This is a genomic window from Cupriavidus sp. KB_39 (assembly GCF_052114485.1).
Lineage (GTDB): Bacteria > Pseudomonadota > Gammaproteobacteria > Burkholderiales > Burkholderiaceae > Cupriavidus.
Map to the genome: position 1 here is coordinate 1 of NZ_JBFREV010000042.1, position 50,016 is coordinate 50,016.

Consider the following 50,016-nt stretch of genomic DNA (forward strand, 5'->3'; position numbering starts at 1 on the left):
CTGCGACTGCGACGGCAGCACGCGCGGGTGCTCCTTGCACTTGCAGAACACGCGCGCCCCCGAAACCAGAATCTGCTTCCCATGCAGCGAGTATCTTGGATCGCAGTCGTTGTACACCGGCCCGCCGACCTTGCACGCCGGGCAGGTCGCATGGTCGCCTTCCACGCCAACATTGACGCCGTGGTGAATCGTGTACGTGTTGAGCGCGATCAGCACGCCACCTGTCGTGGTGGCGTTCCCGTTCAACAGTGCGTAGCGTATATCCCGCATGATCCTTCCTCCTTATCGAGACGAYGGCTGGCACCTTCGCTCCATTCGAGGAAGAAATCTTTGGCGCAAATCAAGGAAGGGATGCGGCGAGATCCGCCGCTTTCGGGGGGGATCCGGAGGGGAATAGGAAGGTTCTGACCGGCTCGGAAATGAAGYGGGGCGGGAGCCGGCTCTGCGGCCGGTCCGCCCCTGTTACGCCTACCCGCTCCTAGGACTTGGTGATATCGAACACCACGTTCACCGGCGATGGGCCGAACGAGCCGTTCGGGACCACGCCGGACTGGTTGACGCCCGGCTTCGACCAGTCGCATACGCCGCTGGGGAAGATGGCCTGCAGGCGCGTCATCTCGGCGCCCGAGAACATCACCGTGTAGTCAGACGCCGCAATCGGCTTCAGCGTGCACTTGATGATGTTGCCCGCCACCGGTCCGCCCGCCGCGATGCGCGAGGCCGTCCACGAGGGGAACAGCCCGTTGCAGGTGGTGTTGCCGATGGCACTCAGCGTCTGCTTCTCGTTGAYGAACGTCGCGGCGTCGCTCCAGCAGCCGTCCACCGCCGTGGCCGGCTTGTGGGTGACCACCTTGTCCTTCTGCGCGGTGGTCGTCACATCGGCCTTGTACGCCGCCACCCACTGGATGAAGGTGTTCCACGCCGTATCGGCCGGCACGGGATTGCCGCGCCACATCACGTGGTTGTTGCTGTCGCCGTTCGCCGCCACCATCCGCTCGCGCAGGGCGAAGTGGAAGTACTGGTAGTGGTAACCCGAGTCGTCGTTGTAGATACCCGTCACGTCGAACACGGGGATGCTCGCCAGCCCGCCGTTGGTGCCGATCTGCAGGCCGCTCTGCTGCGCCCGCAGGATAGCGCCGGGGTCGCCCGCGGTGCGATTGGTCACGTAGTTGGCATCCTGGTCATAGCCGCCAACCTTCTCGTTCAGGTCCAGGAACTGCGTGGTGGTGATCGCCCCGCTGTTCAACGCCGCGAGGCCGTACTGCACGCCCACGTTGTCGTAGGGCCTGAGCGCGAAGCCGGTGGCCTTGTCGACACCGTAGATGTTTTTCGCGGCATCGTAGACCGTGGGACGCACGCCGGTCTTGTTGTTGACCGGGTCATAGCGCACCGACGTCGGCACCACGCTGTTGAACACGCCGGAGTTGTAGCCCGCGTAGTCCACACGCGCCGGCACCGGATCGGTCCGGCCAGCCTGGTTGGCGGCGTCCTCGAAGGCCTTGCGGCTCTTGTAGCCGGTTACGGCCGCGATCTGCGCGTCTGTCAGCGCCGTTGGGAAGAGCGTGATGTAGTGCGTGATCAGGTGCCCATCAGACCCGGCGAAAGCAATCGACAGCGGGTCGGGGAAGGTGCACGAGATGAGCACGCCGTCGAACAGTCCCGGGATGCGGTCTGCCGGCTGCGTGCTGCCATAGGAGCCGCCCGAGCAACCCGCGCTCACCGTGAACGCCGGCACGCCGAAGCGTTCGATCGTGGCTTCCTTCGACATCATCGCCGCCTCGCTGGCCAGCACCGCGTTGCAGTTGTTCGACGCATGCTGGAGCGTGTTGGCGAACGTCGCATAGCCCTCGGCCAGCCGCTGCGTGTTCAACAGGCTGAAGTCGAAACCGGCGCTCTGGATGTTGCCAATCGCCCCGCCCTGGATATACCAGCCGCCGGGGCAGCCGAAGCCTTCCACGGCGATGAGGCGCCGGTTCCAGGCTTTAGGCGGCGAAGTCGGCGTGGGCGCGGATTCCGTCGTCGGGTCATGCAGGACGGCGTTCTGGTAGATGCCGCGATCGACAGTGCCCGTTTCCACGCGCACGATGAAGGGCGCCTGGGTGCCGCTGAGCGTAGTGACCGTCGCCACGTCTGCGGGGCGTGTCCTGGTGTCGGTCATCGGCTTCAGCGCCCCGCCCTGCGTGGACTGGTAGAGATAGGTCACGCGCGTGGTCACGCTGCAGTTCTCGTCGAGCGGCGCGCCAAGCGTGGAGCCATCCGGCAACGCAAACGTGCTGGTCTGGCAGACGAACGGCGTCTGCCAAGGACCCGAGATCACCGGACCGGTGATCGGGTAGTTGGTCATCGTGATGGTCTTGGAAGCCTTGCCCACGCTGGCCGTGACGGAGTTCGTGCCATTCACGAGCCCGGTCAGCACGGCTTGCTGGTGGGAGGAATCGGTGGGGCTGGTCTTGAATTGGGCGCTGACGTCATTGCCGTTCAGCGAAACCTTGAGGGGGCGATCGTTGTTCACCGTGGTGGGCACGCCAATGTCGATCAGCGCATTGCCGCCGGTCACATAGTCGGGTTGCGACGAAAGCAGCTGGACGGTGGGCGCGATGCCCGGGTCATCATCCCCGCCTCCGCCGCACGACGAAAGGCCGATGAGCATAATGCCGGCGAGCGCAACGCCGAGCATTCTCCTGATGGATTTCATGGGGAGTCTCCTAATGTTTTTAATGTTCCAGACAGCCCTGTCATGGATCAGCTGCCTGAGGCCAGCTTAGGAGGCAGTTTTGGGCTTTACAACGGGCGTGCGAATTCGCAACGATGGCTTGAAAGAACTGCGCGCGTCTGTGATGTGAGGCACATTGTCTTGAGGCCTGGTGTGTAAGAACACCAAGAAACGTGATGCAGTGCGGGGTGGAATTCCTGCGCGGGTTGAAGTTTTGTGCGCTGTTTTTTACAACGCGGCGTCGACCATCGCGACAGCCAACCCCACGAGCAAGGCCACGGCCGAGCCGATAAACCAGCGCACCGTCTGCCGATATTCATCGACGGCGTCATCCTCGATGCGCAGCGCGCGAAACAGCGCCACGATCTGCAGCGCCACCGCGATCAGCAGTGCCGCAGCGGCGAGAATAGCGAGCGTGCCCCATCGCCCCGGTGTCTCGAGCCCCCAGAATTTCCAGAACGCCAGGGAGAAGCCAAGTAGGACCGTGATCGCCGTGATGATGCCTTGTCGGAATCCGGAAGGAACGACTTGCGGCGTGGGAGGTTTGGGCGGGGTGGACGCGGCGTCTTGCTGGGCGGGCGGTGGCAGGGTCATAGCTTGCCTTGTCTTCTGGGGCGCCCGTCGAGTATAGGTGCCGGGATCCACAGAATGCGAATCGTCTCATGGACTGGCGGGGTGGGATGGGGAAGACTGATCCGACTGAACAGCCCACCTCCCAGATCTAAGATGCGTATGTCCGAATCTAAACTGCCTTCGCCCGCCGGGACGACAACCGGTCCATCGAGCCGCGCGGCCAATGCCGAGGCCGTGCTGGCCGGCCTCGACGGGGTGCTGGAATTGCTGGAGAAGCAAAGCGAGACGTCCGAGCCTTCGTATAACGCTTACTGTTTGCTGGGACTGGTGCGGGGGAAGTTGGCGGAGGTGTTGCGGGAGGGTGGCCAGCGGTAGAGAAGGGGCCGCCCTCACACTTTCGGCCTGTTACCCCATTTCGGCAATCAGTTGCTGACGGCGACGCCGGATGTCTCGGCCGATATGGTCTCCACGCCCAGCAACGGGGCGCCGGTCAACTTGACCGGACCCGCGCCTGGCGCGAGCCAGACCGTGCTTTCGAGCGTGGGAAACAGGCTGTTTGCTCGCTCGTACCGGACTTTCACCTTGCAGGCATTTGGGTAGGCCTTGCCCATGGCGGAGACATCTTCCCGGCCCAGGTACTGGATCGTCAACTGCACGGTTCGACTAGGCGTGGTGGAAAAGGCCGGTTGTGGGTTGGTCGACAGGCGGACTTTTGGAATTCGCTCATCGTCACGGTGCGGGTTTCGTTCGGCAACATCCCGACCAGATTCGGCGCACCGGATGCCCCCGACGTCACATCCGAGTAGGAGAACCGGCGATATTTGGTGTAAGTCGTGCCGGTGCCATCAAACACGCTGCCTCCAACGGCTGCTCGCCTTGGGACCGTTGTCCGTCGGTGCGGCGGATGTACCGGCGCTGCCGGTGTCGTCCGACCCACCACCGCAAGCCGCAATCGCCACCGCGGCAGAAACCATTGTCAATACGAGTGACTTCTTCATGAATGACCCATCCATAGGAGATTGAAAAGAGAACGGTCTGATGCCGTCTTCAGGGGCGTTTTAGTACTGATAGACGAGTTGCATCCCGCCCGTGACGCCTGCGGTATGGAACGCTTCAGGCTTGTACACAGGTGTTCCAACAAAGACGTCATAGGAAACACTGCCGAAACGGGAGCCGAGACCACCACGGAGACCGACAACCGCGCCCGCGAGTTGTGTCCCGACCAGGGCGGCGGTAGTGGGTCCATATACCCGCCCATAATCGATGCCGGCATAGATGGCCTGCCCAGTGCCGCCGAGTGGCGCCTGCAGTTCATTGCGCCAGTAGAAGCCGCGTTCGCCAGCCAGCTGGCTTTCACCATCGAAGCCGCGCACGGTATAGCGGCTGCCGATCGTCAGATCGTCAACGTAATAGAGTCGATCATTGGTGAATTGCCCGCGAACCGTGGTCACATAGCGGAAGCCCTGCTCTGCGATCTTGAAGGGCACTGACAGGTTGGCGTCGAGCACCATCATTCGATACCGCCACGTGGGACCGTCTTCGGCGGCCAACGCATCGGGCTGGGCACCCAAGGCGCCGATGCCTTGCCGAAACCCGAATGACGCGTCTAGCTGCGATTGGCCGAAGTAATGACGATCTGTTACGCCAATCTCGAGGATCGTGTTGTTGCGGCGCTGTTGCGGAATCTCCGTGTCCTCGATATAGCTTTTGCCAAAGCGCCGCGTTAGCCGGACCTGCATACCAAATACATCGTTCTGGTTACGATGCAGGACGCGATGCAGCTTCAGATCAACGTTCTGTGATTTCCCGCTCGATATGAACGTGGTATTCACCCCCGCGATCTGCTGGAAATAGTTGCTGCTATAGGCGGACACCGTGGCCGTCCAGTAACCCCAAGGTACCGAGTAATAGCCATTCCAGCCCCGCGTGCCATGCTCCTTGTTGCTCAGCATCAGGTCCTGGTTATAGCCGACGTTGAACATGTCGTTCAGGCCGAGCGGATTATCGATTCCCAGGCTCAGATTCCCTTGCCACCGCCCGGTGCCACGCGAGCCGGAGTTGTCGACCGACGCCACCACCGTCCACGGCTTGTTGCGCTTGATCGCGATCACGACGTCGCTGCGCCCCGGCGTGGCAGTCGGCACGATCTGCATATCCACATCCTGGCTGGCGACGCGCTTCATCTGCTCGAGGCCCTGCTCCAGGTCACGCAGGTTCAGCAGTTCGCCAGGGCCGGTCGGGAACGCGGTTCGCCACGTGCCCCATAGATCCGGCTCCGCGAAGCGAATCTCGCCGACCACACCGGGAATCAGCGCCAGCTTTAGCGTGCCCGTGGTCAGGTCCTGCTCCGGCACCAGCACCCGCGTGGTGACGTAGCCCTTCGACAGGATCGCCTGCGAGATACCCTTGACCAGCAGTTCCACACCGGCCTTGCCGACGCACGCACCGGTGTAGTGGTCCAGCCATTGCTGCGCGAAGGCGAACGGGTCCATCGGCAGCGCGGAAGCGCCGCTGATCTGCAGATCGGCGGGCAGGTCCTGCGGCACTTCGAGCAGGATGCGGCCGATGCGGAAGCACGGCGCTTCCTCGGGCAGCGTCGGGAACTCCGCTGCGGCGATGGCTTCGGCGCGTACGGCCGGCGCTTGTACGATCGCGGCGCGCTCACGGGCTTCCTGTTGCTGGCGCGTACGCTGGTCCTGCTCGGCGTTGGTCAGGGCGGCGGATTGTGACGGAAGAGCCTGTGCAAGAACGGGGAACACAGGCAAGCCGATGCTAGTCGCAAGCGACGCCGCGACCGCTAGCCGCAATGTTATGGAATGCATTTCAGGCGAATTCGGGCCAGGAACGCCTCAAAGGCGTACTCCTGTTTCAGGTATATGCGATATCGTGGCTCGAAAATCAGGCTTTCACGAGTCCTTGCCAGGACTCTCCCCATTGTAAAAATTCAAGCCACACTTCCAGCAAGTCTTCGGAGCCAAATCCACGGCATTAAACCCTCTCATCCTAAGAATATAATTACACTTTGGACATCTATACTTCGTAAATACCCAATAAAACATCCACAGCAAATACCCCAACATTACGACGAAATTCCAGATTATTCCCGCAGAAATTACAAATAACGTTGAGTAAACGTAAATGAATATTGCGGTTACACCTATTAAAATCCACCTAGCCCTATGAAACCTTAGCAGGTCATCTTTATATGCCAGCATTCAATCCTCGCTTATATGTGAACTCAATAAAATTGACTTTACCTTCAAGGACCAGCCCATATGAGGGTGTTACAGCCACCCCCGCCTTCATTTGAGTGTATGTTCCAACTCCTTTGCCGGCGCCAGTAACATTGGACCAGCCGCCAGCCGAGATGGACGTCTCAACGCTGCCCACACCAAGTTGGGCCGACCCGCCTATCGACGTTCCAATTCGATACTCCCCGCTATTAGCGTCTCTTCCTTGCGTCCAGAGGTCGCCTTTAATCGCTGCGGACTGACCTTTCACCCAACCGTGCCCTCCRGCACCGAATCCGAATCCGACTTTCACATCAGTTGGCGTCCATCCGACGAGCCCAATCTCGCCTTCGCCTCCCAAACCGAAATAGACGCCCGCGCCAACCGACCAAGGCACACCTACTGGCGGCTTCCCCAGTGCTATGCACTCAGCCGATATACAGCCATTGCCCGAGGGAACAAACGGTCGAGAGTCTGAGTACTTTTCTCCTCCGTCGCCCAATACAGGCGCACCCGCCCCAAGCGTCGCGGCATCCCAGCTATACGGCGAATTGCTTCCACCGGTCATCAATTGAACATACGCAGCCAGCCCTGGATCAACTTGAGTCTGCACAGACTGCACCAATGTACGCCCGTCCCCCGAAGGCACGGTGAACGTCCCACCGCCGTCACCACTGTCATAGACACCCTGCGGATTGCTGACTCCGTCCACCACCATCCCAGTGGTCACGTTTTCGCCCCGCTCCGCATTGCTGGCTGCCCGAAGAATGTCACTGACTTGCTTCTCGGTGTACTTCCCTCCGCTAGCCGCAGCTATCGCCGCGCCAGCGCCCGCTCATCCGGATGCAACTGCCTGTTATAAGCATCCGCCATCCCCGCCGTCGCCGCAGCAGCATTTCCGCTCGCCCCTTCCCCCCAACAATCTTGGCAACCGCCATACCAACAACCTGCAGCATCTTGTCGCGGGTTCCAGGTTCCACGCCGAGGCTACCCATGTTCTCGTCCAACAACCTAATCGCCGCCGTAGCCGCCGCAACCCCTGCCGCTCCAGATCCAAACCCGCCGCCCAGCGCCTTGCTCACCAGCCCACCGATCAGCCCGTGGACAGCCACCTTTACCGGCTCCGGCGCCCCCTTCAGTTGATCGCCCACCACGTCATACAGATAGGGCGCAGCCTGTTGCAGCGTCTGCTGCTTCAGTTGGTCGTAGGCCTGCTGTTCCTTGATCTTCTCCGCGTCGAATATCTTGCCGATGCTCTCGTTGGCGTTCTCCGTATCGCGGTTCAGGCTGGCAATGGTCTCTTCCGCAGTCTTGCCCGTACGCGCCTTCTGACCTTCGGCGTCCGTGATCGTTACCGTACCCTCCGCAATCGCGCTCCGGGTTGCTCCAGCGGCGTTGCCCTTGATCGGCGCACTGCTATTGCCGGCCAGCGTCGCGATTGCCGTCGCGGCTGCGGCGCCCATCACGTCGGTGTTGCCCCAGTTGGTATGCGCCTGCTGGACCGGGCCGTCCATCGGATTGCTCGCTGGAACGCTGCTGCCAGCCGTAAAGCTCCCCGCAATCGTCGACGTATCGCTCTTGTACTCGGCCTTATTCTCGATATCGCTCGTTGTCAGCGTGCCGGTGGTCAGCGTGTTCTTGTCCTTCTCCGCCGTACTCGCGATCACCGCGCCCTTCAGGCCGGTGTTCCCCTCCACGTTGATATCGAACCCGCCCTTGCCGGCATAGAGCCCGGTTTGTTCCACCACGGATGCATAGGTGCTATCCCGTCTTGCCGCTGCTCACACTGCCGCTGGCGCTCACCGTGGTGCCGTAACAGATCGGCGGCACACAGATGCTGGCCTGCATGCCCGATGACGATTCGCGGCTGTGGTAGTCGTCCGTGTCCTGACGGCTTTCGATGCGATGGTTTATGCGTGTCGAAATGAAAGCCGCCCCGGCGGATGCGTCAATGAAGTCTTCAGGACTTAGGAATACCACGATGACTCGGCTAGAAATCGGAACTAAAAGGTAATGCAGGCAAAGCCTTTCTGCCTTGGCTCCGTGCGCTGCACCGCAAGCCGCTGGGCATCGCCCTCTTTCGTTTCATCGAGAATCTCGATATGGCAGTGCCCGGTGTTCGCGCTGATCGCGCGCTGGAATACCGATGTCTGGTGCGCTGTGTCATCGCGGCCAGGAAGGCCATGCACGACATACTTGTGACCGGCTTGCGGCTTGAACCTGATCATATCCCTGCAGCGATACATCCCCACCGAGCCGTCAATCGCGATAACCAGCGATTTGTTTGCCCGAACCTGCAAGGGCTGATTCTCGATCCGGATGTTGGTTTGGTAGCAACCTTTGGGGTCCATGACCGGGCTGGTCATGGAAAAGTTGCCTGTGTCGTAGAGTTCGGCTACGGGTTCGTCCGGGCTGACGGGCGGTGGGGTGTAGGTAGAGCAAGCGGCGAGAGTGAGGACCGCTAAGAATGCGCATATGATTATTTTCATTTGTAAATTGTGCGAATCTATTTGATCACTATAGATAATTTAGCTTTTCTTAGCGGAAAATATTTTTAAGTCATCCATAGCATCCTCTATCGCCCCAAGCAGAGCTTCCTCAGACGCCAATGATTGGAGTGTTCTACACACCGCAGTGAGATCCATGTTCGGAGACCTGCGGACTAAGTGCCCAAAACAGGTTATCGCCAGTCTCCGCAAAGACACTTCTCTGCGCACATCCGCAGCGACATCACAAAGCAATTTAGCCACACGTTCCACATCTGGTTCATACATGGCAAGACTTACGCAGGCACGAGTCGCATCGGCTTGATTCTCGGAGTTCAAGAGAACTTCCGCCAGCATTAGACTTATGGGGGCCGGGTTTTCATAGTTCATTTTACATTTCCTCTTCTGTCAGCATAGCCAGCCTTAATTAAGGAGTTCTGCATCTCTATCGTGAGATCTTCCCATTTCCTTACGTGTCCGTGATAGACATCACCATTTGTTCTATCGAAGACAACGAAATCACCTGTCTCTCTATCGACGCTAACCCGACGAGGTGACGTATCTTTTATCTGCACCGACGTGTCGAGAGACTCCTGCCCGTTCACCGGGCCACGGCTCTTGACCGGGTTATCAACCGTCCCATGGTAGGGGGCAGGCTCAAAAGTGAGCTTCCGCGAAGAAAAAGTGGATCCGCCAAATCCCGACGCAACTCCTATCCCAACGTCGGCAATAAGATCGGCGATCTCCGGCGAGCCGAGAGAGCTGTCCACCCCATATCGTGCCGCACTAGCCAAGGCTAGGCTGCGCATCTGGTTGACGGTCGTGTCGCCAAGGCGCAAGTCCGCGTACTCTAGTCGCTCCGCCTCGGTCCAGTTAGTAGGCCCCTTTCCCTGCAGTTCCGCGATACGCTGCCCTTGAGCATTCTGCTCTGCTCGGAGTTCCTGCGCCAGGCTCGTGCACTCTGCGTAGCTCGAGCAGTTCGCAACGTCTTCGCGATTCTCGGTCCACTTCCTCGCGTACTCGTCTCGCACTTCCTTTTCGCACTGGTCATCTTTACAGTCGGCTAGAGCCTCGGCTCTTTCACGCTTTTGCTTATGGTTCAGGTAGTTGTTCTCCGTCGCCACCTTGCCTACGTTTGCGCCTGCTGCTGCATCATTCGGCGACCCACCAGCTACGGCACCCGCCACCCCACCTACGAAAGCCCCTGCTAGTTGAACCAGGGCCTTCCGATCGGCATCGCTCAGTCCGTCCACATCTAGCAACGCTTCGCCAAACGTCTCCATTGCCAGAGATGCGGCACCGCCTGCTGCGGCGCCCGCCGCAAAGCTGCCCCCCAGTGCTTGCGAAATCAGACCACCCACCAAAGCGTGTACAAGGGCCTTGGTTTCAGGGGTGGAGTTCTCCAAAGCACTGCCCACTTGGTTGTAGAGCATGGGCGCTGCCTGTTGAACGGTCTCGCTCATCAACCGTTTGAACGCTTGCTCATCCTTGACCTTTTGTTCATCGAAGATCTTGCTGACGCTCTCATTCGCTGCGGCAGTATCACGATTCAGCGCAGCAATCGTCTCTTCTGCCGTCTGCCCGGTCTTCTCTTGTTGTCCAGTCGCGTCTTTGATCTTGATGGTCCCATCAGCAATCGCACTCCTTGTGGTCCCTCCGGCGCCCCCTTCTGTCGGCTTCTGAGCGTTCCCAGCGGCCGTCGCCGCCAAGCTATCCGCAAGGTTCTGGAGAACACTCGTGCCGCCTTGCCCGCCACTGAAACTCCCCGCAATCGTCGACGTATCGCTCTTGTACTCGGCCTTGTTCTCGATATCGCTCGTTGTCAGCGTGCCGGTGGTCAGCGTGTTCTTGTCCTTCTCCGCCGTACTCGCGATCACCGCGCCCTTCAGGCCGGTGTTCCCCTCCACGTTGATATCGAACCCGCCCTTGCCGGCATAGAGCCCGGTTTGCTCCACCACGGATGCATAGGTGCTATCCGTCTTGCCGCTGCTCACACTGCCGCTGGCGCTCACCGTGGTGCCGTAACAGATCGGCGGCACACAGATGCTGGCTTGCATACCCGATGACGATTCGCGGCTGTGGTAATCGTCCGTGTTCTGACGGCTTTCAATGTTCAGGTCACGTCCGATATCAGCCTTGATGGTGTCGCCGGTAGCCGTGGCGCCTTTCAGGTTCGTGTCACGGCCGCTGGCGATGGTCAGCGTGTCGCCAGCCGTGACATGCGTGTTCTGGTTCGTGACTGCGGTGCCGTCAGCCTTGGCCTTGTTCTGTGCCGCCGCCAGCTCAATCGTGAAGCCGTTCTGGGTGCCGCCCAGGGACAGGCCCACGCCAATACTGGCGTTGCTGCCGCTGCTCTTGCTGTTCTGGCTCGCGGCATCCTGTGCGCTCTCCAGGTTGATGTCCCGCGCGGCAGTCAGCGCGACGTTCTTGCCGCTGATCTCCGCACCGCGCGCGTTGATATCGCCATCGGTGAAGTAGCCTTCAGCGTCTTTTGCACCCGAGCCTGCCGCAATAATGTTGACCGAGCCGCCTGCGTTGACCGTAGTGCCCTGGCTGCTGCTTTGGGCGTTGTGGACTTCTGCCTGCTGGCTGCCGCCCCCGATGCTAACCGTGGCCTTGATGATCGACCCGCCGCCGTTGCTATTGCCCGGATTGCCCGTTGCCGAGTTACTGACGGGGGGCTTGCCCTGGCCTTGCAACGCATTGACCGCGCCCACCGAATTGGCCGCCGCAATGCCCGCCTGCACCGCATACAGCGCAGCCGACTTGCCGTCACCGCTCTCCATTGCCCGTGCTGCGTTCTCTGCCGCCTGTGCCGCCTGCACGGAATAGCCCGAGAAGGCTAGCGTCACGCCATATTGGCTCGACTTGTCCTTCTGGTTCATCGCGCTGGAATCCTCGCCCGGATCGAGCACGACGTTCCTGCCGATCAGGGTCACGTCCTGCCCTGCGGAGATATCGGCACCGCGCGCGGTGAGGTCGTCCTTGGCGGTGATGCTCACATTGCCACTGTCGCTGACCACCTGGCTGCGCACAGTGTTCTCGCTCGTGCTGTTTGCATCAAGATGGTGCGATTCAGACCGTACGCCGAAGGTCCCTGCATAGCCGTTGCCACCCAGGTCGCCGATGGCCTTGCTGCTGCTGTCGCTACGCTGCGACTTGGTTTCCTGCCCCGAGAGGATGTCCACCCGACCCTGCTTGGCCGAGATGGCAATGTCATGCTCTGCGGCCACGCCGCTGCCTGCGATCCGCACGTCGCCGGTGCGGCTGGTAATCGTGACGGAATCGCCGGTGATCGTGCTGGCGTTCTGCTGGCTGGCGGACAGTTCGCTGCTGGAATTGGCCTTCTGGCTGCCATACGGCACAACGGTCACGCCGCTGCTGTTGGCACCGCCGTTGATGCTACGGCCGATGTCGCCCAGCGTAGCGCCGGCCGTGCTGATCTTCCAGCCGCTGCTCTGCGACGAAGACGACTCGCTGTACGTATCCGTCGATGCCTCGATGTTCACGTTGCGTTGCGCGTCCAGCACCGCCTTGCCGCCCGCGCTGACCATGCCGCCATGCAGCAGGATGTCACCATCGAGCGCTTTGCCGGCATCGTTCTTCGCCCCGCTGCCGGTGGCGCGCAGGATGATGTCACCCGCGCCGGTCAGCGTGCTGCCGCTGTTGGTCAGGCTTTCGGAATGAAACTCGGCGCTGCTGGAGTTCCGCCCGTAAGTCACCGCGATCTGCGGCGCCGTTCCCGCCGAATGGCCGATTTCGCCCGCCACCTGCTTTGTGGCCGTGACCTTGCTGTCGGCTTGGCTGTTGGCCTGGATGTTGCGTACAGAATCCAGCGGCGTGCCGACGACGGCGACGCCGAAGCTGCTGGACTTGCTACTCTGGCTGCTGTCCTGCACGACCCGGTCGATGCCGGTAGTGATGGCGATGTTCTCGGCCTGGATGTCGATGTGGCCGGCGCTCTCGTTGTCGCCGCTCCGACCTGCGATCAGGTCGCTACCGATGATGACAGCGTCCTTCCCCGCTGTGATGGTGACGCTGCCGTTGGTGGCACCCACTGCGGAGCGTGCGTCGCTCTGGGTCACGGCCACGGTATGCGACGACGATTTAGCGTTGCTGCTGCCAGCCGACACGCCGATTCCACCCTGCCCCGCCGAGAACTTAACGCCGGACGAAGAGCGCTCGTGCGTCTCGGTCACTTCGCGAACGTTTTCGCCGGCCGTGATCACGACGTTTCCTCTGGCTGCCGTCAGGTCAACGGCATCCGTTGCCGTGACAGTGCTCTGGCGGATGAGCAGGTCGTTGCCAGCGACTGCCTGGACCGTGTTGCCGCTGATGGCGCTACCCACGCCCACGTCCGCGTAGCTGGCGATTGCATCGTGGCTCGACGAGCGCGACAGGAACCCGCTACTGCGCGAACGTTGCTCCGCACTGGATGCATGCACCTCACGGCCCTCGGCCACGATCACGTCTTCCGTGGCGACCATGGTTACGCCGCCACCGGACGCACCCGTGCCGGCCGTCACGCTTGAGCCGATGACCGCCACGCTGCCTGCGCCTGACGTCTGCGTCGCCTCGATGCCGTTGGCGGCAAGTACCGTACCGACCAGCGCCGTCTGTCCRGCCGCCAGCTTGGCGTTGCCGCCCGCTTCGATCTCGCTGCCGCGCACCGTCTCGTCATAGGACGACTTGGTGTAGGAAGCACTCTTGCCGCCCAGCGATGCTTCGGCATGGACCTGCGAGTCCGTCGTGTTGAGTACGACCAGGTTCTGGCCCGCCACCAGCGTGGCATCCGTGCCTGCGCTGACGGCGGCATTGGCCAGGACTACGTCTCGCCCGGCGACAGCCGTCAAACCCTTGCCGGCCGTGACATCGCTCCCCTGGTAGGTGGTCGCGGCATCGTGGCTGTAGCTTTGGCCGTTGCGCGTGTCCTGCGTTGTGCCAAGGGCCACCGTGCCCATGTTGATGTCGCGGCCCGCACCAATTAGTGCATCGCCGCCTGCAGCCAGCGTCGATCCGGCCAGCGTCACATCGCGGCCGGCAAGCACTGCGACATTGCCCTTGCCTTCGATGACCGCCTGCCCACCCACGGCCGTGGCGCTGGCACTGGATCTGTCGACCGATTGCACTGCAGAGATCGTCTGCGTCTCGTTGATGACATCACGCCCAGCTGCGACGACCACATCCTGCCCACCAATCCGGCCGCCCAGGTTGCGCACATCCTGCGCGGCCTGGACCAGCGTCGTGCCGGTGGTGCCGCCGATGGCGCCCCGGTTCACGATATCGGTGCCCAGCACCTGCGTGGCCACATCGCCGACGATATTGCCGCTGTTGTTGACGTTCCCCGTGGCGTTGATCGCCACGGCATTCCCCGCCACCAGCGCACCAGTGGCGTTGAGGTCCACGCCGGGGCCCTGCGCGAGATAGACCTTGGGCACGAGCACTGACTGCGTCGTTCCGTCCGGCAGGGTCACGTCCTGCGACACCATCCACACCATGTCCGTGGTGAGCTGCCGCATCTGCTCCTCGGTCAAACCCACCCCCGGCGCCAGGCCAAAGGCCTTGCCGTAGGTCACGCCGTTGTTCATCAGCGCCTTGTATTCCTCCATCTGGTCGGTGTAACCCGTCAGGAAGGTTTTTCCGGTCAGCGCCGTTACCTGGTCGCGGATCAGCTTTTCTTCATAGAAACCGTCGCCAAGGCGTTTCTGGGTACGCTGAGGATCCAGTCCGAGCGCGCCGAGCATGTAGTCGCTCGAGATGAAGTTGTTGTACTGGGTGAAGCGCGAATCGGTGGCGACCAGGTAGGTATCGCCCGGCGCGCTGCGATAGGTATAGAGCCCGTTGGTCGGCAGGTGCAGGTTCGGAATGCCGCCACTGGCGGTACCCAAGGTCTGCGGACGCGAAGTCTTGCCGGCCGCACCATCGATGTGCGCGCCGCTACCGCCACCGCCGGCCACGCCGCTGCTGCTCACATCCACGCCGACAGCGTTCACCGCACCCACGGAGACATCCCGGGCGCTCGTCTGTACGGTCTGATTGGACGTTACAACGCTCGGGAGCGCTGCCACCGTGGTCGGGGCCTGCGGCTCGGGGGCATAGACCACAGTCTGCTGATCCGAGTTTCCGCCGCTCTTCTGGTGCCAGTAGAAGGTCGAGGTACTCGTTGTGGTAACCGTCTGCTGCAGGACCGTACCGACATCGTCAATGGTGCCGCCCGCGGCACGGCGCGAAAGGTTGCCGCCCGCCGCCATTGTCGATGACTGGTTGAGGATGGCGCCACCGTCCGCATTGATGCGAATGGCACCGCGTGCCTGGATTTTTCCGGCGTCCGTGGCACTGATCAGTCGGTCAGTAGCCGTCATCGTGACAGTGGTACGCGCGATTTCGCTGTAGTCGTGTACGTCCGGCCCGAGGTCGTAGCGGACGATCTGCTGGTCCGGCCGGATCTGCGTAGCAGGGTTCCAGTTCGGCCAGAACGTGATCTTATAGCCGGCGCCCGTGTCTTCGATCGCCTGATAGTACTGCACGGGATTTGACGCGATGTTCCTGTCTACAAGCAGGTTTCCGCAGAAATCACCGTTCTCCGGGCACAACCACTGCCCCTCATATTGGTCTATCGGCGCCTTGGAGAACGATAGCGTCTTGTTACTGGTGTCGACGTAGACAACGTCTGACTTGGGGACCTCGACGGTAATCGGGTTCCTCAGCGCATTCATCATGTCTGCGCTGATGGGCGCCTCGTTCGAATTCCAGCGCCACTGCGGAAACACAAGGCTGTTGTAGCCCCCTCTGCCATCGCCCTCGAATCCGGCCATCCAAGCCGTCAACGTCTGCCGCGCCGTCTCCACCGGCGTTCCACCCTCCGTCACGATGCTCGTGCGCTTGTTCACCACCGAACGCGCTGCGATGTCGATATCCCCATCGGCCTCGATGGTTGCCGAACTATTGACCAGCGCGTTCATCTGGTTCGCCGGCATGCCACCGCCGTCCCGCGTGCCATCGCGAGCGATCTGGAGGTTGCCCATGCTGTAGATCGTGGCGCCGTCGGTGTTCGAGACGGCATTGCTGGCGTAGATCTTCACATCCGATGCGCCAGCGATGATCGCGGCCGCCCCGGCGTTGGAAACATCGCTGGCTTGCACCTGGATGGCGTTGCCGATGATCGTGCCCGTGTTACCAAGCGCTGCGCTATTGGTCATTACAGCGTCACCGTCGATCCGGCCAGCGTTGCTGATCGTACCGCTGGCGCTGACGTTAGTCGTGGCGCCCGTCATGGTGGCGCCGGCGGCGTTGACCACRTTGCTGCCTTGAACCGTCAGATCCTCCCGCGCAGCCAGGCGCCCGGTGTTGGTGACAGCGCCCGTGGCCGTCACACGGAGGTCGCCATTTGCTGCCAGCCGGTTGGCGGCGTCATTGACGTAGTCCCCGTTGACGTCGAGGCTCAGGTTACCTCCGGCGGTCATCTCGCCACTGCCGGCCAATGCACCGCCGACGCCGATATCCTGGTTGGCACGTACGCTGCCCCCAAGGTTGTTCATCGCACTCACGTTTAGTGCGATGCTCTTTCCACCCAGCAGCGTGCCATCGCTGTTATCCATGTAGGCGCCGGCCTGCTGCATCGTCAGTGCCTGCCCGCCGTAGATTCTGCCGCCACGGTTGTCCACGCTGTTGCTGACGGATAACGTGAGCGAGCCCCCACCGGCGACATTGCCGCCGCCGGTGTTGATAAGATCGCGGGCGGCGAGCGTCGTGTTTCCGTTCCCTCCCAGCGTGCCCCCCGTGTTGTTCAACGAACCTGCGGTGCTGACTGAGGTTGCGCCGGCCCCCGCATTGGTGAGCCGGCCACCGGTGTTATCGACCCCGGCAGCCGTGACGCTTACGGTGGAATCCGCGCCGTTGGCGGAAATCGWTCCACCATTGTTGGACAGGACCCCTGTCGCACTCAGCGTCAGATCGCCGCCGGCCTGCAGCGAGCCCGCCGCGTTGTCAATTTGGCGAAGGGTTCCGACGCTCAGCGACTTGTCAGCGTAGACGGCGCCCTGATGGTTCGTGATGCCGTTCCCCGCGACGAGGCTCACATCGCCCTGCGCGGAGATGACGCCCCTGGTGTTGTCCAAAGCGAGGAGGCGAGCATCAATGGTGCCGTTCGATTGAATGCTGCCGTCGGTGTTGTCGGCAGCGCCCCTTTCGCCAAGTACGGTCATTCGGCCAGCACCYGCGTGGGCGATCTTCCCGCCTTTGTTGGTCAGCGTGCCAACATCGAGGGTCCCACCGCTTCCATTGATGGCGACGGAGCCGCCAGTGTTGTCGAGCGTACCGCCAGCGACAATCGTCGTATCGGAAGGCCCATATTGCGCAATCGTTCCACCCGCATTGTTCAGGTCGCCGGTTGTGCGGAGTGCAAGGCCGTCTGCCTCGATCCGGCCGCCGCGATTGTCGATCGTGCCGCCATTGAGATCCACCGAGGCACTGGAAATCATGCCGTTGCGATTCGATACCGCGCCGGACGCGGAGATGTCCGCGGCACCGCCCGCGATGACCGCGCCGGCATCATTGTCAAGCCTGTCCACGTGCAGCTTTGCGCCGCTCCCGGCATTGATCTGACCGTGATTGACGAGCACGTCCGCATCGACCCGCACGCTGCCGTTGCCACCGATGACCCCACCCTGCGCTCCGCTCGCGGTGGTGCCAGTAGTGTTTTCGATGGTGCCTCGTGCGGCGATCGTCAAGTCATCGCCATTGAGCGAGACCACACGCCCTGCCTGATTCCCGAGCGACGCCGTGTCCATTGAGAGTCCACCGCCCGCCTGCATCACACCGCCGGCGTTGTCGACCGCGCCTGCCGAACGGATGTCGATGGCACCGTCCGCGATCAATTGCGCGTTCCGGTTCGAGACGCTTGCGGCCGTCACATTCGCGCTTCCGCCGGCGCGTAGTGTGGCACCTGACGCATCAAGGGCGCCGCTTGCATGAGCGCCGAGCGCACCGCCCGCCGAAAGCGTGGCGCCGTGCAGATCAATCTCGCCTTGACTGGCCTTGATCTGCACGGCGCCAATGGCCGATGTCTCGCTGCCGGCCAGATTCACCGAACCACCTTGCACCGTAGCGTCCGCCCCGGCGAGCACCTTGCCGCTCGCCTGCACCGCGCCGCTGGCATTCAGCGCCAGCGTCCCGGCCTGCGAAACGGTGCCGTCGGCGCCCACGCCGGACGCCAGCGTGCCGCTCGATGCAATCGACGCTGCGTTCGCCGAGAGGCCGCCGCCCGCCGCGAGCGTGCCACTGTTGGTCAGCGCGCCCTGCGTGCCGAGTGCCAGCCGTTGGCCGGCATAGGTGGTACCGCTGTTATCGACCCCGTCCCGTGCGCTGACGGTCATCGCGCCGGTCGTATTGGTCTGCCCCGCAAGTTGCAGCCGCCCCTGCGCCGTCAGCGTAAGGTCGCCAGCCTGCGCCGCCACCACGCCGCGCGTGGAAACCCCCACGCCCGCCTCGGTGGACGCCAGCAGGATCTTGTTGGCATACATGCCGCCGAGTTCGCTGACGTCGATGCCCACGGATGGCGCCGGACCACTGCCCGCAATGGCCGAGGCGGAGAGCGTCGCGCGATCCACCTGGGCGGCACCCGCCACGACGTTCAAGTTATTGGCATACAGGGCGGCATTCGCCTTGACGGCTCGCGCAATCAGGTCCACCTGATCCACGCCCGTGGCATGCAGGCCACCGCCTTCGACGAGGATCTGCCCGCCGGTCACGCGGAAGGCATCAAGGCTGCCACTGCCGCCATAGACCGGAATCCCGGTCGTCAGCGTCGCGCGGCTCGTGTTGATGAATCCCGCGCCATCAACCAGGATCCCGTTGGGATTGGCCACGATGACTTCCGCACGCGGGCCGGCCACTTCGAGGTAGCCACGCAACTGGCTGGGCAGCGTGCTGGTGACCTGATTGACGATGATCCTTGCTGACCCGCCGGGCTGCAGGTTGGGATTGCCGTCGATGTAGCCCGCCTGCTGCGTCGCCACGATGCCCGGCGAGTTGTTGAGGATGGCACCGGCCTTGTTGACGTCGAACTGGTTGTAGTGATTGACGGAGACGCCTGCCCCCGATGGCCGCGTGATRTTGACCTGCGGCAGGCCGTTCGCCGTCTGGACAACCCCGGGGCGGCTTGCGCCCGCATTGGGGTCGGCGACGATCTGCGCGCCGGCCACCATCGGCACCCCCATCGCCATCCACGCTGCCAGTTGCAGCACGGGCACGCCAACGCAGAGGCTTCCCGTCCAGACCCGCCGCGTCTCACCCCCCACAGCCTTCCGGCCAGCCCGCCGCCCGGACCCGGTACTGCTTGCGGTTTCCTGCACGGCCATCAGCATGGCGCGTGTCTTGTTGAAAACGAGACGGTAACAAAGACGATTCATTCTGGACCCCGGCTGCTGGCGCACGCGTGGCCGCCGTCAGCAATTCGGGTCCTACTCGCACAGAAGATGCGCGAAACGCCGTACTACTACCGCGAGCCTACTTGTAACCAGTTGTAAGTTTTTTATAAGCGAGGCGGAGCGTACGGCACTACGCAGGGTCCGGCATACCCCACTTTTTTCTGATTCCATCGCCATCCCAAGGCACAAATCTGTTCCGCCCGAAAGTGGGGTCCGCCCCAGCAAACGGTTTCCGGGAAAACCGGCAGCTTTTACGATTCCGTCAAATCTGAGTCATAAGTGATATGAATCATTTTTAAATCAGATTTCAATGACGTGCCCTGACAACGCATGGTCGCCGTCCCGTTACAGTCCACGAGCAAACAAAAACGGCGGCCGTCGTTGCAACGGCCGCCGCCTATCCAGCCAGCAAACGCTCAGCTCAAAGCGCCCCACCCACTCCAGTCCAATACGGATCCCGCCCGTAGTACTCATGGATCGTAGTCGCCCACTGCGGATCGGCCATGCCGGGCCAGCTGTCCTTGTTGAAGCCTGGGGCGTCCTTGATGCGGTCCGCGGTCAGGCCGAGGCGGAAGCATTTGGCGTCGGTGTCCATGACCAGGGCACTCCAGGGAATGGCGTGGAGGGTGTCGCCGATGCCGAGGAAGCCGCCGGTGCTCAGCACGGCGTAGGCCACGCGGCCGCGGGGGACATCGATCATGATTTCCGAGATTTCGCCGACGTGCTCGCCGTCGGACGAATAGACCTTGGTGTCGTCGAGGCTCGATGCGGCCATCACCTCGGGGCCGGGGCCTTCGCCCACGCCGGAGCCGACGATGCCGGCRCCCTGGCCGGAAGTGAGGGTGGGATCAGCGGTGTTCATCTGCAACTCCTTGCGTGGGGGTGTGGGACCCGTGATCCGCAACGAGCGTGCCGAGGGAGCGCCCGCCTTGCCGGGCGCGTGCAGCGGTCCGGGGCGGCGTGTCGCGCACCCTTTGCCGTCGCGGACAAATTACAAGCACCGGTAACTTGCCACGGCGTTTCTATATTAGAGAGCGCGCCGCACAAGTGGGGTGGCGGCGCGTGTGCTGGTACGGAACCTGCGCAGGCATGTGTTGCATCRACTTTCCCGCACCTTCCCCCGCACCTTCGCACTGCCTGACAGGAGACACGCATGGATCCGAACAACCTCAATCCACAGAACTCGAGCGCCGATGCATCCGCCGCGCGAGCCAACCTGCGCGCCGACACCAACCAGCTGGCCAAGGATCTCGACGATCTGCTCTCGCAGTTGCCGAATCTGACCGGCGAGGCCGTCGACGCCGCCAAGAAGACGTTTCTCTCCAAGGCGGAGCGCGGCTCGCAGGCGCTGGACTCGATCAAGTCGACGGTCAGTCACAACTGGCAGCAAGGCCAGGAGTGCGTGACCGAGTACGTGAACAAGCAGCCGATGCGCGCCATCGGCATGGCGCTCGGGATTGGCGTGCTGCTGGGCGCGGTGCTTTGCCGGCCGAGCCGGCACCGCTACGACGACTGACTAGCCGCCCGCGCTTCCCGCAACGACGCCAGCAGGATGTCCGCCAGCCGCTCCACCTCGGGCGGCATGATCGGCGCCGCCCGCAGCATGACCAGCGGTAGCGACGGCAGCCCGGGCAGGCCGGCCTCCCCGGCTGGCACCGCGCGCACGTTGGCAGGCAGGCCGTAGCGGGAACGCACGGTCAGCCCCAGGCCCGCGGCGGCGGCGGCCCACAGCCCGCCGAGGCTAGGGCTCGAGAACGCCAGGCGCCATGGAATGCCGGCGCGATCCAGCGCAGCCGTGGCTGCGGCGTGGAACTGGCATGGGCGGTCGAAGGCGATCAGCGGTAGCGGCTCGCCCGGTTCCCAGATCATCGGCGCCGTCGCGGAGCCGACCCAGCACATGGGCGGTTCGTCGATGGGCTCGACTGCGCGCTGGCCCAGCGCGTAGCCGGGGATGCCCGGATCGGGCGATCCCAGACCGCCATCGGACCAGATCAGCGCGAGGTCCAGCCGCCCGGTATCGATCCGCGCCAGCAGTTCGGCATTGCGCGCCACCACCGCCTCGATGCGCACCTTCGGGTGCGCGCGGGTGAACCTGCCGAGCACGTCGGGCAGCAGCCCTTCGCCAAATTCCTCCTGCAAGCCCAGTCGGATGCCGCCCGCCAGATCCACGCCGCGCACCGCCGCCGCGGCTTCGTCATTCAGGTCCACCAGCCGCCGGGCGTAGCCGAGCATGGCCTCGCCGGCCGCCGTCAGCGCCAGTCCGCGTCCGGATTTGCGGAACAGCGCCGTGCCGGCCTGCTCCTCCAGCTTCTTGATCTGCGCGCTAATGGCGGACGTGGAGCGCCCGACGCGATCCGCCGCCCGTGCGAAGCTGCCCAACTCCATCCCCGCCAGCAGGCTACGCAAGGCGGCGACGTCGAAATTCGTGCGTGACATCGATCATCCTGTTTTGTCGAACGATTATTKAMGTATTTTCTGATATTCAGGATGAATTGTGGGTGAGAGACTCGGTCCGGTCAAATCATCGATCGGMAACCAGCCATGTCATCCCAGACCCTTGCCTCGGCGCCCGCGTCGACAAATCATCACTTCGGTGCAGGCCACCGCTGGAAAGTCCTCGGCGTGGGCGTCGCCGCCAATGCCAGCGTGATGGCCGGCGCCAGCGGCATTCCCACCACCGCCGTCTGGCTGCGGACGGGGTATCACTTCGACAACGCCGAGCTGGGCCTCGCCCTCGGGGCGCTCGGTTTCGGCGTCGCCCTGTCCGAACTGCCCTGGGGCGTGGCGGCGGACCGCTGGGGCGACCGCCCCGTGCTGCTCGGCGGCCTCGCCTCCACCGCCATCGCCCTGCTGGTCATGGCGCTGTGGCTCGCTCCGGCCGGTGGTCATGCGCCGCCGCTGGGCTGGCTGATGAGTGCGATGGCGGTCGTCGGGCTGTTGAGCGGGAGTGTCAATGGCGCGAGCGGCCGAGCCGTGATGCGCTGGTTCCGCGAAGGCGAACGCGGGCTGGCCATGAGCATCCGGCAGACGGCGGTGCCGCTGGGCGGTGGCATTGGCGCCCTCACGCTGCCGTGGCTCGCCTCGACGGTCGGCTTCACCTGGGTCTATGGATGGGTAGCGCTGCTGTGCGGCGTGTCGGCGTGGCTGACGTGGCGATGGCTGCATGAGCCGCCGGCGGCAGGCTGCGTGGCGTCACCGGCGTGCCGGGTTCCCACGGCGAATCCCCTGCGGCAACCGGGCATCTGGCGCATCRTCGCGGCCATCGGCCTGCTCTGCATGCCGCAGTTCGCGGTGCTGACGTTCGCGTCGATATTCCTGCACGACTTTGCGCACGCCGGGCTCGGCGTCATCACCGCCACCATGGTCGCCGTGCAGGGCGGCGCGATGGCCATGCGCGTGTGGAGCGGCCGTTGGACCGACCGCCGTGGCAACCGTCGCGCCTATCTGCGCGGCTGCACGCTGGTGTCGGTGGCCGCCTTCCTGGTGCTGGCGGCCTGCGTCCAGGGCAGCGCCGGCAACGCCCACGGCCTGTGGATGGCCCTGCTGCCGGCGATGATCGCCCTCGCCGGCATCTGCGTCTCGGCCTGGCAYGGCGTGGCYTATGCGGAGCTGGCSGCCATGGCCGGGGCCGAGCGCGCGGGCACGGCGCTCGGCATGGCGAATACCGCCGTGTTCCTCGGATTCTTCCTCACGCCACTAACCCTGCCGCACTGGCTCGCGGCCACCTCATGGCCGGTGGTCTGGGCCGGCACTGCTGTGATCGCGCTGATGGCGTGGCCGCTGTTTCCGGGAACGAAGCCCAGAATGTGAATCGCCCCCGGGGGACCGGGGGCGATTCACGATGCTGCGGGCTTACGATGCCAGCGAGGGCGAGATCCGGTTGTGGTCTTCGTCCTCCGGCTCCTCGTCCGGCCAGGAGCGTCCCACCATCCACTCGTACAGCGTCGGCAGCACGATCAGCGTCAGCATCGTTGCCGTAATCAGGCCGCCGATGATCACGATGGCCAGCGGGCGCTGCGTCTCCGCGCCAATCGCGCGCGAGATCGCCATCGGGAACAGGCCCAGCATGGCCAGCATCGCCGTCATCAGCACGGTCCGCAGCCGATCCATCGAGCCAGCCAGCACGGCCTCGCGCACGGAGAGCCCTTCATCGCGCAGCTGGTTGAAGTACGTCACCATCACCACGCCGTTCAGCACGGCCTGGCCGAACAGCGCGATAAAGCCGATCGCCGCCGAGACGGACAGCGGAATCCCGGTCAGGAACAGCGCGAACACGCCGCCGATCAGCGCGAACGGGATGTTCGAGATGATCAGCGTGGCACTCTTGAACGACTTGAACGCGTTGAACAGCAGCAGGAAGATCACCAGCACCGACAGCGGCACCACGATCGACAGCCGCGCCATGGCGCGCTCCTGGTTCTCGAACTCGCCGGACCAGCTGATTTTCACGTCCTCGGCGTTGACGTTCTTCTTCACCAGCGCCTGCATGTCCTTCACCACGCTACCCATGTCCCGGTCGTGGATGAAGATGCCGATCGACGTGGTGCGCTGGCCGTTCTCGCGGCTGATGTTCATGGCGCCCGAGGCGGCCCGGAACGTCACCAGTTGCGACAGCGGCACCTGCGCGCCATCGGCGGTCTGCATGAAGATGTTCGGCAGGTTCGGCAGTTCGCGCTCGCCCGCCTTCAGGCGCACGGCCACGCTGAAGTGGCGCTCGCCCTCCCACAGCTCCGTGGCGGCCTTGCCGGCCAGCGCGGTTTCCATCAGGTCCTGCACGTCGGCCACGTTGATGCCGTAGCGCGCCGCCTGGGCCCGATCGAACTCCAGCACGTACTGCGGCAGTTCGCCGTCGCGGTCGATGAACGCGCGCATCACGCCCTTGACCGACTGCACGTTCGCCAGGATCTGGTCCGCTACCTGCTTGTTCTGCTGCAGGCTGTCGCTCTGCACCTTGATCACGATCTGGCCCTTGATCTGGGAGATGCTCTCAAGAATGTTGTCGCGCACCGGCTGCGAAAAGTTCGGCTCGATGCCGGGCATCTGGCGCAGGTTGCGGTTGATTTCCTCGATGATCTTGCGCTTGTCGTAGCCGGCCCGCCACTTCTGGTCCGGCTTCAGGTCCACCAGGATTTCGACGGTGTTGATCAGCTTCGGATCCGTGCCGTCGTCCGGGCGGCCCACCTTGGAGATCGTGGTGTTCACCTCGGGCGTCTGGCGGATCACGGTCCGCAGCTTGCGCGCCTGGTCGCGGGCCTCATCCAGCGAGACCGACGCCGGCAGGTCGAAGCTGACCCACATCGAGCCTTCGTCCAGCTCCGGCAGGAACTCGCTGCCGAGGAACTTGCCCACGCCCACGGTGGCGACCAGCAAACCCAGCGCGATGCCAACCACCATCTTCTTGTGGTCCAGCGCCCACTTCAGCATCGGCTCATAGAGCCGCTTGCAGTGGCGCACCATGAAGTTGTCTTCGTGCGCGATGTTCTTCTTCAGCAGCAGGTGGCACAGCAGCGGCACCAGCGTCAGCGAGATGATCAGCGAGCCGATCAGCGCCCCKGTCACCGTATAGGCCATCGGCGCGAAGATTTTGCCCTCATGGCGCTGCAGCGTGAAGATCGGGATGTGCGCCGCGATGATGATCACCATCGAGAACACGGTCGGCCGGCCCACCTCGGTCGTCGCCAGCAGGATGGCGTTGAGCCGCGCCTTGTTGTCCTGGATCTGCTGCTCCTTCAGCTCGCCCAGCCGCTTGAAGATGTTCTCCACCACGATCACCGCGCCGTCCACGATGATGCCGAAGTCCATCGCGCCGAGCGACAGCAGGTTGGCCGGAATGCCCACCCAGGTCAGGCCGATGAAGGTGGAGAGCAGCGCCAGCGGAATCACCAGCGCCACGATGGCCGCCGCACGCACGTTGGCGAGGAACAGGTACAGCACCGCCATCACCAGCAGCGCGCCTTCCACCAGGTTGCCGAACACCGTGTGCAGGGTCTTGTCGATCAGCGTGGAGCGGTCGTAGTACGGCACGATCTTCACGCCCTTCGGCAGGATCGTGCTGTCGAGCAGGTCGATCTTCTGCTTCAGCGCGTCCAGCACGATCGACGGGTTCTCGCCCTTGCGCATCACCACGATGCCAGAGACGATATCGTCCTCGTCGTCCTGCCCCATCAGGCCCTGCGGCGGCGCCGAGCCCACCTTCACCTCGGCGATGCCCTTGACCAGGATCGGCGTGCCGTTCTTCTCGCTCACCACCACGTTGGCGATGTCCGCCGAGGTGCGGAAGCTGCCCAGTGAGCGCAGCAGGAACTGCTGCCGGCCATGCGCCACCGCGCCGCCGCCGGCGTTCGAGTTGCCACGCTGGAGCGCCGTGAACAGTTCGGACARCGAGATCCCSGCATCGCGCATCCGCGCCAGGTTCGGGTTCACCTCGTACTGCTTGATGCTGCCGCCAATCGTCACCAGGTCGGCCACGCCGGGCACCTGGCGCAGGTTCTTCTCGACCACCCAGTCCTGCAGCGTGCGCAGTTCCTGCGGCGAATAGCCCTTGCCGGTCAGCCGGAAACGATAGATTTCGCCGATGGCCGTGGAGAGCGGCGCGAGGTCCGGATGCACGCCGTCGGGCAGGTCCACGCTGCGCAGCCGCTCGATGATCTGCTGGCGGGCGGTGACGTCGGTGGCCTTGTCGTTGAACGTGACCATCATGAACGACAGGCCGAACTGGGTGTGCGAGAACACCCGCACCGAGTTCGGCGTGCCGGCCAGGGCGGTCTCGATCGGGATCGTGACCTGCCGCTCCACTTCCTCGGCCGCACGGCCCGGGTAGAGCGTGATGATGTTGACCTGGATGTCGGAGACGTCCGGGAAGGCCTCGATCGGCAGGTTCTTGAAGGCGGCCAGGCCGCCGGCGACGAAGATGATCAGGCCGAGCCAGACGAACAGCTTCTGGTGCAGCGCAAAGTTGACGATACGGGAGATCATGTGTCCGCCATTCCCTTACTTGGCGGACGCGCGCGCCGCATTGACCGCCGTGGCGTCACGCAGGATGTCCTGCAGATAGAGGTTGCCGTCGGTGACCACCACCTCGCCGTCGGTCAGCCCTTCCAGCACCTCGGTCATGCCCGGCAGTGACACGCCGGTCTTCACCAGGCGCCGCTCGAACGTGTTCGTGCCTTTGCGGACGAACACGTAGTTCTTGTTGTCAGCCAGGAACACGGCCTTCGACGGCACCGCGATCCCCTTGAACGAGGCGGCCTGGAGGCGCGCCGTGACGAACATCTCGGCCTTCAGGCGGCGGTCCGCGTTCGGCACGGTCAGCCGCACCTTGATGCTGCGCGACGACGGATCCACGTAATCGGCGATCTTGACCACGGTGCCCTGGAACGTCTCGCCCGGATAGGCGGCGCTGGTCAGTTGCACCGTCACGCCCGGCTTGAACAGGCCGAGGTCCGCCTCGGCCGCATCCACCTGGGCCCAGAGCGTGGTCGGGTCGGTGATCAGGAACAGCGGCGAGCTGGGCGCCTGGTCCGGGCGCAGTTCCATGCCCGTGTTGATATTGCGCTCCACCACCAGGCCCTCGATCGGGCTGCGCAGCGCGAAGCGCTGGTTCACCGCATCGCCACCGGCGGCCGCGCCGTACATGCGCAGCGCCGCCTGCGTGCGTTGCTGGTCGGCGGCGGCACGGGCGCTATCGGCCTGCGCCTGCTCCAGTTCCTTCTGGGCGACGATGCCGGCGCCGTACAGCTCGCGCTGGCGTGCCAGGGACTTGGCGGCCACGGCGCTGTCGGCGGCGGCCTTGCGGGCATCGGCCTGGGCCAGGCCATAGTCGGGCGAGGTCAGCGTCGCCAGCGGCTGGCCGGCCTTCACGGTCGCGCCGGGTTGCACGAGGATGTCCATCACGCGGCCCGCGAACGGGGTGGTCACGCGTACGGTCTTGTCCTCGTTCCAGACCAGCCGGCCCGGCAGGCTCAGCATGCGGTCGCCGCCCAGCTTCACCGGCTGGCCGACGATGCCGGGCAGGGTCTTCACCGACTCCGGAAACTGGATGGTCTGGCCGCTGACCTTGGGGTCGTCATCGGCCACGGGTGCCTCCTTCTTGCCACAGGCGACCAGCGCCAGCGCGCAAAGTGACCCGACGGCTGCCAGGCGGAGAGGACGGAACCACTGGGACGAAGACAGCATGTTATGGACGCGACGCATCGGTACGGACCTGGGGAAGCTTGTTGATATCGGAATTGGTAGCTTGCAGCGCGGTGCGGTAGGCGGCCAGCGCCTTGGCGTAGTTGCCCTGCGCCTCGACGGCGTCCACGCGGGTCTGGCGCAGCGCGCGGCGCGCGTCGAGCAGGTCCAGCACGCCCGTGGCGCCCTTCGTGTACGCGAATTCGGCACTGTTCGCGACGGACTCGGCGGCCGGCAGCACGGCGGCCTGCATCTGYTGSAGCGTGGCGCGCGCGGCCTCTAGCTGGCTGCGCAGGCGCTCGATGTCGTTCTGCGCCTCCAGCAGGATGCGGTTGCGGTCGTCCAGCGCGGCGTAGTAATCCACCTCCGCGCGGCGGGCCTCGCCGCCATTGCTGTGCCGCACAAACAGCGGGATCGAGATGAACACGCCGTAGCTGTTGCCATCGCCATAGGTATTAGTGGGCGATTGCGGATAGTGCTCGGCCTGCGCGCCCACCGTCACATCGGGCACGCGGCCGGCGCGGGCCAGGTCGCGCGAGGCGGCGGCGGCGGCCAGCCGGGCTTCGGCGGCGGTCACGTCGGGGCGGCGTTGCAGCACGTCGGGGTCCACCGGYGGGACCGGGGTGTCCAGCGCCGGCCAGTCCGGCACGAGTCGGTTGTCGATCAGCGTGCCCGGCACACCGATGGCGGCGGCCAGGGCGGCCTTGTCGCTGGCGTGGTCAGCCTGGGCGTTGCGCAGGTCGCTCTGGGCGCGCAGCGTTTCCAGCTGGAGCTTGGTGACGTCGGCGCGGGAAATATCGCCGGCCTTCAGCCGGGTCTCATTGGCTTGCTGGGTGCGGGAATAGAGGCCGACGGTCTCGGTCAGCACTTCCAGCCGGGTCTGGCTGACCACGGCTTCGTACCAGGCCTGGTCCACCGCGCCGAGTTGCTGCGCCACGATGGCCTGGGTGGTCTCCCCGGCGGCGGCGCTRGCCTTGCGGGCTGCGTCCACGCGCAGGTTRCCCTTGTTGGCGGTTTCGATGACCTGATCGATGCGCAGCGTGGAATCCACCGTCTTGCTGCGCAGGCTGCCCGATCCCACCCCCGCATGCGGATTGATATTAGTGACACCGAGGCTCAGGACCGGATTCGGCCGTTGCGAGGCGATCTGGACATCGGCCTGGCTGGCTTCCTCGCCGCGCCGGGCGGCAATGATGTCGCGATTGCAGCGCTGGGCGTCAAGCCGCGCCTGGGCAAGTGTGAGCGTGGCCTTGGCCGGTGGCGGCACACAGGGGCCGTCTGGGGGCATCGGCTGGCTGGCGGCGTGGCCAGCAACGGCTGCCACGGCCAGCAGCACGGCCATGGCGGCGCGGGAAACTGAAAAATGCACGATCGGTCTGGCTCAATGTCACTTCGGTCTGACGTAAACGACCGTGCCAGCCGAACGGTGCACCGGGCGGGCGATTTTCTTTCATCGCTCCCCGGGAACCCGCTCTTTTAGCCGCGCTGCCTTGCCGCGCACGATCTCCCGTGCGCATTCAATCGCAATCTCATTACAAACGGCTTTCATCTTGTCGGCATTCCCACCCAAATTCGCCCAACGTGTGGGTCGGGAAAACACCGATTGGCGCTGCGCCCGGTTCAGGCGGAGGTGGCGGATGAGGCGGATGGCGCCGCTGGGCCCGGCGCTGCGGCGACGATCCGCAGCGCACGTTCGAGCACCGGGCGGTCCACCATCTTGCCGTCCACGGCGATGGCCGCGCCCTGCGCGGCGGCGGCTTGGTCCACCACGCGCCGTGCCCACGCCACTTCCTGGGCAGACGGCGCCAGCGCCGCATGCACGCCTTCCACCTGGTTCGGATGGATCAGCAGCTTGGCGCCGAAGCCGAAGCGGCGGCCCCGGGCGGTGTCGTCCGCCAGCGCCTCGGCATCGCCGATGGCGGTGCAGACCCCGTCGACCGGCGCCGGCAGCCCGGCCGCGCGCGAATGGAGTACCAACTCGCTGCGGAAGTGATGCAGCGGCTCGCCATCGTCGGCCACGTCGAGATCGAACATCAGGTCGATGCTGCCGAACACCAGCCGGGTGACGCCGGGCGCGCGCGCCACGTCGTACAGGTCGGCAAACCCGGCGGCGGTCTCCAGCAGGGCATGGCAGTGGGCGYCCGGCAGCTCGGCGTGGAGGGCGGCCAGCGCGGTGGCATCGGCCTTCGGCAGCATGATCTGGCGCACCTGATGCGCCCGGCACCAGGCGAGATCGTCGGCGAACCATGCGGTATCGGCGCCGTTCACGCGCACAAAAAGCTGCACGCCGCCGACCTGGGCGGCAGTCCGCAGGCCGCTCCAGGGGTCGGACAGCCCCGCGCGGGCCTCGGCCTTGGCATCGGGGGCGACGGCATCCTCCAGGTCGACAATGACCGCATCGGCGCCGGCCGACAGGGCCTTGCCGATGCGCTCGGGGCGGGAGGCGGGAACGAACAGGTAGCTGCGCGGTACGCGGGGGGTAGTCATGGTCGGCTCCTGATCAAACCACGCCRTCGGCGTGAAGTTGGGCCACTTGCGCGGCGGAACAGCCGATTTCCGACAGGATGGCATCGGTATGCTCGCCGACTGCGGGAATCGGATCCATGCGCGCATCGGTCAGGCCCGGCGGCAGCAGCGCCGGGATCTCGCCGACCGGCGACGCCACGGTGCGCCACCGTTCCCGGGCGGCCAACTGCGGGTGGTGCCAGACATCGGCCATGGTATTGACGTTGGCGTTGGCGATCTTGGCCTCCTCGAGCCGCTGCACCACCTGCTCCGCCGTCATATGCGAGAACGCTTCGACGATCCGCGCCCGCAACTGGGCGCGGTTGGCGCTGCGCAGGCTGTTGGTGGCGAACGCGGCATGCGTGGCCAGCGCCGGCTCGCCCAGCACGGTCTTGCAGAAGACCGACCACTCCCGCTCGTTCTGCAGCCCCAGCATCACGGTCTTGCCGTCGCCGGTCGGGAACGGCCCGTAGGGGTAGATGGTGGCGTGGGCGGCGCCTGCGCGCGGCGGCGGCTCGGCGCCATCGAACGCGTAGTACATCGGGAAGCTCATCCACTCGACCATCGACTCCAGCATCGACACGTCGATCCGCTTGCCGCGCCCGGTCTGGCCGCGCTCGATCAGCGCCGCCAGGATATTGCTATAGGCGTACATGCCGGCGGCGATGTCCGCCACCGAGGCACCCGCCTTGACGCCCTCCTCGGCCGTGCCGGTCACCGAGACGAACCCCGATTCGCTCTGCACCAGCAGGTCGTAAGCCTTCTTGTCGCGGTAGGGGCCGTCGCCGCCGTAGCCCGAGATGTCGCAGACAATCAGGCGCGGATAGCGGGCCGAGAGCGTCTCGTAATCCAGCCCGAGCCGGGCCGCCGCGCCCGGGGCGAGGTTCTGCACCAGCACGTCCGCGCGCTCCAGCAGCCCTTCCATCACCGGCGCGGCGCCGGGCGCCTTCACATCCAGCGTCAGGCTTTCCTTCGAACGGTTGGTCCAGACGAAGTGCGAGGACAGGCCGCGCACGCGCGTGTCGTAGGCGCGGGCGAAATCCCCCGGGCCGGGCCGCTCGATCTTGATCACGCGTGCGCCGAGGTCCGCCAGCTGGCGGGTGCAGAACGGCGCGGCAATCGCCTGTTCGAGGGAGATGACGGTAATGCCGGCTAGGGGTCGGGTCATGGCGATGGGTCCGGGGGTGCTCGATGCCGCCAATCTACCCGCGCGCCCCGACTATGTGAAATAGGGATTGCCGAAGCCTCCATAAGTAGAATCAATACCCTCAACGAGACGACACCCGRCGAACGGGGCAGGAGGCAGCAGCGATGGAYATCCGGGCAATGCGGTATTTCGTGGCGATCGTCGACCACGGCAGCCTGACGCGCGCCGCCGAGGTCGTGTGCGTGGCGCAGCCGGCGCTGAGCCAGCAACTGGCCGCGCTCGAGGAGGAATTCGGCGTGCCGCTGGTGCATCGCGGCGCCAAGGGCGTACGGCCGACCGAGGCCGGCAAGACACTTTATCGTCACATTCGCAATATCCTGCGCCAGGTCGAGATGGCCGGGGCGGACGTCCGGGTGGCCGGCTCGGAAATCTCCGGCAACGTCGCCATCGGCCTGCCGACCACGGCGGCGGCGGCCTTCGGCATGCCGCTGGTGCGGGCCGTGCGGCAGCGCTATCCGCAGGTGCGGCTGCAACTGTTCGAGAGCATGAGCGGCTATATCTCCGAGCTGCTGAACCAGAACCGGCTCGACTTCGCGATCCTGTTCCGCGACACGGCGTCGCGCGCTGTGGAGCCCGAGCCGCTGGCCAGCGAACCGCTCTACCTGATCGGCACGCCGCCCGGGCGCGCCACCCGCTCGGCCACCATCGCACTGAAGGCCCTCGACGGCATGCCGCTGGTGCTGCCCAGCGGCTCGCAGGGCCTGCGCGAGGTGGTGGAGCGAAGCTTCGCCAAGGCCGGTATCGCCCTGAACGTGGTGGCGGACCTCGATTCGCTGCCCTTCCTGCTGGCCGCCGCCCGCGAGGGGCTGGCCTGCACGGTGCTGCCGGCGTCGTCGCTGGGCGAGAGTCCGGGCGCAGAAGGGAATGGGGATGGGGCTGGCGATGCCGAGGGGGGCATCGGGCGTCGCCTGATCCTGCCGGAGTTGCGCCGCACGCTGTCCCTGTGCTGGCCGCGCGCGCTGCCGCGTTCGAATGCGGCCGAAGCCGTCGCCGACATCCTGCGGGAGATCGTTGCAGCGCGCATCGCCCAGGGCGGCTCSCTGGCGCCGCCGCCCGCCCCTACGGCACCTGCCAGCCGATAAGAAATCCTTATGGCCATAGTCGGCGATTGAATTTCTCCTGCGCACCGGCCTCGGCTAGAGTGGGCGCCAGCATGGGCGGGACCGACATCCCAGATAACCGCCCGCCATAGGAGACAACAATGCTTCGCACCCTTCCCGCCCTCGCCGGCATGGCCGTGGCTCTCACGCTGGCCGCCGTGGGCAGCGCCCACGCCGACACCTATCCCAGCAAGCCCATCCAGATGATCGTGCCCCAGGCGCCGGGCGGCACCAACGAYATCGTYGCCCGGCTGGTGGCCGCCGATCTGTCGCAGCGCCTGGGCCAGCAGGTGGTGGTCGAGAACCGTCCCGGCGCCGGCGGCAACATCGGCACCCAGGCCGCCGCGCGCGCCACGGCCGATGGCTACACGCTGCTGATGACCATCAGCAGCACRCAGGCGATCAACCCGTCGCTCTATCGCCAGATTCCGTTCGATCCGATCAAGGATTTCGAGCCGATCGCCCCCGTGGCGACGGTGCCGAACGTGCTGGTCGTGAATCCCGCGTTCCCGGCCAAGTCGATGRCGGAGCTGATCACGATGGCCAAGGCCAAGCCGGATTTCTATCGCTATGCGTCGGCCGGCAATGGCACGCTGAACCACCTGCTCGGCGAGATGCTGAACAGCATGGCCGGCATCAAGCTTGAACATGTGCCCTACAAGGGTGTGGCGCCGGCGCTGAACGACGTGCTCGGCAACCAGGTGCCGATGGCCTTCGCCAGCCTGCCCTCGGTGCTGGCCCATATCAAGGCCGGCAAGGTGCGGGCGCTGGGTGTGAGTTCGGCCAAGCGGTCGCCATTCGCGCCGGACATCCCGGCCATCAGCGAAACCGTGCCCGGCTATAGCGGCGATCTCTGGGTTGGCCTGTTCGCCGTGCGCGGCACGCCGAAGGCGGTGACGGAGAAGCTCGCCAAGACCTTGCAGGCCGCGCTGGCCGACGCACCGCTGCGCGACAAGCTCGCCGCGCAGGGCGCCGAGGTGCTCATCGGCACGCCGCAGCAGTTCTCGACCATGTTGCGTGCGGATATCGACAAATGGGGCAAGATCGTCAAGGCCTCGGGCGCCCAGGTCGACTGAACGGCGTTAGCCGTAGCCCCTCAGTCGCGGTCCTGCACCGCGCGCAGCAGCGTCAGCCGGGTCTTGCCGTCAGGCATGAAATGCGTGCCGAAGCGCACCAGCCCGGCGCGGCGCAGGTGGCAGGTCATCGTGAAACTCAGCAGCATCCCGGGCTCGGTATCGTCGATGTCGATATCGATGCCCCGGAGCCTCGGCTCGTAGCGCAGCAGCGTGGTTTCAATCTCCCGCTTGAGCGTGTGGGCCGACGCGGGCAGGTGCCGGTAGATGCGCGACAGGTCGCCCAGCCCATAGTCCGGCAGATGAGCCAGCCCGCCGCGCCGACTGTTCAGAATGCGCTGGATATTGTCCTGGACGGACAGGAAGGTCTGCGTCGCCAAATCGAATTCCTCGACCGGCACCCCATTCGCGAAATGCCCTGTCACGGCCTCGAACAGGCCCGGACCGCCGGCCATTACTGGCCAGCCTCATCGAATTCCAGCCCGATGCCGTCTGCGTCCGAGAAGGTCAGCCGGATCGTGGCCGGGGCGCTCGTCTCCGCTGTCTTGTTCCCCATTCTTATTAGCAGCTCGCGGGCCAGCACCGGCAKGATCTGCTGGTCGAGCAGGCTGTCGATATTGCGCGCGCCGGTGTCCGGCAACAGGCAGGCGGCGACCAGCGCGTCCACCAGCCCATTGTCGTAACGCAGCGGCACGCCGAACCGGCGCGCCACCCGCTCGCTCACCTTATCCAGCTTCATGCGTACGATTGTCGCCATCGGCCCGGCGGCCAACGGCCGGAACACCACGGTCTGGAAGCGCGCCAGCAGCGCGGGCTGGAAATGCTCGACCAGCGTCGGGCGGATCGCCTCCATCAGCATGCCGGGGGTCGCCGCGCCGCCGGCCTCGGTCACGGCGTCCGTGGCGGCCAGGATCTGGTCGCTGCCCAGGTTCGACGTCATCACGATCACCGTGTTGCGGAAATCGATCACCCGGCCTTCGCCATCGCGCATAAATCCACGGTCGAACACCTGATAGAACAGGCTCAGCACGTCGCGGTGGGCTTTCTCGACCTCGTCGAGCAACACCACGCTGTAGGGGCGCTGGCGCACCGCCTCGGTCAGGACGCCGCCCTCGCCGTAGCCGACGTAGCCGGGCGGCGAGCCCTTCAGCTGCGACACCGTATGCGCTTCCTGGTATTCGGACAGGTTGATGGTGATCAGCGCCCGCTCGCCGCCGAACATCAGGTCGGCCAGCGCCCGCGCCGTCTCGGTCTTGCCGACGCCCGAGGGCCCCACGAGCAGGAACACGCCGATCGGCGCGTCCTCGGCCTTGAGCCCCGCCTTCGCCGCCCGCAGCCGCTTGCCGAGCGCTGCGAGCGCCTCGTCCTGACCCACCACCACGCTGCCCAGGTTGGCCTCCAGGTCCAGCAGCGTGGCCAGTTCGCTGGCCAGCAGGCTCTCGGCCGGCACGCCGGTCCAGTCTGCGATGACTTCGGCAATCGCGTGCTCATCCACCTCGGCGCGGATCAGGGCGGCCTGCCCGGCCGAACCCACCGCGCGGTGGGCGGCTTCGATCGATGGGGAGAGGTCCTGCCGCAGCGCCTCGTCCGCGGCYTGCCATTGGCGACGCAGGCCGAACAGGGTTTCCGTTGCGGCCTTCTGGGCGGCGAGCGTCTGCGTGAATCGGGCGAGGTCGCCGTCCAGCGCCTCCAGCCGGCTGTCGATGGCGCCGATCCGTGCGGCRTCACGGATGCCCGTGGCGCCCTCGTCCTGCGCCAGCGCAGCCCGCTCGGTCTCCAGCGCCGCGCGCTCGGCCTCGCACCGGGCGAAGGCAATCGGCGTGGCGTCCTGGCTCATGCGCACCCGCGCGGCGGCGGTATCGAGCAGGTCGACCGCCTTGTCGGGCAACTGGCGCCCGGTCAGGTAGCGGCGCGAGAGGCGCACGGCGGCGACGACCGCCGCATCGGTGACATGCACGTCATGGTGCCGCGCATAGCGCTCCTTGAGGCCGCGCAGCATCAGGCACGCGGCCGCGTCGTCGGGCTCGTCCACCTTCACCATCTGGAAGCGGCGTTCGAGTGCCGCGTCCCGTTCGAAATACTGCTTGTATTCGGACCACGTGGTCGCCGCAATGGTCCGCAGCTCGCCCCGCGCCAGCGCCGGCTTCAGCAGGTTGGCCGCGTCGGCGCCGCCAGCGCTGTTACCTGCCCCGATCAGCGTATGGGCTTCGTCGATAAACAGCAGGATTGGCGTCGGCGACTGCTGCACCGCCTCGATCACCTGCTTGAGCCGCTGCTCGAACTCGCCCTTGACGCCGGCGCCGGCCTGCAACAGGCCGAGGTCAAGCGTCAGCACACTGGTGTTGGCGATGATCGCCGGGACATCGCCCTCCGCAATACGCAGCGCGAGCCCYTCGACCAGYGCGGTYTTGCCGACGCCGGGCTCGCCCACGAGGATCGGATTGTTCTTACGGCGCCGCGCGAGGATGTCGATCATCTGCCGGATCTCGACATCACGGCCAAAGACCGGATCGATCTGCCCGGCACGGGCCTTGGCGGTGATGTCGATGGTGAAGCGGCCCAGCACSGGGTTGTCGGGGAGGTGCGCCACGGCCGGGGTGTCGGTCGGAAGGGGAAGGATCTCGGGCAGCCYGTGCGCCTCGCTCGATATCTGATCCAGCTCCGGCATCAGTCGTTCGATCTGCGCGGCGGWGATGCTGAGCAGCGGCCAGGCATCCGGCGCGCGCAGCCAATGCGGCGCTTCCACCAGCGCGGCGAGCAGGTGCGCCGAGCGAATGTCGGTGTCACCCGGTGCCGCCGCAGCGAGCGACGCACGCATCCATGCCGCCTCCAGCCACTGCCCCACGCGCGGCGAGAGCCCGGGCCGGCCGCGCAGGTCATGCGGCAGGCGGTCGATGGCGACGAGCAAGGCATTCCAGATGGCATCGACATCGATTTCATAGCGCCGCAGGATCGCCAGCAGGTCGCCCTCGCCCAGTTCGAGCAGCTTGATCAGCCAGTGCTCGACCTCGATGTCCCGGTGGGCGCGGGTTTCGCAAAGGCTGGCCGCCTCGGTCAGCGCGCGGGCGCAATGGGGGTTCAGGCGGCGCAGGAACGGGGAATRGTCGCGGGCARTCATGASGGAGGGATGGCGATGGGCGGGAAGAATGCGGGGTCGAGGGATGGGGCGGCCGGCGGCGCGGCCGAGGGGCCGAGGGGCCGGCGCGAGGCCGGCCCGACCTTACTCAGGCACGCTCGTTCCAACTATCGGCGTGGATGATGTTGCCGTCCTTGTACGACCAGGTGATCTTCTCGTAGCGCAGCTCGATGCTCTCGAGGTGGTTGTGCTTCTCGAAGGCCGGGCTCTTGATGTCGTGCATCTTCGGCGTGACGCCGACCACCTTGACGTTCTCGAGCTTGGTGTTGAAGTACTCCTTCTCCTTGCCGGCGTCGTCGATCTTGTACCAGCGAATCTCCACCGCCTTCAGCGTCTGGCCGCTGGAGACGGCCTTGTAGAGATACGGCGTCGAGGCGTCGGTCTCCTTGGTGAAGACGATCGGCTCGTGCACGCGCGTGCCGGTCAGCTTGCCGGTGTTGGCGTCCGTCGGGATCTTGACCGCGTGATCGAACGCCACCACTTCGACGCTGCCCTCGCGGCCCGAAACCGTGACCGAACCCTTGATGTCGGCGCCACCATCGTCCTTGATCCACATGTATGCGGGAATTGCCATTTACTTACTCCTTCTGCTGAAATGAACAGGCCGACTGGCCAGAAGTGACCCGATCGCCGTCACGGCAATCGGGAACAAGGGTAATTTCCACACGGCGATTGGCGGCGCGGCCCGCCTCCGTGTCATTGCCCGCCTTCGGGCGGGTGTCGCCGTAGCCTTGCGTCGCGAAATGCGTCAACGGCAAGCCGGCGGCATCGGCCAGCCAGTTGCGGACGGACACCGCGCGGGCCTCCGACAGGCGCAGGTTGCTGCGCGGGTTGCCGGTGGCATCGGTATGGCCGGCCACCAGCACGCGCTTGTCCGGATGCGCCCGGATCATTTCCAGCGCACCGATCAGCACGCGGTTGGAGCCGGGATTCAGGGTGGCGCTGCCGCTGCGGAACAGCGACAGGCTGTCCAGCTCGATCGTGGCCGGCGGCGGAGGCGGCGGGCGGTAGCCGGCGATCAGCGTGTCGATTGGCGCACGCAGCGCGGCCCCGCGATACAGACCGARGCCGAGCCGCAGCGGCACGCCGTTGCGGGCGTGGCGGTCGAGTTCGTCCCGGTCGCGTTTGATGACCTTGAGCGCATCGATACGCGCGGCGTCCTGTGCCGGCGCCAACGCGCGATAGCGGTCCATATTGCCGGTGACGCGCGCCACCAGCGCCCGGTTCTGCCACGCCGAGGCGGCCGCAGCCGCGCAGAACGCCACCGCGAACCACGCGAAGCCATGCGCCAGCGCACGTGGCAGCGCGCGCCGCGCCGGCTGTCGACCGATGCCACGGATCARCGGGTCCGGCAGTGGGTAGCGACCGCTGCCGCCCTCTTGTGCCGGGCGGGCTCCGACCAGACCGGTGATGCGGGCCACGGCACTGGCAAACAGCGAGTTGTCGGCTGGCGTGCCGCRTACCGCGATCGCGCCGACAGCGGCCACCTGCACCGGCCTTCCCGTACGGTGGCCGTCGCGGCTGTCGTCCCGTAAGCGCGGCAACAACGTCGATTGCGCCCATCTGGCTAGGGCGTGCAGCCGATTAGCGCGATACCAACGTGCGGCGCGGTCGGCCGGCTTGGCGGCGCGGGCGTACTGGTCGAGGCTCGCCGCGACTTGCGCGATCCATGCCTCGTCCGCCGGCATCGCTTCGCCAGACATACCGAACCATGGGCTTTCGTCCGGCGGACCTGCGGCGTCCTCGCCGTAGACCGCGATGCACACTGGCAGCGGATAGCCGACGGCGCGGCTCGCCTCGCCAATCGCGTGACGCAAACGGCCGAGGCGCGCGCTCAGCGTTGCGGCGTCTCGGATCYGGTCGGCGGCSGTCAGGCAYRCCACGGCGTCCGGGCCCTGCCCGTCGCGCCAGCGCTTCAGGGCATCCGCCACGTGAGCCAGCCGCGACGGGTCGCCCACACGTACCCAGATCGCGGACTCGGTGATACGGACCAATTCGTCGCCGAATGCCCGCACCAAAGCGCCGTCCGGCTCACCAACGGCGAGCACGAGCGGCGTATTCCGGCGCATGTCGCCGGGCAATACATCGAGTGACGCGTTCACGGCGACCAGCACCGCCTGCGAGGCCTGACGGCCAGCACGCCCGCGCCGCGTGGCGACAATCATCGCCACCAACATCAGCGCCACGACGAACAGCCCCAGCAGCAAATTCCACGTGGTCGACCACGGCGAGCTGAATCCGAGCCACGCCAGACAAAGCGCCGCGATCCAGCCGGCCAAGGTGCGATAGGGATAACCGGTCACGTCGCGCCCTTCAAACAGCCAGCCGCGCGATGGCCGCGTCGAGCCAGCGGTCCAGCGCCAGATAGACCAGCCCGGCGCCAACGAGCGCCAGCACCACCCATGCAATCGGCGAGATGCGCCTGCCGGCGCGTGCCTTGCCGTGGGTGACAATGACCGGCCCGTTGCCCTGGTCGAGCCCCGCGCGCGCCAGTCGCTCATCGAGCGCGCGCAGCAATGCGGCGCGGTCCGTGGCGCCGTTCAGGGCGAATCGCCCCTGGAAGCCCAGCCCAAGCACCACATGGAAGACCGCGAGCAACGGCAGCACCGGTTGGGGCGCTGCGAGGCGCCGTTCGATGCGGTCGATCAGCGCGTCACCCGCGTCGTGACTCTGGAACTCCTTGACTTGCAAGGGCTCGTGCTCCCACTCGTCCCGGCTCGCCCCTTCCAGGTGGCGGAGCGCGAACTCGTCGATCAGCGCGCATTGCGCATAGATCGCGTCCTCGACGACATCCGGGGATTGCCCCGCCGCCCGGAGTTCCTCACGCAGCCGGGCGATATGGCCCAGGCACGTTTCACGGAACGCCGCGAAGGTCACGGGCCTGTCCCCGCCGGCCAGCGAAGCGACAGTCAGGGCCGTATCGCGTAGCGCGAGCGGAAAGATCGGAAGCGAAGTTGTCATGCCGGCAATACCGCGAAGAGTTCGAGCGAGACGTCCGGCACGGAAGCCGGCACATAGAACTGGCACGCCCGCGCGTCGAGCATGCGCCGGAACGCCGGGTGGGCACTGTCAAGCGCGAAGTACTGGTTTTCGATCCGCACGGGAATGGCGGCAGGCAGGCGCGACATCGTCCGCAACGGAATGCCGGGCAGCGCCGAGTTGACGATCTGCGAGACTTCATCCGGCGCCCCCGCCTTGCAAAGGCGCGGCAGTTGTTCGAGCAAGGCGTGCGCGGGCATGCCCGCCTGCACCGACAGGTAGTACTCGGTGCCCTCGACCAGGCGCTCATCGAGGATCTTGCCGTCCCAGATCGTGGGCCGCAGCCGTTCCAGCGCGACCGGCACGACGCGTGACGGCACTACCGCATCCACCAGCCGTCGAATCATCGACTCCAGTTCCGCGAATACGGGCTCTGGCGCCATGTGGTCGTAGGCCGGAATGGCCTGCAGGGTCTCCGTGGTCGAGAACGTCAGCAGCGCGCCCGCCAGCCGGGCCAGCACACGGTAGAGTTGCTCGGGATGCTGCTGCGGGGCCGCGCGCAGCCGCGCCAGCTCCGGCCAGGCACTGTTGACACTGTGCAGCAGCCAGAACAGCGCCACATCGGCCACGGCGTAATCGGCCATCTGGTCGGAACGCTCGCGCCGGCGCACGCCCAGGCTCGCACTCTTTGCGCTGAGGATGGTCGACAGCCGTGCCATGCGGGCGGTCAGCTGCTCGCTTGCGGACAGGAACAGGCTTGGCGGCACGTAGGCCGGATCGAGTTCGATCTGGCCCTGCGGCGTCCGGATAAGCCGAGCGATCGGGCAGGTCACGTAGTCGCCTTGTGCCTCGCCGTCGAACAGCAGGGCCAGTGCGTGACGTTCGACGCTGATTTCCTCCTTGCCCTCACCGTGCAGGTCGGCGACCTCCAGGTACTCACGCACGAAGCGGCGTGGCCGCGCCGGCCGTTCGCCATCGTCGACGCAATTGCCACCCAGCGCGTCCATCAGCGGCAGCCCGATCAGGACCACCGCCGAGTCTGCACCGGCCGGCAGATCGGCCAGATCGCGCGCAGGAGGCGTCCGGTCGGCCGTCTCCGTGTCGATCACGGTGCCATCCGGCAGGCGTGCGGCAAGCGAACTCACCGCCAGTCGATTCACTGTCAGTGCCTGGGAATCGATGACGACGCGCACGACGCCCCATGGTTCCGGGGTGGCGATACGCGCAATCTGCTCGCCGGCGTGGCGCTCCCATAGCGCCTGCTGCTGGAAATGCTGCGGCGTCATAAAGATGCCCTGCGCCCACAGCGGTCTTGTGATCTTCATGGTATCGGGCCGATTCCGCTTCAGTTCTTCGCCTTGGGCATCTGCGAGACGAGCGASAGGTTGATGTCCATCCCCTCGATCTGGAAATGCGGCACGATGAACAGCTTCACGCGGAAGAAGCCCGGGTTGTCTTCGATATCCTCGACAATGACCCGCGCGTCGCGCAGCGGGTGCGATGCCTGCAGTTCGTCGCCCGGATCGGTCATCTCGGTCACGAGCGTCTTGATCCAGCTGTTCAACTCCAACTCGAGGAGGCGGCGGTCCTTGGTGGTGCCGATGTTCTCGCGCTGGATCAGCTTCAGGTAATGCGCAATGCGCGACAGCAGGAAGATGTACGGCAGGCGCGCGTTGACACGACTGTTGGCGGTGGCTTCCTTGGTGTCGTACAGCGCCGGCTTCTGGGTCGAATGCGCCGAGAAGAAGCACGCGAAATCGTGATTCTTGTAGTACGACAGCGGGATGAAGCCAAGGTTGGCGAACTCGAACTCGCGCGTTTCCGGAATCAACACCTCGGTCGGGATCTTGGCCTGGTTGCCGGTGCCCAGGTCATAGAGGTGAATCGGCAGGTCCTCGACCAGACCGCCAGCCTGCGGCCCCCGGATCTGCACGCACCAGCCGTTCTTGATGAAGCTCTGCACCATGTTCGCGGCGAACGAGAACGATGCATTGGCCCAGAGGTAACGGTTGTGATCCGGCCCCTTGACGGCTTCCGTATAGTTGAACGCCCGGACCGGCACGGTTTCCGGACCGTACGGCAGGCGCGCCAGGAAGCGGGGCAGCGTCAGGCCGATGTAGCGCGCGTCGTCGGACTCGCGGAAGCTCTTCCACTTCAGGTATTCGGCGCGGTCAAAATAGTTGCCGATGTCGCGGATCGCGGCCACGTCCTCCATCGACGTCTTGCCGAAGAACTCCGGCGCCACCGCGCCGACGAACGGCATGTGCGCGGCCGCCGACACCTTCGAGATATTGCGCAGCAGGGCGATGTCCTGCGGGCTGCGGTCGAACGCGTAGTTCGAGATGATCGAGCCGATCGGCTCGCCGCCCGGCGTGTCGTACTCCTGGATATAGGTGTGCAGGTACAGGCCGCTCTGGATCACCTCGGGGGTGTCCTCGAAGTCCTGGCGCAGCGCTTCCTTCGAGACATCGAGCACCTCGATCTTCACGTTCTTGCGGAAGTCAGTGCGATCGACCAGGAACTTCAGGCCGCGCCAGGCCGATTCGATCTCCTGGAACGTCTCGTGATGCATGATCGCATCGAGCTGCCGGCTGATCTTCTCGTCCAGATGGGCGATGTGGAAGTCGAGCAGGCTCTTGTCGAGCCGGTCCACCTGCTGTGACGAATCCTGGATCATCTTCAGGAACACGTGCATGGCCTGCGCCACGCGCTCGTCGAGCGAAGATTCGGACAGCGCGTCTGCGCTCTGGAACGACTCCACCGGCCGCGTGCTACGGACCGGCGACAGGTTGATCTTCTCGCAGAGCGCTTCATAGACGCTCTTGCCCGGCGCGTCGAGGACGACGGCAGCGGCGGCGCTATCGGCGGCGCTATGGGTACGTGCGGACAGTTCGTGCTTCTTTTCCATGGGGAAAATCCTCGGGTAACGGGTTACTGGGCGGAGGCGGGAGCCGGGGCGGCCTGGCCGATCTTCTGCAGATCGGCGCGCAGGCGTTCGGACAGCCCGGGGTCCTTGAGGATCTTCTCGAGCTCGCGGCGAAACATCGCGTTGTCGAGCAGGTTCGACTTGAGATCGCGCAGCAGATTGCGCGCCGCCATCAGCGCGCGCAGCTCGGGCACCTTGCCGGCGACTACCTCCGGCTTGAAGTCATCCATGGAATGGAASTCGAGATCAACGGGCAGCTCGGAGCCATCGGCGGCGAGCGTGTTCTCGACGGCAATCTTCGCCCGCGGATTGAAGTCCGCCAGGACCGCATTGAAGTTGTTCTTGTTGATGGAAACCTTCTCCCGCTCCGCCAGCGCGCGGGTGTCCTGCCCATTACTGTAGTCGCCCATCACCAGCAGCTTCAGTGGCAATTCCACCTTCTTCTGCGCGCCGCCGGTATGCAAATCCAGCTTGATGTTGACCCGCGCCTTGGGCACTTCGTTCTGGAAGCTCTCTGCCATTCTCGATTCCTTCTCCAACAGGTTTTCAATCCGCACGGCACTCGATTCGTCGATCGCCGCATGGCCGGTAGACACGCAAGTGCGGGAGACTATCTTTTTTATTTCCCACTGTATTTAGGTGACTTCCTAAAATTCATCGGATTTTTGATCTTTTTTATCTAAATCAATAATTCGATCCAGTCCTATTTTCGTGAAAGCGACAAGACGGTAAGGTGCGGCGCGCAGGAGCATGTCGCTTGCGAAGCGACACGCCTGACCTGTTACGCCGGATTGCCCGGCCTTGGAGAGAGACGATGTCGGCTGGGGTAGCAACACTGAAGGCATACGGGGAAGCGCTGCTCAAGGGACTGGGCGGTGGCCAGCAGTCTTACTTCCTGAAGGTGCCGGGCGCGGAGACCGCAGTCGGTCTGTCGGTGGTGTCGTTCGAGGCGGTGGAGCAGCTGGGCGCTCCCTACGCCGTCACTGTCCAGCTTACGCATCCGCTGGAGCTTGAGCGCGCCAGCTACCTCGGCAAGCCCGCGACATTCGAGATCGACCCTGGTGATGGCACCGAGCCGCGCAAGTTCGCGGGTTGCATCACGCAGTTCTCCAAGACGAAGCAGACGCAGGATTTTCACGGCTACCAGATGGTGGTGGAACCGCTAGTGGCACGGCTTCGGCTGACCCAATCCACCCGCATCTACCAGCACCAGACCGCGCCCCAGATCATCGAGGCGATCCTGCGGCGGCACGAACTGGTTGGTCACCAGTTCGCTTTCAAGCTTCGGCGCGAGTACCCGCAGCACCCGTTCCGCTTGCAGTACCAGAGGTCCGATTGGGACTTCATCCGGCTACTGATGGAGCAGGAAGGGCTCTATTCCTATTTCCTGCCGGGGAAATTCGGCGAGATGGTGGTGTTTGGCGACGACATCGACCATTACCTCTACAAGCCTGAATTGCGTGTGCCCTATCGGGAATCGGCCGGGCTTGAGGCCGGCATCGAAGCCGTCTTTGGCATTCGTACTAATGCTAAAACGGTCCCCGAATCGTTCCTCGTGGCAGATTACAACCCGGATCTGGCATGGGAACCCTTGAAGGGCGAAGCCAACGTCGCGAGGAAGGACAAGACCACTTACGGGCAACCGTATGTCTTCGGTACGCATCACCTTGATTTCGATGGTGCCAAATGGGAAGCGCAGCTTCGTCATGAGGCGGCGATGGCGTCTCAGGTCGAATACGAGGGCGAGAGCAACGTCCTGGAACTGCGTCCGGCGCGGATCCTGAGAATGGATCTCGACTTGCCCGACGCCCCAAACGGGCAGGTCATCACCGAAGTCACCCACACCGGCGCGCGCGATGCGGCGTATCGCAATACCTTCAAATCGATCCCATCCGATCGTCGCTTCCGGCTGCCGCTGGATGAGGCCAACTGGCCAAAGATCGCAGGCACGCTGAGCGCCCGCATTACCTCACCCAGCCAATACACGTACGCCTACCTGACGCAGCAGGGCTACTACACCGTCCGCTTCGACTTCGATTTCGAGAAATGGCCCGGTGGTGGTGAGTGCGTGCCACTGCGGCTGGCAAAGCCATTCGCCGGCGCATTCCAGACAGGATTCCACTTTCCGCTGATCGACGGCACCGAAGCCGCCATCGCGTTCCGGGACGGGAACCCGAACAAGCCCTACATCGCCCACGTCCACCACAACAGCCGTCAGACGGACCTGATCACCAATCACGACCGCTGGCTGTCGCGCAACGTCATTCGTACGCAGAGCGACAACAAGCTCGAGTTCGAGGACTGGGAGGGCCAGGAGCACGTCAAGCTGTCCACGGAGCATTCCGGCAAATCGCAGCTGACACTTGGCCATATGGTGGATGGGAAGTGGAAGAAGCGGGGGGAGGGGTTCGAGCTGCGGACGTCTGGTTGGGGGGCGATTCGGGGCGGTAAGGGGTTGTTTATCTCGGCGGATGACCAGCCAGCATCTTCTCGAATGCCGGGCAGCACATGGAAATGAGCGCCTGGAAGCGGTTCACCGTCGTGGCCGGCGAGGCCATCAGCCTGTTCGCCCACAACGCAGGCATCAAGCTCTTCGCCAACAAGGGCAAGGTCCAGTTGCAGGCACAGAACGACTCGCTCGAACTGACGGCGCGTCATGACTTGTCATTGACGAGCACCGAGCGGCGGATCGTGGTGACTGCCAAGGATGAGCTCCTTCTCTCTTGCGGCGGCGCGTTCATCCGGCTGAAGGACGGCAAGATCGAGCTTGGCTCGCCCGGCAATATCCTCTGTCACACCGTAGCGCTGTTGAAACGCCCGCCAGCCAGCGCACCTGCCACGCTACCAAACCTTCCGAAATCCGAACTCGAGCAACAACCGCTTGCGTTCCGTCTGCGGCTGTCCGATGCACCCGGCCCGAACGGACATGTACTAGCGCATACGCCCTGGACGATCGCGTATGGTCCACGCCCCGAATCGCTGGACATTGGTTCGGGTCGAACAGTTGTGGCGCAGGGCACCTCCGACGCCGACGGCCATGTCCAGCTCACCGAAGACGACCAAACCAGGCTCTCCGAAGCGTACTGCACCCATCCCATGCAAACGTGGCTCGTCTATCCGGGTCATGTTGTACGCATCAACGTCGAATTCGAGTCCGAGGACTGGACCGATGAGGATCGGCTGCTCCATGCGCTGAATGCGGAAGACTTCTCGCCCGATCTGTCGAGTGTGCGGGAAGCGCCCGAGAATTCCCAGCCAATACAGACGGCAGAGGCGCAGTTCGGAACATCTGCACGACAAATCTTCCGCGCCATCAAGCAGCGCAGCAAACTCCACCAAGGCTAGGCCCGTACTCATGGAAAAGACAGTCTGCCAAATCCAGTCGAAGGACGGGAAGCCCATTGCCGGAAACTCCGCGCCAACCGGATTCGTTTCCAAGACCGAACCACCGCGGAGCGAAGATCCGACGCTTGCAAAGTTCCTTTCCAAGCCGAGTTGGGGCGAACCCTTCGCGGCACCCAGCGCAGGGAATGATGTCGAGTTCTTCGTCACCGGAGACGCCTATTTCCTCGACGTCGCCAAGGCGATAGGGGGAGCCAAGGCGTCGATCCTGATCGCCGGCTGGCAAATAAACGCCGATGTGGAGATGGGCGACGGCAAGACCCTGTTCGAGCACCTTCGCCGCGCGGTGGAGCGCGGGGTGAATGTCTACGTCATGCCGTGGATGGCGCCACCCCCGCTGTGCTTCGCCACAGGCGTCCTGCAAAGCGTGCTGGCGCTGTGCCAACTCAACGCCGGATTGAAGGAGCGGCGAGCGTGGGTCTTGCCTGCCATCGGTCAGAGCGACATCGCGGGGGCGCTCGGCATGCTCGGCTTTTCGCACCATCAGAAAACGGTGGTCATCGACGGCAAGACCGGCTACCTGGGCGGCATCGACCTGGCGTATGGGCGCCGCGATGACGGCCGATTCGACCTGGGCGCCCAATGGCGCAAGGGCAACGAGTTCTACAGCCCCTGTATTCCCATGATCGAGACGCTGTCCGCCCAGGACAAGGCGAACTATGTGCCCTTGATGGAGTTGCTGGCAGCCTGCTCGGACACCTGGCTGAACAACACCGGCGCGTGGTGGTTCTCGCCGGCCGAGAGCCCACTGATGACCGTGCCTCGCGACAAACTCAGTCAGGCGGCACGTGCGTATGAAGAAGTGGCATGGCGGGTACAACACTGGTGGAAGGCCGACAGTTGGCTCAGCGCGCCGCTGCGTAGGGTGAAAGCGCCTATCCGCGGTGCTATCGACAGGGTCGTGGATGGTGCACTCGGTACGGCAGAACAACAGGTCCGCTGGCTGGCAAAGGGCACCTGGGACTACCTCGGGCAGGCCACCCGTGAAGCGCTGCTGAAGGAGGGTGCCGAGATCGCAGCCGCTGTCACGTGGTGTATCGATTGGCTGCGTGGAGGGCACCTCGACGAGCTACCGCCCAATGTCTATCACGTGACCGGACAGCTGATGCAGGGCTTGTCGCTGGCGTTCGCCACCACCGTGGCACAACAGGCAATGCGCCGCAAGGCGCCCTACTCCCGCTGGGTGGAGAAGCGCAAGGTCATGCCCTACGGCGGCAAGCTGCATGACACGGCAAAGCAGCCGCGCATGCCGTGGCATGACGTGCAGATGCGAGTGAAGGGGCCCGCGGTACATGACCTGACGCTCAATTTCGTGCGCCGTTGGGACGCGGTAGTGGTCAGTCATGAAGGGGCCCTCAAGGACGTGAGCGAGAAGGGTTACGCGCTGGCGAACAAAGTGTTCGGTGCCCTGCAGATGCCCGAAGCGCTCATCAATTCAAAACAGCCACTTGGGCTACCGAAGCTATCCAAGGCGCTGCTGCTAGATTGCCCGCCTGCAACCGCACGGAAACATACGGTTCAAGTGTTGCGCAGCGCCTCGCTGCGCCAGTGCGACCTCGAGGATGCTGCAACTCCAGAAGGTGCCCAGCCGCGCAAGAACACGGCGACTCTCAGGGACACGCCGACCAGGCACGACGCATCTTCCCAGAAGAAGCGCCCTCCGCAGAACAACTGCCTACAAGCCATGCTCAACGCCATCCTCGGTGCGCAGCATTTTCTTTACATCGAGGGGCAGTTCTTTCAGTCAGCGTTTGGCAAGCAAGAAGCAGCCGAAGAGCTATCCGGGCCGATGGGCGTGATGTGTAGTCCGTGGCGCGCACACAACGCCGAGCGGTACCTTACCGCCTTGAATCTGAAACGCGGCATGTCACCCGCCGAGATGATCCGCAAGCTTGACCTTGCCAAGCTGCGCCGCGTGGTGGCTGACATGGGCGGGGACGACCTGTTCTGGACCGACCTCCGCGTGATCCTGAGCAATCTTGCACAGGTGGAAACGTCGAAGCTGATGGGCAAGGCGCAGGAGCATATCGCGAATCCGCTCAGCAATGCCCTGGGCGCGCGGATCCGACGGGCCATTCTCGATGGCCTGCCCTTTCATGTCTATATGGTCCTGCCCGTGCATCCGGAGGGTCCGCTCAACAACATCGCCATCGCCAGCCAGATCCACCTGACCATGCAGTCTTTGGTGTTCGGCAGCCACAGCCTTGTCAACACAATCCGGCGCGCGATTCTGGAGAAGGGGAAGCGCGACGCGGCACCCCGGATGAGCGACGAGGAGCGGCACGCGCTGTATCGGCGGATCGACGCCATGGCGCCCCCTGATCTCGTGAAGGCCGTGCCCGACGCCTGGAACCAGTACCTGACGCTGCTAAACCTGCGCAACTGGACGACGCTCAACGGCCAGCCCGTGACCGAACAGATCTATGTGCATAGCAAGCTCCTGATTGCCGACGACAGGCTGGCTATCTTGGGCAGCGCCAATATCAATGACCGCAGCCTGCTTGGCAATCGTGACTCGGAACTGGCGATGATGATTCACGACGGTGAAGGGATAAAGGTCTTGCTGGACGGAAAGCGGCAGTTCTCAGTCAGCAAAAGCGTGCACAACTTGCGCACACGGCTGTGGCGCAAGTTGTTCGGGCTGGCGGGGAATTGCGATGCGCCGGCTACGGAACTCGCGGCCCTTGTCACTCAGCCAGCCAGTTCCGCAACGTGGACGGCTCTACAGAAGCGAGCCGCCACGAATGGTTCAAGCTATAAGCAGGCGTTCCCTCACGTTCCCTATTCTGTTCCTGATCTAAAGGAGCAAGATGTCGCCAGTTCCATTTGGCCTACGTGGGACAACGCGGCGCGAAAGCAATCCGCGCGCATGCCCTTCCAGGAGCCGTTCTGGCGGTCTCTTGGGCCATCCGATAAGCCTTGCAGTTGGGAGGCCAAGACGAATCCCAAGTCAAGCATACCGGCCAACGTGCTGGGCTTCATCTGTGCTCTACCTATTCGCTGGACTACTGGCGAGAACAATGAATCTGGACTGAACCTGACATTGTTGGCAAAGAACGATGGTCCGTTGCTCGATACCACTTCTGGCGTGGCGCTCGCGGCTGTAGGCGGCATCCAAGAACCAAGGGCGTGACATGCAGCAGAGAGAGATTATTCAGACGGGAATGGCGGTACTGGCCATGGCATTGCTAGTGGGCTGCGGCCCGTCACGGGCGGAGCGTGAGGAGACAGAACGGGCACAGGAATGGCTGCAAGTCTTGCAGCAGGCTGCACACGTCGCCTATACCCCACCGTCATCAGCGCAGCCTCAAGAATGCCTTGGACGCCATGTCTTCTCAGTGACCGGTCCTCCTCAATGGCCCGCCGATTCCAGGAACTCCTATGTCTTCTCTCTTCGACACAGCTACAACGTGAAAGAAGTGAACAAGATGGTCATCGATGACACCAGGATCGCAGTAATCTCCGATCCTGAAGCGGTGCGGTACTTGTCGCACCTCAACTCCCGGGACTATCGCGGCGATCGCGCGCCTAGTGAATGGAGAGATGCGCGCGTTGCCGAATGGAAAGCTGATCTGGAGAACCCAAAGGCCTCCCCTGCTGACCGGCAATTTGCAGAGAACAGGCTCCTTAATCACGCATTGAACGAAGCCCGGGCGAGAATCGACCGTCGCTTCGATACCGGCCTTCCCGATAGCATTGCAATCTGGGATTCGGATTACCCCGAGCTTTATAGCGAAGACGACCCTCGTCGAGACAATCTCACGCAAACCCTCACCGCCTACGTCTACCGCAAGCCCTGGCTACATATCTTCGAGCAGACGGGCCGCGCCGACCAGCCAGAGGCCAACCAGGCCCGCATGCGCGCCTTCCTCAAACGCTTCCGCGCGCGTGCCGAGTTCGAGATTCCCACCGAGCCCGGACTGTGCATCCCCTATGCCTTCCTGGCTGACGACGGCACGCTTCCCTTCCTCATCAAGCTCGGCATGCGCTATCCCGATGCACTTGGCGTGACCTACACCTTCGACATGGGGTATCTCACCCCTGACACCGAAGGCGGCGGCCCACTGTTTGACTCGCTGGGCGTGGC

The 50,016-nt window shown here is 64.5% G+C and carries 30 protein-coding genes and 2 pseudogenes; 8 read left to right on the forward strand and 24 right to left on the reverse strand.

Annotated elements, in window-relative coordinates; all coding sequences use genetic code 11:
• From AB4Z27_RS24300 to AB4Z27_RS24310, 3 genes are all read right to left on the reverse strand, one after another.
• Nucleotides 1-270, reverse strand: a 270-nt coding sequence (locus AB4Z27_RS24300; protein ID WP_441645457.1) for a PAAR domain-containing protein, incomplete at its 3' end; no start/stop codon positions are given.
• A 208-nt stretch (nt 271-478) separates the two neighbouring features.
• Nucleotides 479-2,695 carry a DUF6351 family protein gene (locus tag AB4Z27_RS24305; protein WP_441645458.1) on the reverse strand — a complete coding sequence of 739 codons (2,217 nt, stop codon included), beginning with the start codon at nt 2,693-2,695 and terminating at the stop codon, nt 479-481.
• A gap of 246 nt (nt 2,696-2,941) precedes the next feature.
• Nucleotides 2,942-3,307: a hypothetical protein gene (locus tag AB4Z27_RS24310; RefSeq protein WP_092293461.1), complete on the reverse strand. Its 366-nt coding sequence runs from the start codon at nt 3,305-3,307 to the stop codon at nt 2,942-2,944.
• 132 nt (nt 3,308-3,439) lie between these two features.
• Between AB4Z27_RS24310 and AB4Z27_RS24315 the strand changes: the two genes are divergently transcribed.
• Entirely contained in the window at nt 3,440-3,661 is a 222-nt protein-coding gene (locus tag AB4Z27_RS24315; RefSeq protein WP_255370769.1) for a DUF1484 domain-containing protein, read from the forward strand.
• A 47-nt stretch (nt 3,662-3,708) separates the two neighbouring features.
• Here AB4Z27_RS24315 and AB4Z27_RS24320 read toward each other — a convergent pair whose 3' ends face one another.
• The 7 genes from AB4Z27_RS24320 to AB4Z27_RS24350 form a co-directional block, all read right to left on the reverse strand.
• Nucleotides 3,709-3,936, reverse strand: coding sequence for a hypothetical protein (locus AB4Z27_RS24320; RefSeq protein ID WP_092293463.1), 228 nt, complete (start codon nt 3,934-3,936; stop codon nt 3,709-3,711).
• 408 nt (nt 3,937-4,344) lie between these two features.
• The gene (locus tag AB4Z27_RS24325) at nt 4,345-6,108 is read right to left on the reverse strand and encodes a ShlB/FhaC/HecB family hemolysin secretion/activation protein (protein ID WP_441593650.1); all 1,764 of its coding nucleotides are present in this window, start codon (nt 6,106-6,108) and stop codon (nt 4,345-4,347) included.
• Nucleotides 6,109-7,319: 1,211 nt separating this feature from the next.
• The gene (locus AB4Z27_RS24330) at nt 7,320-8,264 is read right to left on the reverse strand and encodes a hypothetical protein (protein ID WP_441645459.1); all 945 of its coding nucleotides are present in this window, start codon (nt 8,262-8,264) and stop codon (nt 7,320-7,322) included.
• A 255-nt stretch (nt 8,265-8,519) separates the two neighbouring features.
• Entirely contained in the window at nt 8,520-8,882 is a 363-nt protein-coding gene (locus AB4Z27_RS24335; protein ID WP_441593846.1) for a hypothetical protein, read from the reverse strand.
• Between the two features lie 162 nt (nt 8,883-9,044).
• Nucleotides 9,045-9,392 (reverse strand): hypothetical protein, encoded by a 348-nt coding sequence (locus AB4Z27_RS24340; protein WP_441645460.1) that lies wholly within the window; start codon nt 9,390-9,392, stop codon nt 9,045-9,047.
• Entirely contained in the window at nt 9,389-19,411 is a 10,023-nt protein-coding gene (locus tag AB4Z27_RS24345; RefSeq protein WP_441645461.1) for a hemagglutinin repeat-containing protein, read from the reverse strand. The genes AB4Z27_RS24340 and AB4Z27_RS24345 overlap by 4 nt, the downstream gene beginning before the upstream one ends.
• Before the next feature lie 439 nt (nt 19,412-19,850).
• The gene (locus AB4Z27_RS24350; protein ID WP_092293471.1) at nt 19,851-20,291 is read right to left on the reverse strand and encodes a PRC-barrel domain-containing protein; all 441 of its coding nucleotides are present in this window, start codon (nt 20,289-20,291) and stop codon (nt 19,851-19,853) included.
• A gap of 291 nt (nt 20,292-20,582) precedes the next feature.
• Between AB4Z27_RS24350 and AB4Z27_RS24355 the strand changes: the two genes are divergently transcribed.
• Entirely contained in the window at nt 20,583-20,945 is a 363-nt protein-coding gene (locus AB4Z27_RS24355) for a DUF883 family protein (RefSeq protein WP_092293473.1), read from the forward strand.
• Here AB4Z27_RS24355 and AB4Z27_RS24360 read toward each other — a convergent pair.
• On the reverse strand, nt 20,933-21,865 hold the full coding sequence (locus AB4Z27_RS24360; protein WP_092293475.1) for a LysR substrate-binding domain-containing protein: 933 nt from the start codon (nt 21,863-21,865) through the stop codon (nt 20,933-20,935). The genes AB4Z27_RS24355 and AB4Z27_RS24360 overlap by 13 nt on opposite strands.
• Nucleotides 21,866-21,970: 105 nt before the next feature.
• Between AB4Z27_RS24360 and AB4Z27_RS24365 the strand changes: the two genes are divergently transcribed.
• Nucleotides 21,971-23,239 (forward strand): MFS transporter, encoded by a 1,269-nt coding sequence (locus AB4Z27_RS24365; RefSeq protein WP_441645462.1) that lies wholly within the window; start codon nt 21,971-21,973, stop codon nt 23,237-23,239.
• Between the two features lie 42 nt (nt 23,240-23,281).
• Here AB4Z27_RS24365 and AB4Z27_RS24370 read toward each other — a convergent pair whose 3' ends face one another.
• The 5 genes from AB4Z27_RS24370 to AB4Z27_RS24390 form a co-directional block, all read right to left on the reverse strand.
• Complete coding sequence (locus AB4Z27_RS24370) at nt 23,282-26,404, reverse strand: efflux RND transporter permease subunit (protein WP_092293479.1); 3,123 nt, start codon at nt 26,402-26,404, stop codon at nt 23,282-23,284.
• Between the two features lie 15 nt (nt 26,405-26,419).
• Nucleotides 26,420-27,604 carry an efflux RND transporter periplasmic adaptor subunit gene (locus AB4Z27_RS24375; protein WP_369823404.1) on the reverse strand — a complete coding sequence of 395 codons (1,185 nt, stop codon included), beginning with the start codon at nt 27,602-27,604 and terminating at the stop codon, nt 26,420-26,422.
• Nucleotide 27,605: 1 nt separating this feature from the next.
• The gene (locus tag AB4Z27_RS24380; protein ID WP_092293483.1) at nt 27,606-28,943 is read right to left on the reverse strand and encodes a TolC family protein; all 1,338 of its coding nucleotides are present in this window, start codon (nt 28,941-28,943) and stop codon (nt 27,606-27,608) included.
• Nucleotides 28,944-29,221: 278 nt separating this feature from the next.
• Nucleotides 29,222-30,088, reverse strand: a complete 867-nt coding sequence (locus AB4Z27_RS24385; RefSeq protein ID WP_441645463.1) for an HpcH/HpaI aldolase/citrate lyase family protein — start codon at nt 30,086-30,088, stop codon at nt 29,222-29,224.
• Between the two features lie 13 nt (nt 30,089-30,101).
• Entirely contained in the window at nt 30,102-31,274 is a 1,173-nt protein-coding gene (locus AB4Z27_RS24390) for a CaiB/BaiF CoA transferase family protein (protein WP_441591361.1), read from the reverse strand.
• 143 nt (nt 31,275-31,417) lie between these two features.
• Here AB4Z27_RS24390 and AB4Z27_RS24395 point away from each other — a divergent pair, with 143 nt between their 5' ends.
• On the forward strand, nt 31,418-32,395 hold the full coding sequence (locus tag AB4Z27_RS24395; protein WP_092293489.1) for a LysR substrate-binding domain-containing protein: 978 nt from the start codon (nt 31,418-31,420) through the stop codon (nt 32,393-32,395).
• 119 nt (nt 32,396-32,514) lie between these two features.
• Complete coding sequence (locus tag AB4Z27_RS24400; protein WP_441645464.1) at nt 32,515-33,489, forward strand: Bug family tripartite tricarboxylate transporter substrate binding protein; 975 nt, start codon at nt 32,515-32,517, stop codon at nt 33,487-33,489.
• Between the two features lie 20 nt (nt 33,490-33,509).
• On the opposite strand, the gene tssE is transcribed toward AB4Z27_RS24400, so the two are convergent.
• The 8 genes from tssE to tssB all read right to left on the reverse strand — a co-directional run bounded on the left by tssE (nt 33,510) and on the right by tssB (nt 43,048).
• Nucleotides 33,510-33,941, reverse strand: coding sequence for a type VI secretion system baseplate subunit TssE (gene tssE / locus AB4Z27_RS24405; protein WP_092293493.1), 432 nt, complete (start codon nt 33,939-33,941; stop codon nt 33,510-33,512).
• Complete coding sequence (gene tssH / locus AB4Z27_RS24410; RefSeq protein ID WP_441645465.1) at nt 33,941-36,604, reverse strand: type VI secretion system ATPase TssH; 2,664 nt, start codon at nt 36,602-36,604, stop codon at nt 33,941-33,943. Before tssH ends, tssE begins: the two co-directional genes overlap by 1 nt.
• A gap of 106 nt (nt 36,605-36,710) precedes the next feature.
• Nucleotides 36,711-37,196 carry an Hcp family type VI secretion system effector gene (locus AB4Z27_RS24415; RefSeq protein WP_092293497.1) on the reverse strand — a complete coding sequence of 162 codons (486 nt, stop codon included), beginning with the start codon at nt 37,194-37,196 and terminating at the stop codon, nt 36,711-36,713.
• A gap of 4 nt (nt 37,197-37,200) precedes the next feature.
• On the reverse strand, nt 37,201-38,925 hold the full coding sequence (locus tag AB4Z27_RS24420; RefSeq protein ID WP_441645466.1) for an OmpA family protein: 1,725 nt from the start codon (nt 38,923-38,925) through the stop codon (nt 37,201-37,203).
• Nucleotides 38,926-38,935: 10 nt separating this feature from the next.
• Nucleotides 38,936-39,583 carry a DotU/TssL family secretion system protein gene (locus AB4Z27_RS24425; protein ID WP_092293499.1) on the reverse strand — a complete coding sequence of 216 codons (648 nt, stop codon included), beginning with the start codon at nt 39,581-39,583 and terminating at the stop codon, nt 38,936-38,938.
• Complete coding sequence (gene tssK / locus AB4Z27_RS24430; RefSeq protein WP_092293501.1) at nt 39,580-40,926, reverse strand: type VI secretion system baseplate subunit TssK; 1,347 nt, start codon at nt 40,924-40,926, stop codon at nt 39,580-39,582. Before tssK ends, AB4Z27_RS24425 begins: the two co-directional genes overlap by 4 nt.
• 20 nt (nt 40,927-40,946) lie before the next feature.
• A complete protein-coding gene (gene tssC, locus AB4Z27_RS24435) occupies nt 40,947-42,509 on the reverse strand; it encodes a type VI secretion system contractile sheath large subunit (RefSeq protein ID WP_441645467.1) in 1,563 nt (520 codons plus the stop codon).
• 23 nt (nt 42,510-42,532) lie between these two features.
• Complete coding sequence (gene tssB, locus AB4Z27_RS24440; protein WP_441645469.1) at nt 42,533-43,048, reverse strand: type VI secretion system contractile sheath small subunit; 516 nt, start codon at nt 43,046-43,048, stop codon at nt 42,533-42,535.
• Nucleotides 43,049-43,341: 293 nt separating this feature from the next.
• Between tssB and AB4Z27_RS24445 the strand changes: the two are divergent.
• The 3 genes and pseudogenes from AB4Z27_RS24445 to AB4Z27_RS24455 all read left to right on the forward strand — a co-directional run.
• Nucleotides 43,342-45,872: pseudogene (locus AB4Z27_RS24445) on the forward strand (type VI secretion system Vgr family protein).
• A 10-nt stretch (nt 45,873-45,882) separates the two neighbouring features.
• Nucleotides 45,883-49,062, forward strand: a complete 3,180-nt coding sequence (locus tag AB4Z27_RS24450) for a phospholipase D-like domain-containing protein (protein WP_441645468.1) — start codon at nt 45,883-45,885, stop codon at nt 49,060-49,062.
• A gap of 1 nt (nt 49,063) precedes the next feature.
• A pseudogene (locus tag AB4Z27_RS24455) lies at nt 49,064-50,016 on the forward strand (hypothetical protein); the annotation flags it as partial.

Excerpts from the sequence above, each read along its gene's own strand:
- AB4Z27_RS24310 (WP_092293461.1), bottom strand. The coding sequence starts at position 3,307 with ATGACCCTGCCACCGCCCGCCCAGCAAGACGCCGCGTCCACCCCGCCC.
- AB4Z27_RS24315 (WP_255370769.1), top strand. The coding sequence starts at position 3,440 with ATGCGTATGTCCGAATCTAAACTGCCTTCGCCCGCCGGGACGACAACC.
- AB4Z27_RS24325 (WP_441593650.1), bottom strand. The coding sequence starts at position 6,108 with ATGCATTCCATAACATTGCGGCTAGCGGTCGCGGCGTCGCTTGCGACT.
- AB4Z27_RS24335 (WP_441593846.1), bottom strand. The coding sequence starts at position 8,882 with ATGACCAGCCCGGTCATGGACCCCAAAGGTTGCTACCAAACCAACATC.
- AB4Z27_RS24340 (WP_441645460.1), bottom strand. The coding sequence starts at position 9,392 with ATGAACTATGAAAACCCGGCCCCCATAAGTCTAATGCTGGCGGAAGTT.
- AB4Z27_RS24355 (WP_092293473.1), top strand. The coding sequence starts at position 20,583 with ATGGATCCGAACAACCTCAATCCACAGAACTCGAGCGCCGATGCATCC.
- AB4Z27_RS24360 (WP_092293475.1), bottom strand. The coding sequence starts at position 21,865 with ATGTCACGCACGAATTTCGACGTCGCCGCCTTGCGTAGCCTGCTGGCG.
- AB4Z27_RS24375 (WP_369823404.1), bottom strand. The coding sequence starts at position 27,604 with ATGCTGTCTTCGTCCCAGTGGTTCCGTCCTCTCCGCCTGGCAGCCGTC.
- tssE (WP_092293493.1), bottom strand. The coding sequence starts at position 33,941 with ATGGCCGGCGGTCCGGGCCTGTTCGAGGCCGTGACAGGGCATTTCGCG.
- AB4Z27_RS24415 (WP_092293497.1), bottom strand. The coding sequence starts at position 37,196 with ATGGCAATTCCCGCATACATGTGGATCAAGGACGATGGTGGCGCCGAC.
- AB4Z27_RS24425 (WP_092293499.1), bottom strand. The coding sequence starts at position 39,583 with ATGACAACTTCGCTTCCGATCTTTCCGCTCGCGCTACGCGATACGGCC.
- tssK (WP_092293501.1), bottom strand. The coding sequence starts at position 40,926 with ATGAAGATCACAAGACCGCTGTGGGCGCAGGGCATCTTTATGACGCCG.
- AB4Z27_RS24450 (WP_441645468.1), top strand. The coding sequence starts at position 45,883 with ATGGAAAAGACAGTCTGCCAAATCCAGTCGAAGGACGGGAAGCCCATT.